General features: G+C 22.1%; 79 protein-coding genes and 1 tRNA gene (2 of these 80 cut by a window edge). 36 read left to right on the forward strand and 44 right to left on the reverse strand.

What is annotated here, in order from left to right; genetic code table 4:
* The 7 genes from AAHM89_RS05605 to AAHM89_RS05635 all read left to right on the forward strand — a co-directional run.
* Positions 1–660, forward strand: the 3' portion of a protein-coding gene (locus AAHM89_RS05605; protein ID WP_342267206.1) for a hypothetical protein. The gene continues 393 nt to the left of window position 1, outside the view; 660 of the gene's 1053 nt are visible here — the last part of the coding sequence; its start codon lies beyond the left edge, outside the window; the stop codon is at positions 658–660.
* 9 nt (positions 661–669) lie between these two features.
* Entirely contained in the window at positions 670–879 is a 210-nt protein-coding gene (locus tag AAHM89_RS05610; protein WP_342267207.1) for a hypothetical protein, read from the forward strand.
* 17 nt (positions 880–896) lie between these two features.
* On the forward strand, positions 897–1532 hold the full coding sequence (locus AAHM89_RS05615) for a zonular occludens toxin domain-containing protein (RefSeq protein ID WP_342267208.1): 636 nt from the start codon (positions 897–899) through the stop codon (positions 1530–1532).
* 39 nt (positions 1533–1571) lie between these two features.
* Entirely contained in the window at positions 1572–1796 is a 225-nt protein-coding gene (locus tag AAHM89_RS05620; protein WP_342267209.1) for a hypothetical protein, read from the forward strand.
* A 170-nt stretch (positions 1797–1966) separates the two neighbouring features.
* On the forward strand, positions 1967–2476 hold the full coding sequence (locus AAHM89_RS05625; RefSeq protein WP_339040026.1) for a ribosome-recycling factor: 510 nt from the start codon (positions 1967–1969) through the stop codon (positions 2474–2476).
* Between the two features lie 34 nt (positions 2477–2510).
* Entirely contained in the window at positions 2511–3524 is a 1014-nt protein-coding gene (locus AAHM89_RS05630; protein ID WP_342267210.1) for a phosphatidate cytidylyltransferase, read from the forward strand.
* A 24-nt stretch (positions 3525–3548) separates the two neighbouring features.
* Entirely contained in the window at positions 3549–4670 is a 1122-nt protein-coding gene (locus tag AAHM89_RS05635) for a site-2 protease family protein (RefSeq protein ID WP_342267211.1), read from the forward strand.
* A gap of 169 nt (positions 4671–4839) precedes the next feature.
* On the opposite strand, the gene AAHM89_RS05640 is transcribed toward AAHM89_RS05635, so the two are convergent.
* The 8 genes from AAHM89_RS05640 to AAHM89_RS05675 form a co-directional block, all read right to left on the reverse strand.
* The gene (locus AAHM89_RS05640; protein ID WP_342267212.1) at positions 4840–5304 is read right to left on the reverse strand and encodes a class II fructose-bisphosphate aldolase; all 465 of its coding nucleotides are present in this window, start codon (positions 5302–5304) and stop codon (positions 4840–4842) included.
* A gap of 48 nt (positions 5305–5352) precedes the next feature.
* Positions 5353–6330: an IS3 family transposase gene (locus tag AAHM89_RS05645; protein WP_342265776.1), complete on the reverse strand. Its 978-nt coding sequence runs from the start codon at positions 6328–6330 to the stop codon at positions 5353–5355.
* 87 nt (positions 6331–6417) lie between these two features.
* Positions 6418–6666: a class II fructose-bisphosphate aldolase gene (locus AAHM89_RS05650; RefSeq protein WP_342267213.1), complete on the reverse strand. Its 249-nt coding sequence runs from the start codon at positions 6664–6666 to the stop codon at positions 6418–6420.
* A gap of 83 nt (positions 6667–6749) precedes the next feature.
* Positions 6750–7565, reverse strand: coding sequence for a Pr6Pr family membrane protein (locus tag AAHM89_RS05655; RefSeq protein ID WP_338980534.1), 816 nt, complete (start codon positions 7563–7565; stop codon positions 6750–6752).
* Between the two features lie 32 nt (positions 7566–7597).
* Positions 7598–11947: a PolC-type DNA polymerase III gene (locus AAHM89_RS05660; protein ID WP_342267214.1), complete on the reverse strand. Its 4350-nt coding sequence runs from the start codon at positions 11945–11947 to the stop codon at positions 7598–7600.
* Positions 11948–12269: 322 nt separating this feature from the next.
* Complete coding sequence (locus AAHM89_RS05665) at positions 12270–12485, reverse strand: hypothetical protein (protein WP_342267215.1); 216 nt, start codon at positions 12483–12485, stop codon at positions 12270–12272.
* A 265-nt stretch (positions 12486–12750) separates the two neighbouring features.
* Positions 12751–13728: an IS3 family transposase gene (locus tag AAHM89_RS05670; RefSeq protein ID WP_342265776.1), complete on the reverse strand. Its 978-nt coding sequence runs from the start codon at positions 13726–13728 to the stop codon at positions 12751–12753.
* Positions 13729–14440: 712 nt separating this feature from the next.
* Complete coding sequence (locus tag AAHM89_RS05675) at positions 14441–14911, reverse strand: hypothetical protein (RefSeq protein WP_342267216.1); 471 nt, start codon at positions 14909–14911, stop codon at positions 14441–14443.
* 282 nt (positions 14912–15193) lie between these two features.
* Here AAHM89_RS05675 and AAHM89_RS05680 point away from each other — a divergent pair.
* From AAHM89_RS05680 to lon, 4 genes are all read left to right on the forward strand, one after another.
* Positions 15194–15269: transfer RNA gene (locus AAHM89_RS05680), tRNA-Arg, on the forward strand.
* 36 nt (positions 15270–15305) lie between these two features.
* Positions 15306–16067, forward strand: a complete 762-nt coding sequence (locus AAHM89_RS05685; RefSeq protein WP_252319707.1) for a DUF3196 family protein — start codon at positions 15306–15308, stop codon at positions 16065–16067.
* A 15-nt stretch (positions 16068–16082) separates the two neighbouring features.
* A complete protein-coding gene (gene tig, locus AAHM89_RS05690) occupies positions 16083–17393 on the forward strand; it encodes a trigger factor (RefSeq protein ID WP_342267217.1) in 1311 nt (436 codons plus the stop codon).
* Positions 17394–17653: 260 nt separating this feature from the next.
* Positions 17654–20038, forward strand: coding sequence for an endopeptidase La (lon, locus tag AAHM89_RS05695; protein ID WP_342267218.1), 2385 nt, complete (start codon positions 17654–17656; stop codon positions 20036–20038).
* A 120-nt stretch (positions 20039–20158) separates the two neighbouring features.
* On the opposite strand, the gene AAHM89_RS05700 is transcribed toward lon, so the two are convergent.
* On the reverse strand, positions 20159–20458 hold the full coding sequence (locus AAHM89_RS05700; RefSeq protein ID WP_342267219.1) for a hypothetical protein: 300 nt from the start codon (positions 20456–20458) through the stop codon (positions 20159–20161).
* Between the two features lie 190 nt (positions 20459–20648).
* The gene (locus AAHM89_RS05705) at positions 20649–21026 is read right to left on the reverse strand and encodes a hypothetical protein (RefSeq protein WP_342267220.1); all 378 of its coding nucleotides are present in this window, start codon (positions 21024–21026) and stop codon (positions 20649–20651) included.
* Positions 21027–21201: 175 nt separating this feature from the next.
* Here AAHM89_RS05705 and AAHM89_RS05710 point away from each other — a divergent pair, with 175 nt between their 5' ends.
* The 4 genes from AAHM89_RS05710 to AAHM89_RS05725 all read left to right on the forward strand — a co-directional run bounded on the left by AAHM89_RS05710 (position 21202) and on the right by AAHM89_RS05725 (position 23765).
* Positions 21202–22008 (forward strand): ABC transporter ATP-binding protein, encoded by an 807-nt coding sequence (locus AAHM89_RS05710; protein WP_342267221.1) that lies wholly within the window; start codon positions 21202–21204, stop codon positions 22006–22008.
* 82 nt (positions 22009–22090) lie between these two features.
* Entirely contained in the window at positions 22091–22735 is a 645-nt protein-coding gene (locus AAHM89_RS05715) for a hypothetical protein (protein ID WP_342267222.1), read from the forward strand.
* Between the two features lie 54 nt (positions 22736–22789).
* Positions 22790–23029 (forward strand): hypothetical protein, encoded by a 240-nt coding sequence (locus AAHM89_RS05720; protein ID WP_338957050.1) that lies wholly within the window; start codon positions 22790–22792, stop codon positions 23027–23029.
* Between the two features lie 181 nt (positions 23030–23210).
* Positions 23211–23765: a hypothetical protein gene (locus AAHM89_RS05725; RefSeq protein WP_342267223.1), complete on the forward strand. Its 555-nt coding sequence runs from the start codon at positions 23211–23213 to the stop codon at positions 23763–23765.
* 173 nt (positions 23766–23938) lie between these two features.
* Here AAHM89_RS05725 and AAHM89_RS05730 read toward each other — a convergent pair whose 3' ends face one another.
* From AAHM89_RS05730 to AAHM89_RS05740, 3 genes are all read right to left on the reverse strand, one after another.
* A complete protein-coding gene (locus tag AAHM89_RS05730) occupies positions 23939–24346 on the reverse strand; it encodes a transposase family protein (RefSeq protein ID WP_339045908.1) in 408 nt (135 codons plus the stop codon).
* Between the two features lie 23 nt (positions 24347–24369).
* Complete coding sequence (locus AAHM89_RS05735; RefSeq protein ID WP_342265998.1) at positions 24370–24792, reverse strand: transposase family protein; 423 nt, start codon at positions 24790–24792, stop codon at positions 24370–24372.
* 284 nt (positions 24793–25076) lie between these two features.
* Complete coding sequence (locus AAHM89_RS05740; protein WP_342267224.1) at positions 25077–26252, reverse strand: Mbov_0401 family ICE element transposase-like protein; 1176 nt, start codon at positions 26250–26252, stop codon at positions 25077–25079.
* A 119-nt stretch (positions 26253–26371) separates the two neighbouring features.
* Between AAHM89_RS05740 and AAHM89_RS05745 the strand changes: the two genes are divergently transcribed.
* From AAHM89_RS05745 to AAHM89_RS05780, 8 genes are all read left to right on the forward strand, one after another.
* Complete coding sequence (locus tag AAHM89_RS05745; protein WP_342267225.1) at positions 26372–26755, forward strand: hypothetical protein; 384 nt, start codon at positions 26372–26374, stop codon at positions 26753–26755.
* A 103-nt stretch (positions 26756–26858) separates the two neighbouring features.
* Positions 26859–27374 (forward strand): hypothetical protein, encoded by a 516-nt coding sequence (locus AAHM89_RS05750; RefSeq protein ID WP_338978619.1) that lies wholly within the window; start codon positions 26859–26861, stop codon positions 27372–27374.
* A 28-nt stretch (positions 27375–27402) separates the two neighbouring features.
* Positions 27403–28737, forward strand: coding sequence for a hypothetical protein (locus AAHM89_RS05755; RefSeq protein WP_342267226.1), 1335 nt, complete (start codon positions 27403–27405; stop codon positions 28735–28737).
* A 2-nt stretch (positions 28738–28739) separates the two neighbouring features.
* A complete protein-coding gene (locus AAHM89_RS05760; RefSeq protein WP_342267227.1) occupies positions 28740–29033 on the forward strand; it encodes a hypothetical protein in 294 nt (97 codons plus the stop codon).
* Entirely contained in the window at positions 28996–29343 is a 348-nt protein-coding gene (locus AAHM89_RS05765; protein WP_342267228.1) for a hypothetical protein, read from the forward strand. The genes AAHM89_RS05760 and AAHM89_RS05765 overlap by 38 nt, the downstream gene beginning before the upstream one ends.
* Before the next feature lie 74 nt (positions 29344–29417).
* Positions 29418–30395 (forward strand): IS3 family transposase, encoded by a 978-nt coding sequence (locus AAHM89_RS05770; RefSeq protein ID WP_342265776.1) that lies wholly within the window; start codon positions 29418–29420, stop codon positions 30393–30395.
* A 173-nt stretch (positions 30396–30568) separates the two neighbouring features.
* Positions 30569–31480 carry a hypothetical protein gene (locus tag AAHM89_RS05775; RefSeq protein ID WP_342267229.1) on the forward strand — a complete coding sequence of 304 codons (912 nt, stop codon included), beginning with the start codon at positions 30569–30571 and terminating at the stop codon, positions 31478–31480.
* A gap of 41 nt (positions 31481–31521) precedes the next feature.
* Positions 31522–31683: a hypothetical protein gene (locus AAHM89_RS05780; RefSeq protein ID WP_342267230.1), complete on the forward strand. Its 162-nt coding sequence runs from the start codon at positions 31522–31524 to the stop codon at positions 31681–31683.
* Between the two features lie 31 nt (positions 31684–31714).
* Here AAHM89_RS05780 and AAHM89_RS05785 read toward each other — a convergent pair whose 3' ends face one another.
* The 16 genes from AAHM89_RS05785 to AAHM89_RS05860 all read right to left on the reverse strand — a co-directional run bounded on the left by AAHM89_RS05785 (position 31715) and on the right by AAHM89_RS05860 (position 39370).
* Complete coding sequence (locus tag AAHM89_RS05785) at positions 31715–32131, reverse strand: hypothetical protein (protein ID WP_342267231.1); 417 nt, start codon at positions 32129–32131, stop codon at positions 31715–31717.
* Entirely contained in the window at positions 32118–32750 is a 633-nt protein-coding gene (locus AAHM89_RS05790; RefSeq protein WP_342267232.1) for a hypothetical protein, read from the reverse strand. The genes AAHM89_RS05785 and AAHM89_RS05790 overlap by 14 nt, the downstream gene beginning before the upstream one ends.
* Positions 32751–32884: 134 nt before the next feature.
* Positions 32885–33025: a hypothetical protein gene (locus tag AAHM89_RS05795; RefSeq protein ID WP_338978652.1), complete on the reverse strand. Its 141-nt coding sequence runs from the start codon at positions 33023–33025 to the stop codon at positions 32885–32887.
* A 5-nt stretch (positions 33026–33030) separates the two neighbouring features.
* Positions 33031–33213, reverse strand: coding sequence for a hypothetical protein (locus AAHM89_RS05800; RefSeq protein ID WP_342267233.1), 183 nt, complete (start codon positions 33211–33213; stop codon positions 33031–33033).
* Positions 33213–33383, reverse strand: coding sequence for a hypothetical protein (locus AAHM89_RS05805; RefSeq protein ID WP_342265961.1), 171 nt, complete (start codon positions 33381–33383; stop codon positions 33213–33215). Before AAHM89_RS05805 ends, AAHM89_RS05800 begins: the two co-directional genes overlap by 1 nt.
* Positions 33383–34006 carry a hypothetical protein gene (locus AAHM89_RS05810; protein WP_342267234.1) on the reverse strand — a complete coding sequence of 208 codons (624 nt, stop codon included), beginning with the start codon at positions 34004–34006 and terminating at the stop codon, positions 33383–33385. Before AAHM89_RS05810 ends, AAHM89_RS05805 begins: the two co-directional genes overlap by 1 nt.
* On the reverse strand, positions 33999–34190 hold the full coding sequence (locus AAHM89_RS05815; protein ID WP_342266798.1) for a hypothetical protein: 192 nt from the start codon (positions 34188–34190) through the stop codon (positions 33999–34001). Before AAHM89_RS05815 ends, AAHM89_RS05810 begins: the two co-directional genes overlap by 8 nt.
* Positions 34183–34338 carry a hypothetical protein gene (locus AAHM89_RS05820; protein ID WP_342266799.1) on the reverse strand — a complete coding sequence of 52 codons (156 nt, stop codon included), beginning with the start codon at positions 34336–34338 and terminating at the stop codon, positions 34183–34185. Before AAHM89_RS05820 ends, AAHM89_RS05815 begins: the two co-directional genes overlap by 8 nt.
* Before the next feature lie 96 nt (positions 34339–34434).
* A complete protein-coding gene (locus tag AAHM89_RS05825) occupies positions 34435–35241 on the reverse strand; it encodes a recombinase RecT (RefSeq protein WP_342267235.1) in 807 nt (268 codons plus the stop codon).
* A gap of 1 nt (position 35242) precedes the next feature.
* Positions 35243–35899, reverse strand: coding sequence for a PD-(D/E)XK nuclease family protein (locus AAHM89_RS05830; RefSeq protein WP_342267236.1), 657 nt, complete (start codon positions 35897–35899; stop codon positions 35243–35245).
* The gene (locus AAHM89_RS05835; protein ID WP_342267237.1) at positions 35874–36047 is read right to left on the reverse strand and encodes a hypothetical protein; all 174 of its coding nucleotides are present in this window, start codon (positions 36045–36047) and stop codon (positions 35874–35876) included. The genes AAHM89_RS05830 and AAHM89_RS05835 overlap by 26 nt, the downstream gene beginning before the upstream one ends.
* A 15-nt stretch (positions 36048–36062) precedes the next feature.
* A complete protein-coding gene (locus AAHM89_RS05840; protein ID WP_174480510.1) occupies positions 36063–36269 on the reverse strand; it encodes a hypothetical protein in 207 nt (68 codons plus the stop codon).
* Positions 36270–36271: 2 nt separating this feature from the next.
* Positions 36272–36457 carry a hypothetical protein gene (locus tag AAHM89_RS05845; RefSeq protein WP_342267112.1) on the reverse strand — a complete coding sequence of 62 codons (186 nt, stop codon included), beginning with the start codon at positions 36455–36457 and terminating at the stop codon, positions 36272–36274.
* Positions 36444–36566, reverse strand: a complete 123-nt coding sequence (locus AAHM89_RS05850) for a hypothetical protein (protein ID WP_342267111.1) — start codon at positions 36564–36566, stop codon at positions 36444–36446. Before AAHM89_RS05850 ends, AAHM89_RS05845 begins: the two co-directional genes overlap by 14 nt.
* A gap of 111 nt (positions 36567–36677) precedes the next feature.
* Positions 36678–37178, reverse strand: a complete 501-nt coding sequence (locus AAHM89_RS05855) for a hypothetical protein (protein ID WP_342267110.1) — start codon at positions 37176–37178, stop codon at positions 36678–36680.
* 1004 nt (positions 37179–38182) lie between these two features.
* On the reverse strand, positions 38183–39370 hold the full coding sequence (locus AAHM89_RS05860; protein ID WP_342266047.1) for an Mbov_0401 family ICE element transposase-like protein: 1188 nt from the start codon (positions 39368–39370) through the stop codon (positions 38183–38185).
* A 98-nt stretch (positions 39371–39468) separates the two neighbouring features.
* On the opposite strand from AAHM89_RS05860, the gene AAHM89_RS05865 reads away from it, so the two are divergent.
* The 13 genes from AAHM89_RS05865 (at position 39469) to AAHM89_RS05925 (ending at position 52650) form a co-directional block, all read left to right on the forward strand.
* The gene (locus AAHM89_RS05865) at positions 39469–39849 is read left to right on the forward strand and encodes a hypothetical protein (RefSeq protein ID WP_342266046.1); all 381 of its coding nucleotides are present in this window, start codon (positions 39469–39471) and stop codon (positions 39847–39849) included.
* 147 nt (positions 39850–39996) lie between these two features.
* The gene (locus tag AAHM89_RS05870) at positions 39997–40530 is read left to right on the forward strand and encodes a hypothetical protein (RefSeq protein WP_342265976.1); all 534 of its coding nucleotides are present in this window, start codon (positions 39997–39999) and stop codon (positions 40528–40530) included.
* A gap of 14 nt (positions 40531–40544) precedes the next feature.
* Positions 40545–41861 (forward strand): hypothetical protein, encoded by a 1317-nt coding sequence (locus tag AAHM89_RS05875; RefSeq protein ID WP_342266045.1) that lies wholly within the window; start codon positions 40545–40547, stop codon positions 41859–41861.
* A gap of 2 nt (positions 41862–41863) precedes the next feature.
* Complete coding sequence (locus tag AAHM89_RS05880) at positions 41864–42157, forward strand: hypothetical protein (RefSeq protein WP_342267238.1); 294 nt, start codon at positions 41864–41866, stop codon at positions 42155–42157.
* A complete protein-coding gene (locus AAHM89_RS05885; protein ID WP_342265972.1) occupies positions 42120–42956 on the forward strand; it encodes a hypothetical protein in 837 nt (278 codons plus the stop codon). Before AAHM89_RS05880 ends, AAHM89_RS05885 begins: the two co-directional genes overlap by 38 nt.
* Positions 42956–43867, forward strand: coding sequence for a hypothetical protein (locus AAHM89_RS05890; RefSeq protein WP_342265971.1), 912 nt, complete (start codon positions 42956–42958; stop codon positions 43865–43867). Before AAHM89_RS05885 ends, AAHM89_RS05890 begins: the two co-directional genes overlap by 1 nt.
* A gap of 8 nt (positions 43868–43875) precedes the next feature.
* Positions 43876–44355: a hypothetical protein gene (locus tag AAHM89_RS05895; protein ID WP_342265970.1), complete on the forward strand. Its 480-nt coding sequence runs from the start codon at positions 43876–43878 to the stop codon at positions 44353–44355.
* Positions 44356–44358: 3 nt separating this feature from the next.
* A complete protein-coding gene (locus tag AAHM89_RS05900; RefSeq protein WP_342265969.1) occupies positions 44359–44709 on the forward strand; it encodes a hypothetical protein in 351 nt (116 codons plus the stop codon).
* 43 nt (positions 44710–44752) lie between these two features.
* Positions 44753–46420 carry a hypothetical protein gene (locus tag AAHM89_RS05905; protein ID WP_342265968.1) on the forward strand — a complete coding sequence of 556 codons (1668 nt, stop codon included), beginning with the start codon at positions 44753–44755 and terminating at the stop codon, positions 46418–46420.
* A 4-nt stretch (positions 46421–46424) separates the two neighbouring features.
* Complete coding sequence (locus AAHM89_RS05910; protein ID WP_342265967.1) at positions 46425–47885, forward strand: phage terminase large subunit; 1461 nt, start codon at positions 46425–46427, stop codon at positions 47883–47885.
* Between the two features lie 11 nt (positions 47886–47896).
* Positions 47897–49258, forward strand: coding sequence for a hypothetical protein (locus AAHM89_RS05915; RefSeq protein WP_342265966.1), 1362 nt, complete (start codon positions 47897–47899; stop codon positions 49256–49258).
* Positions 49188–52154, forward strand: a complete 2967-nt coding sequence (locus AAHM89_RS05920; protein WP_342267239.1) for a hypothetical protein — start codon at positions 49188–49190, stop codon at positions 52152–52154. The genes AAHM89_RS05915 and AAHM89_RS05920 overlap by 71 nt, the downstream gene beginning before the upstream one ends.
* A gap of 46 nt (positions 52155–52200) precedes the next feature.
* Entirely contained in the window at positions 52201–52650 is a 450-nt protein-coding gene (locus tag AAHM89_RS05925; RefSeq protein ID WP_342266042.1) for a hypothetical protein, read from the forward strand.
* Positions 52651–52729: 79 nt separating this feature from the next.
* Here the strand turns inward: AAHM89_RS05925 and AAHM89_RS05930 are convergent, their stop codons facing one another.
* The 15 genes from AAHM89_RS05930 to AAHM89_RS06000 form a co-directional block, all read right to left on the reverse strand.
* Positions 52730–53584, reverse strand: a complete 855-nt coding sequence (locus tag AAHM89_RS05930) for a DUF3800 domain-containing protein (protein WP_342265964.1) — start codon at positions 53582–53584, stop codon at positions 52730–52732.
* Between the two features lie 145 nt (positions 53585–53729).
* Positions 53730–53996: a hypothetical protein gene (locus AAHM89_RS05935; RefSeq protein WP_342265963.1), complete on the reverse strand. Its 267-nt coding sequence runs from the start codon at positions 53994–53996 to the stop codon at positions 53730–53732.
* 3 nt (positions 53997–53999) lie between these two features.
* Positions 54000–54284 carry a hypothetical protein gene (locus tag AAHM89_RS05940; protein WP_342265962.1) on the reverse strand — a complete coding sequence of 95 codons (285 nt, stop codon included), beginning with the start codon at positions 54282–54284 and terminating at the stop codon, positions 54000–54002.
* Positions 54285–54287: 3 nt separating this feature from the next.
* A complete protein-coding gene (locus AAHM89_RS05945; protein ID WP_339047164.1) occupies positions 54288–54470 on the reverse strand; it encodes a hypothetical protein in 183 nt (60 codons plus the stop codon).
* On the reverse strand, positions 54470–54640 hold the full coding sequence (locus AAHM89_RS05950) for a hypothetical protein (RefSeq protein WP_342265961.1): 171 nt from the start codon (positions 54638–54640) through the stop codon (positions 54470–54472). Before AAHM89_RS05950 ends, AAHM89_RS05945 begins: the two co-directional genes overlap by 1 nt.
* Entirely contained in the window at positions 54640–54801 is a 162-nt protein-coding gene (locus tag AAHM89_RS05955; RefSeq protein ID WP_342266041.1) for a hypothetical protein, read from the reverse strand. The genes AAHM89_RS05950 and AAHM89_RS05955 overlap by 1 nt, the downstream gene beginning before the upstream one ends.
* Complete coding sequence (locus AAHM89_RS05960; protein WP_342265960.1) at positions 54801–55403, reverse strand: hypothetical protein; 603 nt, start codon at positions 55401–55403, stop codon at positions 54801–54803. Before AAHM89_RS05960 ends, AAHM89_RS05955 begins: the two co-directional genes overlap by 1 nt.
* 2 nt (positions 55404–55405) lie before the next feature.
* Positions 55406–55684, reverse strand: a complete 279-nt coding sequence (locus AAHM89_RS05965) for a hypothetical protein (protein ID WP_342265959.1) — start codon at positions 55682–55684, stop codon at positions 55406–55408.
* Positions 55677–55844, reverse strand: a complete 168-nt coding sequence (locus tag AAHM89_RS05970; RefSeq protein WP_342265958.1) for a hypothetical protein — start codon at positions 55842–55844, stop codon at positions 55677–55679. Before AAHM89_RS05970 ends, AAHM89_RS05965 begins: the two co-directional genes overlap by 8 nt.
* A gap of 104 nt (positions 55845–55948) precedes the next feature.
* Positions 55949–56719: an ERF family protein gene (locus AAHM89_RS05975; RefSeq protein WP_342265957.1), complete on the reverse strand. Its 771-nt coding sequence runs from the start codon at positions 56717–56719 to the stop codon at positions 55949–55951.
* A complete protein-coding gene (locus AAHM89_RS05980) occupies positions 56719–56898 on the reverse strand; it encodes a hypothetical protein (protein WP_342265956.1) in 180 nt (59 codons plus the stop codon). Before AAHM89_RS05980 ends, AAHM89_RS05975 begins: the two co-directional genes overlap by 1 nt.
* A 15-nt stretch (positions 56899–56913) precedes the next feature.
* Entirely contained in the window at positions 56914–57123 is a 210-nt protein-coding gene (locus AAHM89_RS05985) for a hypothetical protein (protein WP_342265955.1), read from the reverse strand.
* A 2-nt stretch (positions 57124–57125) separates the two neighbouring features.
* Positions 57126–57308, reverse strand: coding sequence for a hypothetical protein (locus AAHM89_RS05990; RefSeq protein WP_342265954.1), 183 nt, complete (start codon positions 57306–57308; stop codon positions 57126–57128).
* Positions 57298–57456: a hypothetical protein gene (locus AAHM89_RS05995; RefSeq protein WP_342265953.1), complete on the reverse strand. Its 159-nt coding sequence runs from the start codon at positions 57454–57456 to the stop codon at positions 57298–57300. The genes AAHM89_RS05990 and AAHM89_RS05995 overlap by 11 nt, the downstream gene beginning before the upstream one ends.
* Positions 57457–57590: 134 nt before the next feature.
* Positions 57591–57671 carry the 3' portion of a hypothetical protein gene (locus AAHM89_RS06000; RefSeq protein WP_342265952.1) on the reverse strand. The gene runs 411 nt beyond the window's last position, so the window shows 81 of its 492 coding nt (coding positions 412–492); the start codon falls outside the window, past its right edge; it ends in the stop codon at positions 57591–57593.

Genomic DNA, 57671 nt, shown 5'->3' on the forward strand with positions numbered 1-57671 from the left:
CATTTGAATTTTGTTAATAACGATAGGAGAGTTATAAATTTTCAAACACAGTTAAATTTTGAAATTGATAAACCTTTGAGTTTTTATATTCAATGATTTATGTTTTATTTTGAATATGAACGTTTTAAAACTTTTACTGCTAATTTTACTTTTAGTTTTTTAGATTATGTTGGTAATACAAAGTATGTTTTTAAAGGTAAAGTGGATAATGATATTTATCAACAAGATTTATATAATTTTGTTACTTTGCCTATTTGTGTACCAAATTTAAAACATTTAACAGTATTTTTTGACGTTCACGGTGATTCATATTCTTATATGTCACCACAGTTAAATCTTGGTCAAGTTAATATTTTTTCAAGTGAAAATATAACGCCAGTGCCACCAAATAGTCCTTTTAATCCCGAATATGAAAGACCAAGTTGATATGATGTCTTTGGACATTTACGTAATGCTTTTAGATGAGTACTTTATGGTGTTGTTGGTAAAGTTTTACCAGTTGAACCATTAAGACAATTTCTTTTTACAACAGATAGTTTATTACGACATATTTTTTCAGATACGATTAGTACTGCTTTAAATGTTGATATTGTTAGTGGAATAGAAAATATTATACCTTTATGATTATTTGTTAGAACAATTAGTTTAATTATAGGTTAGGAGTTTATTATGCCTTGATATGGTTATGTGTTATTAGTTATAGGTTTGATTATAATTGTTTATCCAATTCTTATAACTATTCGTAATGTTAAAATTTTAAAACGAGTTGGTAGTTATATTATTTCAGCACCTCCAAGAACTGGTAAATCTGCCCTTGCTTGTTGTTTAGCACAAACTCATAAGAAACGAGTAGTTAGAGTCCTTTCCCTATTAAATTAAAAAATGGTTATTCTTATTTGGTTAATTATAACGATGTTTTTACTTTTAATCAGTTAGCAAGTAATTATGCTTTTGAGGAACAAGATTTAATAATTTTAGATGAATTAGCATTAAAAATAAATTCTAATGATTTAGGAGTACAGTTTAAAAATCAACAAGAAAGTTTAGGGCAATTTTGTAAGTTAATAGGTCATATGTTTAATGGTACGATGTATTTGATTGAGCAACACCCTAATAGAATACCAGTACAAGCAAGAGAAAAAGTAGAGTATGTTGTGCAAGTTAAACGTATGCGTTTTTTGGGCTTTGTTGTTATATTTAATCTTAATTTATATACTAATATTGAGGATTATAATAAAGTAGTGTTTTCATCTCGTAGAACAAAGAAAATGATTAAAAAAGGTATAATGCCTCCGAGTTATAGCGGTGAAGCAATGGCTATGACTTTATTTTTTCCTAGACATTGGTTGAAAAGGTATAATTCTAGGGCTTTACATTATGTGCATGAACTTAAAAGTGAATTATCACCTAAGAAATACCTTAAAGAAGCAAGTAGTATTGATATGACTTATAGTGATATTAAATCTGCTGGTTTGGATAAATTGGATAATATTTTTAAGAAGAAAGATAAACCTAAAAATAAAGATAAATAAAAATGATTATAGTCCCAGTGAACCTACTGGGACTATAATTTGGGTGAGCCACGTAGTGGCGAGGGACGAAGTCCCTATAACTTGTTATGAACAATACCCAGTTTTATTTTATACAAAAAAGTAAGTAAAGGTGAAGCGACTACTGATCAAAAAATTGCTTTAGCAATATTAGGAATTATCTTTGGTGCTGCATTAGGTATTATTGGTGGTATTTTTATATTAGTTGATTTAAACAATGATGAAAATAAAATCCAAAGATATTAATAAAAAAACATCATTAATTAATGATGTTTTTTATTTTTTTTAAATAGTTTTCCATTGGTTTTAATAAAAATTATTATATAATTTTTATAGTTTGATTTAAAAACAACTTAAAATTATTAACTAGGAGGAAAACAAATATGGAAGTTATTATTTTAGAAGCCACAAATCTGATGAATGAAATAATTTTACGTTATAAAAATGAAATTAACAAAATTCGCACCGGAAGAGCTAATCCTAATATCTTAGAAGGAATTAATGTTAGATGTTATGGTGGTGTTGATAGTTTAAGTAATATTGCCCAAGTTAAAGTAGCAGAAGCACATCAATTATTAATTAAACCATATGATCGTAGTTTAATTAAAGACATTACAGAAGCTGTTACAAAAGCTGATTTGAAATTACAAATTAAAAGCGAAGCAGAGAATATACGTTTAATTTTCCCACAATTAACAGAAGACGTTCGTAAAACTTTAGTTAAAGATTTGAGTAAAAAAACTGAAGAATATAAAGTTAAAATCCGTAATTGTCGACGTGATGCTGTTCAAAATCTGAAAAAAATAAAATTACCAGAAGATCAAGAAAAGCATGCAGAAACTACAATTCAAGATTTAACTGATAGTAAAATTAAAGAACTTGTATTAATAGAAAACAATAAAAAAGCCGATTTAATGAAAATTTAGCAATAAAGCAATAAATAGTTAGGGGTTAAATATTGTGAAAAAAAAGATAATAAATAAAGAAAATATAAAATCTAAAGTTTCTTTTTTTGCAAAACTTAGTAATTTTTTTAGAACCTATCGAAATCGTATTCTTACAAGCTTTATGTTAATTGCTTGTGGTGTATTATGAATGTTTATTGGGGCAGTTTATTTAGAACCAATTTTTGGTAATAAACCACAGTGATCAGCGTATACATTTATGATAATTAATACTTTAATTTTTATTGGTTGTTTATGAGAAATTATTAATTTAAAAAAAGAATCAAATTGATCAATTGTACTTAAAATTTCTATAATTTTAACAGGAGTCATACTTTTATGAGTTCCGCTTGGTAAAGAAACTTTTGGTCCATATATTTATAATCATTATTGATTTGAAACTTGAATGACTTTATTAATTTTATTACTTTTCATTTGTATTTTTATTTTAATTGCTTGACGAAGTAAAAATTTTCAATTAAGTGATGTTATTTTTATTTTTACTTGAATTATTTATTTAGTGTTTGTTGTTAAAGCTGTTAATTTTTTAATGTTATCAGAAATTAAACTTTCAAAACTAGGATGACCAACATTATTGTTTTTATTCATTATTGTTATGTCTAATGATGTTGGTGCTTTTATTGGTGGTATAATTTATGGTAAAACAAAAATGGCACCAAGTGTATCACCAAATAAAACTTGAGAAGGTGCTATTACTGGTTTAATAACAGCAATTATTTTAAGTATGATAACAGTAACTGTTTTTTTAGAAACAAGTAATTATAATCCCTTACCTTTTTTAGAAGTTAATAGTAAAGCACCAATCTATATTGCTTATTTTGCTACTAGTTTTATTCTTTCAATTGCTAGTCAAATGGGTGATTTATTATTTTCTTATTTGAAACGTAATTATCATGTTAAGGATTTTTCAAATATTCTACCTGGACATGGAGGATTATTAGATCGTTTAGATTCATTTTCAACAGTAGTTATTTTTGGTTTTCTAATTACTCTAGCAGCTATTGCTTAATATATAAAATTTAAGGATGAAGTTATGTATATATTTTTAGCCATTTTAATTGGTTTATTTACAATATTATTTTTAATTACCTTGCATGAATTTGCTCATTTTGTAATTGCTAAATTATCAGGAGCATATGTATATGAATTTGCTATTGGTATGGGACCAAAACTTTTGCAGTGAGGTAAAAAAGAAACACGTTATACTTTAAGACTATTACCATTGGGTGGTTATGTTTCTATTGCTTCAGAAATTGCTGATGCTCCTAAAGGGCGAGAAGATGAAGTAATTGATAGTAAACGAATGATGGAAAACTTGCAACGTGGTAAAAAAGCAGCTTTCATTAGTGCAGGTGCACTAATGAATTTATTATTAGCTTTTATTTTATTAATGATTGGATATGGAATTTATCCACATAAATATGATCCTAACTTGCCACCAACCTATGCAACAACAGGACCATTATATAAAGCTGTTCAAAAATATAATAAAGATAATCCAAGTTTACCAATTTTAGATACTGATGCTATTACTAGTATTTATAATACTGGTGATATTGAATCTAAACAATCAATTAAATCATATTATGATTTACAAACATGATTAAGTAAATATAATAAAAAGACTACTAATGGTACAGTTATTGCTGATTATGAAATTACTTTTGATAATAAAGATGATAAAACTGTTACTTTTAAACCTGTAGAACAAAAAGGAGTATTATTCATTGGTGTTAGTCAAGGTAGTTATTATTTAAATGTAGGGCAAGTTATTAGTAATGGTATCATTGATACTTTTAAAGATAGTTACAGTCTTTTACAAGCATTAGGACAATTAGTTACTTTTCATTGACAAAATTTATCAGGACCTGTTGGTATTGTTAAATCAACTAATAGTTTTTTAAATCCTGATTTATCATCAACACAAGCAGCAAGTACATATTTTCGTTGAGCAGCATTATTATCATCTAATTTATTTTTATTAAATATGTTACCAATTCCGCCATTGGATGGTTATAAATTTGTTGAAAATGCAGTTGAAGCGGTAACAAGAAAAAAATTAAATGAAAAATATAAAATTATTGTCAGTATTGCTGGAGCTATATTATTTTTAGTTATCTTTATTGCTATTACTATTAAAGATATATTTTTTTAATCTTTACTTTATAATAAAATCCTATTATAAATAGGATAATAAATTTGAATGAAAAAGTTTTGAGTAATTTTCTTAATTATTTATATTTTAAAAAAATAAAATAGTAACTATTTTAAGTGAACAATATTGTTCACTTTTTATTTTGAAATAAAATCTATAAGTATAAAAACTAAAATTTATATCGATTATTTGCTCCTAAGAGAATTATTTTTTCTTCAACAAATTTCTGAATAGCTATCATTGCATTTTCTATTAAGGTATTAATATTTGATAAATTAGAGTTAGTTTGCAAACTTTTTTTTAGACTTTCAACATAAATCTTTCTTAAATCATTGCTAATATTAACTTTAGTAATACCAGCTTTAATTGCTAGAGTTAATTGTTCATTATTAATAGTAACATTATCATGTAATACTAAAAAAATTTCAGACATTTTAATAGCAATTTCTTTAATTAGAGAAATTTTTAAATCTTGTCTATTATCTTGATGATGACTATTGATAGCAGTAAATACAAGACCATTAATATTAGTTTTATTTCTAAATAATATTGCTTGTTCAATTAAATTAATATCATTAGTAATATCTCCTTTTGTATTATTGTAAAAAATCTCTGATTCAACAACAATACCCAAAGGAGGGTGGTTGGCCCTTAATTACTGGACCATTTTTGATATAAAATTCTAAATTTTAATTTGTAAAATTGGTGGTTTTAGAAATTTAGAATGTATTCTTTCATAATTATAAAACATAACATATTGATTTACATCATTTATAGCTTCATTGATGGATAAATATTGATTTGATCCTTTAGGTAGTCATTCTTGAGATAAATGAGAAAATCAGTTTTCAGATAATACATTACCACCAATATCATAAGGTTGTTTTTTGCTTAAAATTATTTGTTTATCCTCTGCTCATTTTGTGATATCCTGACAATAAAATTCGTTGGCGTTATCTGAATGTAAAATAACATTTTTTACTTGATTTCAAGAAAATTGTTTGTTGATTTTTTCAAGAGCAGGAAGAATTAAATCCTGATATGATTTATTAGGAGCAATATTATAACTAACAACATTATTTGAATAAAAATCAATAATTACAAAAAGATATAATCATCCTTCTTTAGTATTTATTTGTTTAGTGTCCATTGATCAAATTTGATTTGAAGAGGTTGTACTTTTATAATCTTTGTTTACTTTATCCATTGTAGGTATTCACTTATTTGGATTTTTTTTGTTTTTAGGATAGTTATTTTTAGTTTGTTTTAATCCTTGAATATTGTGTTCTTTCATAATTTTTCGCATTTGTTTTATTGATAATTCTATATTTAAAATGATATTTTTTTCTTGTTTTAATCACTCTTTAAAAGCTGAAAAAATTCTTAAATATCCATAAATTCTGCCTTTTCTTGTAGAATGAAATTCGATTAAAAGTTGGCATATTTTTTGATATTTATGATTGCATTTAATAATATGATTTTCTTCTTTTTTAATAGGTTTTTGTTTATTTTTTAAAAAGTAATATGTTGATCTGTTTAATTGAAGATATTGACATAGGTTTCTAATTGAATATTGATTTTTACAATCATCAATAATTTTAATTTTTTCTTTGATATTTAATTTGTTAATTACTAATGCTATTTGTTTAATTTTATCCATTAATAAAAATCCTTTCAGGTTAAAATTAGTGTTAATTATATAACACAATTGTTTTTAGAATACATTCAGGTTTTTTAAATTAATGGTCTAGTAAAAAGGGCTAAGTGGCAAGTGGCCTTTTGCACGATTAATAACATTGTTAGTAATAGCAAGTACATATTTTAAATCAATACAATTAATAGTGTTAGGTGTTATCATTAAACATATTGGTGCTTTTTGTTTTTCGGCTGCATTAGTAATTGCAATTAACATTTCTAAATTATCAAAGTTAAAACTTGGGATTGCGTATTTGTTAATTTGTGCATGTTTTAACATTGTTTTCAAGTTAATTTTCAATTACAATCACCTAACTTTTCTTTTTTATTTAATTATATCAATAATATTTATCATGTAAGGAATATAAGATATGTTTTAAATTTTTACTTTTTTCTTTTCTTTTTAATTTTGCTTTTCTTTTTTTTATTAAGTTGACGTAATATTTTTTGATAAAAATCATATAAACGATGTTCAGAAGTTTGATAACGTTTGAACATTAAGTTATTAATTCAAATATAAAAATATTGTAAACTGAAAACTAAACCAAAAACAAAAACAACGGCACTAGCAGCGATTAATCATCCATATTCACCATTTGAATAATCAAAGAAAAAATATGGATATCATGTATCTCTTGGTGGATGACCAGTTTCTATAAAATCTAAATAACGTAAATGACCTCTAATTAGAATAACAATACAATAAATTGCTGGATAAATAACAATTAATCATAAATATATTTTATGTTGTTGTTTCATATTAATATATTGATGACCTGATGTAACAATAAAGCTAGTAATCATAATTATTGGCATTAATAAGTGTAAAATTAATGTTGCAATCCAATTATAAGCACTGTATTGTTTTGGATCTTGCTCAGCAGTGAAAATACCTATTCAAAATACTAACATCGTAATAGTAATATAAACAGTTACTGCTAATCGAGTTTGAAAACTTGGTTTAGTACCACGAAAATAAGAATCAAATAAATAAACACAAAAATAAATAACAACCATATAATTACTCTCAGTAGTAAAAAAAGCATAGTAGTTACTTACTCGTTCACCATATCCTAAATCTTCAAATTTTTCCATTGGATAATATATTGCACTAATTAAATCAATAATTAAAAATAAAATTATCATTATTAATGCAGATAAACGTATATAAAAGTTGGCTTTGTTACTTAATTTATACATAATAATCCCACATCTTTTCTTTTTTCTTTGTATTATAATTCTAACATTAATTGTGTATTTTCTTCTAAATGTTCTAATACTCCTAACTCATTTAATAGTTGATAATTAGTTTTAGTAATATTAGTTCGTAGTTGTAAATCATTTTTTGAAGTAATTGCTTGTTCACTCCTTGCTTTAACAATTGAATTAGCCACAATTTCACCCAATCCATCTAAAGTAATAAAAGGTGGTAAAATTTGTTTTTCACCATTTATTACTTTAACTTGAAAAAGTTTAGCATCAGAATGTTCTAAACTAATATTGCTAAATTTAATATTTCTAGCATTCATTTCTAATGCTACTTCTAATAATGGGATTAAATCTTTTTCTTTAGTAGTAACTGTATTTTTTTGACCATCATTTTTTCTTAATCTGTTATTAATATCTTTTAATTTATTAGTAATAGCACCAATGCCTTGTAACATAGTTTTAATATCAAAAATTTCACATCTTGTTGTAAAATAAGTAGCATAATATTCATGCGGATAATAAACTTTAAATCAAGCTACTCTTCATGCCATTAATACATAAGCAGTAGCGTGTGCTTTAGGAAACATATATTTAATTTTTTTGCAAGATTTAATGTATCAATTAGGAACTTTCTTTTCTTGCATTAACTTTTCATATTCTTGTTTAATGCCTTTTCCTTTACGGACATCTTCCATAATGTTAAAGGCAATTTTTGCTGGTAAGCCTTGATATACTAAATAAGTCATAATATCATCACGACAACCAATTACATCTTTTAGTTTTAAACCTTGTTGTGAAATTAATTCATCAGCATTATTTAATCAAACATCAGTACCATGTGATAAACCAGATATTTGTACTAATTCAGAAAATGAAGTAGGTAATGTATCACTTAACATTTTACGAACAAAACCAGTACCAAATTCAGGGATACCAATTGCTCCTGTTTTTTCGCCAAGTAAATCATCACTAGTAATATTTAAGGCACTTAAATTAGAAAATAATGATAAAACTTTTTCATCTTGATTAGGAATAGTTTTTGGATCAATACCAGTTAAATTTTCTAACATTTTTAATGCTGTTGGATCAACGTGACCTAGAATATCTAATTTTAATAAATTATCATGAATAGCATTAAAATCAAAGTGGGTAGTTTTTCATGTAGAACTAGTATCATCAGCTGGAAAATTAATTGGTGTAAAATCGTTAATATTATATTCTTTTGGTACAACAATAATACCACCAGGATGTTGACCAGTTGTTCTTTTAATACCAACACATCCTTGACTTAGTAACTCTAGTTTTGCTGCACGCATATCTGATTGACCAATTTTTTCTGCATAAGCTTTAACATAACCATAAGCTGTTTTATTGGCAATTGTTGAAATTGTTCCAGCACGAAAAACATTTTCTTCACCAAACATTTCTTTAGTAAAATCATGAGCTTTATTTTGATATTCACCAGAAAAGTTTAAATCAATATCAGGTGTTTTATCACCATCAAATCCTAAGAATGTTTCAAAAGGAATATCATGACCATCAGTAATTAAATCAATATTGCATTGTGAACATATTTTTTTTGGTAAATCATAACCACACTTATAAGAACCATTACTAATAAATTCACTAGTTTTACATTGTGGACATAAATAGTGTGGTTGTAGTGGGTTAACCTCAGTAATGTTAGCAAAAGTAGCTACTAAAGATGAACCAACTGAGCCACGACTACCAACAAGATAACCATCTTGTAAAGATTTTTCTACTAATTTGTGTGCAATTCAATAAACAACAGCAAAACCATGAGTAATAATTGCATCTAATTCGCGAGTTAAACGTTTTTCTACATATGTTGGTAATGGATTACCGTAACGATTTCATGCTTGTTCATAACAAAGATTACGTAATTTAGTATCAACATTAACAATACTTGGTGTAAATAAGCCAACTTTAATTGGTTTAACCATTTCAAATTGTTTTGCTAATTGCAAAGGATTATTAATAACAATATCATTAATTAAATTAGGGTCATCTAAAAAGTTAAATTCTGTTAACATTTGATTAGTAGTTCTTAAATGTTGATCGGGATATGATGTAACTTTACCTTTACGATCAAATAATGGGTGTAACAAACCGCCAATTGCTTTGCTATTAATAATAACATCACGATACATTTTTTCATGGGGATGTAAATAGTGGGCATCGCTAGTAGCAATTACTAATTTATTTAATTTAAGAGCATTATTAATAATTTTTTTAATAGTATCATGTAATTGTTCTTTACTAATATTTCCTAGCTGTATTAAGTGTTTATAAACAGCAGGTGGTTGGATTTCAATAAAATCAAATCATTTCATTATTTTAATTAGTTCTTCTTCACTTTTATTTAATGCTGTTTCAAAAACAGCACCATTTATACAACTACTACCAATTAATAGTTCTTTTCTATTTTCATTAATTGCTTCTGATATGATTTTTGGTGTTTTATAAAAATACTTTGTATGAGATAGTGAAACTAATTGATATAAATCTTTTAATCCTAATTGATTTTTTGCAAAAATAGTAATATGTTCACCACGAAGTTTAAAATTAATTTGTTCATTAATTAAGTTATTAATTTCTTGTAAATTAATACAATTAAATTCTGTTTTTAATTGTTGTAACATTTTTAAAAATACTTGTGCTAATACATTAGCATCATAATCAGCACGGTGGGCAATTTCATCATCATATTTAATGCCATAAGTACGACAAATAGTACCTAATCGATAATATTTTAGTTGTGGTAGAATTGCTCTAGATAATTGCAAAGTATCAATGACAGGATTATTTAAAGGCATGAAACCCAATTGTTTCATTGCTGCTTGTAAAAAACCAAAGTCAAAGTTGGCATTATGAGCAACTATTGTTTTATTGCCAATTATTTCAATAATTGTTGGCAATATTTGTTGTAATGTTTGTTTATCTTTTAACATAACATTGGTAATACTAGTAAGTTCAGTAATATGTTCAGGTACGGGATTATTTGGTTTAATTAAAATTGTATCTTGTTTTAAAATCATATTGTCTTTAACAATTGTATAACCAAATTCAATAATTTCGTGGTAATTGGTTGATAAACCAGTTGTTTCTAAGTCAAGAACAATGTATTCTAAATCTAATAATGATGTATTAATATTATTTTTAGTAATACTAATATTATTGGGGATTAAATCCATTTCAACACCATACATTACTTTTAAGTTTGGATGTTTTTTAGCGGCATTAGCAATATCTGGGTATGCTTGTACATTTAAGTGATCAGTAAAACCAATTGCTTGGTGTCCTCATTTAACTACTTGATTAATATAATCACTTGCTGAAGTAATACCATCCATAGCACTCATTTTAGTATGAGTATGAAATTCAATTCTTTTAGTTTTAACATCATCATTATTGTTAGTATTTTTATTATTTAAATCAATAATTAAATCATCAATTCATAGTACTTGTTCTTTACTATAATTATCATAACGACTATTAGCATTAATTTTTATTCAATCATCAACTTTAATATTATCAAATTTCTCATCTGGTTGATCGCTATTAATAAATGCTTTGCAAGTAATTGCATCACTATAATCAGTAATTCAAAATGAATAAAATCATTTTTGAGTTTTAGTTAAAAATTTATTAATTTTAAAAACTTTACCACTAATAATAATATTGGGTTCATCGCCAATGATATCTTTAATGCTATGAGTTGGGTCTGTTATTTCTAAATTAACTTTTGCTTTTTTGCGATAAGTAGTTGTATTAAAATTTTTACTTATATTATTATTAGGAATTTTAGTTTTTAAATTGTTAGTAATTTTGCTAATTTCTGCTTTAGATTCATTTTCATAACTAATAAATGGTTGCTCTGCTTTATTTATTTTAGTTTTTAATTGAATTTTTTTAAAACCATATTGTTGAAAGTAGTTAATAAATTGTAAAAATTCATTAGTTATTAATTTTTCTTCAATACTATTATGAATAGTAATGGTAATAATATTATTTTTATAATTAATTGCTGAGTCGGGTAAAGAATAATAAATGCCAGCTAATAGTTGCAATTTATGAGTTTTAATATAATGAAAATATGTTAATACAGTTGATTCATCAGCAGTAAGGGAAACATTAAAATCGACACTAATATTCGAAACAGGTAATTTTTCAAAATGTTGTTCAAAACTTTTTAAAGTAGTAGTTGTTAGAAAATTAGGTAAGTTGATGGTAATTATTACTTGTTGATTATGATGAAAATATTGTACTTTTTTAATAGTAGCATGATTAAATTCATTATTAACATCATTAAAATCCATTTCATGGAAAAGTTTTTTCAAATCTTGGTTCATATATTTTTCCCTCTCTTAATACTAAATAATTAACAATAATAACTATATTTTAATTAAAATATATTAAATCATTATTCTAATGTTTAATCAAATTTCATATTTTAATTATAACTTAATTAAAATTCTTATTCTTATTCTTATATAAAAAAAGTATGAAATTTTAGTTATAAAAAATAAAAACAAAATAATTTAATTGCAATAAAAAGTAATGCCTAATATTTAGGCATTACTTTTTATCATGAAGGTATTATTGAATTATTTGTTTTAGGTAATGATTCGGTTTCAAAAATAGCATTTATATTATTCACATTAAAATTTGAATTTAATTGTTGATTTCTTGTTTGTATAGTTGGTTTATTAAAAGCTTTTTTTGTTCTTTTGTAAAAACTTGTATTTGTTCTTTGGTAAATGCTGCCTTTTGATTAGAAGTAAATCATTCTAATTGTTTTGGAGTTAATGATTCAATTTGAAATTTAAATTCATAAAAATCATATTCTATTGTTAATTGATTATTAATTGTTTTTAATGCTTTTCTCATTCCTTTTTCTAGTAGCGAAAACTTATTATAACTGAAATTTTTTATTTGTTCTGTTGTAAATGATTGTATTTGTTTTTTTTTGTAAGTGCTTTCATTTGTTTTTTTTTAAAAAAGCATAAAGCAGTAAATTATTTTTTGTAAATAAGGGAATTAAGTTGGTGTTAATTGTTGAAACTTGATATGGACTTAATAGTTGCAATAATTGTCTTCAAATTGGTAACCGGTGGTTGGCCCTTAATTACTGGACCATTTTTGATATAAAATTCTAAATTTTAATTTGTAAAATTGGTGGTTTTAGAAATTTAGAATGTATTCTTTCATAATTATAAAACATAACATATTGATTTACATCATTTATAGCTTCATTGATGGATAAATATTGATTTGATCCTTTAGGTAGTCATTCTTGAGATAAATGAGAAAATCAGTTTTCAGATAATACATTACCACCAATATCATAAGGTTGTTTTTTGCTTAAAATTATTTGTTTATCCTCTGCTCATTTTGTGATATCCTGACAATAAAATTCGTTGGCGTTATCTGAATGTAAAATAACATTTTTTACTTGATTTCAAGAAAATTGTTTGTTGATTTTTTCAAGAGCAGGAAGAATTAAATCCTGATATGATTTATTAGGAGCAATATTATAACTAACAACATTATTTGAATAAAAATCAATAATTACAAAAAGATATAATCATCCTTCTTTAGTATTTATTTGTTTAGTGTCCATTGATCAAATTTGATTTGAAGAGGTTGTACTTTTATAATCTTTGTTTACTTTATCCATTGTAGGTATTCACTTATTTGGATTTTTTTTGTTTTTAGGATAGTTATTTTTAGTTTGTTTTAATCCTTGAATATTGTGTTCTTTCATAATTTTTCGCATTTGTTTTATTGATAATTCTATATTTAAAATGATATTTTTTTCTTGTTTTAATCACTCTTTAAAAGCTGAAAAAATTCTTAAATATCCATAAATTCTGCCTTTTCTTGTAGAATGAAATTCGATTAAAAGTTGGCATATTTTTTGATATTTATGATTGCATTTAATAATATGATTTTCTTCTTTTTTAATAGGTTTTTGTTTATTTTTTAAAAAGTAATATGTTGATCTGTTTAATTGAAGATATTGACATAGGTTTCTAATTGAATATTGATTTTTACAATCATCAATAATTTTAATTTTTTCTTTGATATTTAATTTGTTAATTACTAATGCTATTTGTTTAATTTTATCCATTAATAAAAATCCTTTCAGGTTAAAATTAGTGTTAATTATATAACACAATTGTTTTTAGAATACATTCAGGTTTTTTAAATTAATGGTCTAGTAAAAAGGGCTAAGTGGCAAGTGGCTAAGTGGCAAGTGGCACCCATTATTATCATCATTTGCTTTAATGATACTTAAAATAAATTTATCAATTTCTTATTTATTGACAGTGTTTGTAAATGATTGTATTTGTTTTTTTTGTAAGTGCTTTCATTTGTTTTTTTTAAAAAAGCATAAAGCAGTAAATTATTTTTTGTAAATAAGGGAATTAAGTTGGTGTTAATTGTTGAAACTTGATATGGACTTAATAGTTGCAATAATTGTCTTCAAATTGGTAACCCATTATTATCATTTGCTTTAATGATACTTAAAATAAATTTATCAATTTCTTATTTATTGACAGTGTTTGTAAATGATTGTATTTGTGTTTTAGTAAGCCCTTTAAGTTCTGCTTTGCTAAATAATATTTGATTTTTTGTAGGCATATCTTTTAATCTTTGTCCTTTTCATTTAAATTTAATTTAATAAAAATCCTAATATAGAAATTATTTCTATATTAGGTATGAACATTTATTAAATTATAAAATAATTATAATATAAATTAATTATTTTTGTTATATTATGCATTTTATGAATTATAATTTAATGTTTTTTTTAAATGAATATGTAATTTGTTTTCTTTTTAGACAGAAGTTACTGTTAAACTTCTGGTTCTCATAACTGGTTCTTTTGATGAATTTGCTAGTTCATTAGATACTTTAATGTAATCAGGAGTAATATTTGCTTTTGATACTCTTTTTGTAGAAACAAAACCACTTAATCTTAAAAATTCGTTAAATCGTGATTCTTTAATGTCATTAGGATTAACATTTTCTTTTGATACTCTTACTGTGGGGATAGTAGGATTTGTTCTTAAAAATTTATTAATTCTTGATTCTTTTCTTTCAAAATTTGTAGTAGTAGCCATTCCACTAACTATTAAAGTTGTACCAACAGCAATTCCACCAATAGCAGCTGGTAATAATGAAGCACTACCAGTCATAGGTGCTGCAGCAACACAAGCTGCTGTTATTCCTGCGGTTGTTGTTAATGTTCCTGTAGTTATTGTGACACCAGCAATTACTTTTCTTTTTGTACTTATTTCACTAGACATAATATTTTCATTCTTTTTCTTTTTCAATATTTAATTTAATAAAAATCCTAATATAGAAATAATTTCTATATTAGGAATGAACAATTATTAAATTACAAAAATTATTATAATATAAAAAATGAAAATATTTTATTTTTTTTAAAGAAATTATTGTTTAAAAGTACATAATGAAATATCAAAATAATATTAAATATAATAATATTATTTTTTTATTGAAAAGTAACCAATTAATAATTGCATTTTTTAATCAAACAAGTTAAGATTACTTATGGTAAATGTTATGCCCACGTAGCTCAGTGGATAGAGCACCGCCCTTCTAAGGCGGGGGTCAGAAGTTCGAATCTTCTCGTGGGCGCCATTAAATTTTAAAATACTAAGAAGGTTTAACTAAATAATGATAAATCATGACAATTATTATCAAGACATTATTGGTAAAATTAACCACCTCATTAGTGAAAATAAATGAGATCAAGCAATGAAGTTGGTCAAACATGAATTAGAGATGCCTTATATTCCTATTCATCATGAAATTACATTACAAGAGTTACATCATAATATTACTACTCATATTAGATTAAATAGTAAAAATGAAAGTCATGAGTGAAATTTAGAGAGAATAAGTCGTGTATTAATGAATCCATTTGATGAAGATCTTCATCCGGTGGCATTTTATTATTTACAAAGTCATAATGCTAGGTTAATTTTGCCAACAATTAAGATTTATCTTACAAATAAAAATATAAATAATATAAATAAAACACAACTATTATTTATATTAAATAATCAAGGTATTGATGAAGAAATAGAAGTAATAAAAGGTCATGATACATTTAAAATTAATCCAAAAAAAATAACACAATGACAGGAATCACTCGTTTATTTAAAAATTACAAAAATATTTGAAGATGAAGTTCATATTGATAATCCAGGTATTTATGGTATTTGCTTGTTTTTATTGGATAGTTATTTTGAGAATTTGTTTCCAACATTACCTAATAAAAATCAAGCAGCAGCATTAGCAGCTGCTTTGTATATTCGTGCTTGTAGTTTCCAGTTTATTAGTGTAAAATTGGTAGAAAGTGCTAAAAAATTTAAAACTACTACTACTTTAATAAAAAAATACTTAAGTATTATGATTCAACAACAAATTACATAAGGAGAGATTTGAAAAATGACATTAAATATTATAAAAGATGAAAAAAATGGTCTTGGAAAATGACATGTTACCATTGATGCTAAAACTTGAAAAGATCAATTGGCAAAAGCTGAAAATAAATTGATTGCACAAGTAGAAATTCCTGGATTTCGTAAAGGAAAAGTTCCTATTAAAATGGCTAAAAAACATGTAACTGAAGAACAAACTTTACAAACAGCAACTAAAGCAGTTATTACTATTGCTTATGATTTTGCCTTAAAACAAAAACCTAACTTAATGCCTACTAATCAACCCGAAGTTAATGTGGAAAAATCTACTATTAAAGAGTGTGAAATAATGTTTGTATTTGATTTACCAGCAGAAATTACTATTGGTAAATATCGTGGTATTGATATAGTAAAACCTGTAGCAACTGTTAATCAAGAAGAAATTGATACTCAAATTAAACTATTACAAGATCGTTTTGCTATTTTTAATCCAAAAGAAAAAGGAAAATTAGAAAAAGGTGATACTGCAGTTTTTAATTTCACTGGTTTTTTAGAAGGTAAAAAATTCCCTGGCGGTGAAGCTAAAAACATGGAATTAGAAATTGGTTCTGGTAAATTTATTCCTGGTTTTGAAGAAGGAATGATCGGTATGGAACCTAAATCTAAAAAAACTATTGAAGTAACTTTCCCAGAAGATTATCATGTTCCAAATTTAAAAGGTCAATTAGTACAATTTGAAATTGAATTAAACGAAATAAAAACAAAAGTTATTAATGAAGATTTAGAAGAATTAGTAAAAGATGTTAACATTCCAGATGTTACTACTACTGAACAATTATTAGAAAATATTAAAAAACAAATTGAAGTACAAAAAACAATGACAATTAAGGAACAATTTATGGAAGAACTTATTGCTAAAATTGTTAAAGATTCAAAAATAATAATTCCAAGTTTTGCTGTTAAAAATGAAACTGAACGTTTAGAAAATGAATTTAAAAAACAATTAGCTAATCAAAACTTTACAATTGAAAACTATATGGCAGCAACTGGTTTATCTCATGAAGAAATTATTAATGAAATAAAAAAGGATGCAATTATGCAACTTCAGAATTTTTTAGTTATTGAAGAAATTATTAAACAAGAAAAAATAGAAATTACCGAAGAGGAAGTTCAAAAACAATTAACAACATTTGCCGACCAATTTAAAATAAGCATTGAAGAAGTTAAAACAAATATTAAAGATTTAAGTTTAGTTACTACTACCCTAAAACGTAATAAAGCCTTTGATTTATTATGAGAAAGTAACGGTAAAAACCAAAAGCAAACAACAAGTGCTTAATTTAATTTGATAATTATTATATAACCTAATTACCAATTTAATAATTAGGTTATTTTATCGTTTATTTTTTTCAGAAAGTAAAAATTATCAAAAAAAAAATAAATGTAATAAAATATTACTAGTATAAATTAAATATGAATTAATAAGTGCTGCTGTAAAAGTATAGTATAAATCAAAAATTAGATATTTTAGCAATTAAGTATTGCAAGTGCTAATGTTTTATATTATAATCCAGTTAATACATTATTTGAGGTGAGACAATGAAGATAAAAAATATTACTAATATTCCAGTACTAGTAACAAGAGGAAGTTTTGTTTTCCCAACAGTTGAAATAGAACTAGAAGTTGGCAGACATAAATCAGTAGCGGCAATTAATGAATCGGTAGCTAAGTTTAATTCAGAAATTATTTTAGTTTCGCAAAAGGATCCAAAAGTAGATAATCCTCAATTAAGTGAAGTCTACAATCATGGTACTTTGTGTAAAGTACAAATTCAAAAAAGTCATAATGATGGTACACTTACGGTATCTTTTTATGGACAACAAAGAGTTAAAGTTTCTAAGTTTTATGATGATAAATTTTATACAGGAGATGCTGAAACTTTAGTTAGTCCTAATGTTTCAAAATCATTAGAAGAAGAGTTGATCCAAAGAATTGTAAATAATTTACAACAGATTTTAGATGTTCATGGTTCAATTCCACAAGGTGTAATTAGTCAAATCACCGATGGAATGAAAGCTAGTGAAATTATTGATAAAATGGCTCAATTTTTACCATTTTTAACTATCAATAAACGCCAAGAAATTTTACAAGAAATTGATATTAATAAACGTTTAGATTTATTATTGAAAGATGTTGGTGGTCAAAAACAAGTTGGTGCCATTGAAAAGAATTTGACAGCTAAAATTAAAGATCGTATTGATGAACAACAACGTGAATATTATTTACGAGAAAGATTGCGTGCTATTAAAGAAGAATTAGGCGAAATTGATGGTAAGTCTAATGAAATGAAACGTTATTTAGAACGCTTAGAAACAGAAGAGTTTCCTGAAGCAATCAAAACTCGTGTTAAAGAAGAAATTAGTCGTTATGAAGATATGCCACAAGCTTCAAGTGAATCAAATATAATTCGTACATACATTGATTGAATGATGACTTTACCTTGATTTCAAAAAAGTGAAGAAAAATTTGATTTAATTAATGCAAAAAAAATTCTTGATAAATATCACTATGGTTTAGAAAAAGTTAAAGAAAGAATTATTGAATATCTTGCTGTTAAAAAAATGGCTAAGGCAATGCCAGGACAAATTATTTGTTTAGTTGGCCCTCCTGGTGTTGGTAAGACTTCTTTAGCTAAATCAATTGCTGAAGCGATGGGGCGTACTTTCGTTAAAGTTTCACTTGGTGGAGTTAAAGATGAATCTGAAATTCGTGGTCATCGTAAAACTTATATTGGTGCGATGCCAGGAAGAATTATCCAAGGTATGAAACGTGCTAAAGTTATTAATCCATTATTTTTATTAGATGAAATTGATAAAATGTCATCTGATTATCGTGGTGATCCAGCTAGTGCTATGTTAGAAGTATTAGATCCTGAACAAAATGCTAATTTTTCAGATCATTATATTGAAGAAAATTATGATTTATCACAAGTTATGTTTCTAGCAACAGCTAATTATATGGAAGGTATCCCTGAACCATTAAAAGATCGAATGGAAATTATTGAACTTTCTTCATATACAGAATTAGAAAAACTTGAAATTGCAAAAAAATATTTAATTCCTCGTGTTATTGAAATTACTGGTTTAAGTAATAAAATGTTAAAATTTAAACCAAATTCAATAGAAGAAATAATTAAATATTATACAAGAGAATCAGGTGTTCGACAGTTAGAAAGATTATTAAATAAAATTGCTCGTAAATTTATTGTTAAACTTTTAAATAAAAAAATTACTACTGAAGAAATTGTTGCTGATAATGTTAAAGATTATTTAGGAAAACAAATTTTCGATTATACTAAAAAAGAAAATGAATCACAAATTGGAGTGGTAACTGGTCTTGCTTATACTCAATATGGTGGTGATATTTTACCAATTGAAGTAAACTACTTTAAAGGAAAAGGTAATTTAGTATTAACTGGTAAATTAGGTGAAGTTATGAAAGAATCTGCTACTATTGCTTTAGATTATATTAAAGCAAATGCTATTACTTTCAATATTCCTGATACTTTCTTTGCAGAACATGATATTCATATCCATGTTCCTGAAGGAGCAGTGCCAAAGGATGGTCCAAGTGCTGGTATTACTTTAACAACTGCAATTATTTCTGCTCTGACAAGTAGACCTGTATCAAAAGATATTGGTATGACAGGTGAAATTACACTTCGTGGTCATGTATTACCAATTGGTGGATTAAAAGAAAAATCAATTTCTGCTCATCGTAGTGGACTAAAAACAATTTTAATTCCAAAAGCTAATATAAAAGACTTAGAAGATATTCCAGAAGAAGTAAAGAAAAAATTAAATATTGTTTCAGTTGAATTTTATTCTGAAGTATATGATTTTATTTTTAATAAACATAAAGCAAAAATTCACTCACCTATTAATAATATTAAACCAACTTCAAGTATTATTGATGAAGGTTAAAATCTAATTAAATTATTAATAACTATAACTTTAAAAAAAGTAAATACTAAAAACAAGTATTTACTTTTTTTATATAAATTTTTTTTTATATTTGTGATAAATTTGATTTACTTTTATTTGTTACAGAATAGTAAGTACTTTTATTATTTTATTTATTTTTTTATTATTTAATTTTTTTGATAGGTTATTTATTGAATTTATAAAATTATTTTCTAATTTTTTTAAAGATTCTAAAGTTTTTATTTTTTTATTTAAAAATTGATGATGATTTTGAGTATTTTTTTTATTATTTTGTCAAAAGTCAAAAATATCATTGTAATCTTTACTATAAGTTTCAATTGGAAAATGTAAATAAAGATTAATAATATGATAATTATCTGCTATAAAGTTAACTTCTCTTTCTAAATCATTAATATCCATTTTTTAATGTCTCCTCTTTTAAAAAATAAAAAACCCTTTACTTTTAAAATAAAGTAATGGGTTAAAACTTTGATCAAGTTTGTTTTTATATTATATATTATTTTAATTTTATAATTCAAAAATTAAATTATAAATAATAAAAGTGTTGTTATTAATAATTATTTAAATTTTTATATAAAAATATTTAAAATTAGAAAATTGTGCATGGTGGACAACATTTTTTACCATATTGCATATTAATTAATTCTTCTGAATTTATACTATTTATATCATCATTAGTTATTAGAAAAGTACTATCTTTTAAATATTGATCTTCATTATTTAACTGTTGGATGTTAAAATTAAATTCTAGATTTCCATTTTCAATTTCATCTAAATGTTCTTCATAATCTACTAATAATTTTTGTTTTAAGTTAATAATTTTTTCATTGATTAAATCAATTTCTTTTAATACCTTTTCTTTATTATTAAGACTAAAATTTTTGTTAAATGGATTCAAACTTTTTTCTAATTCTTTTTTCTCTTTTTTTAATTTTTTTATTTCTTTTTTTTGTACATTTTTTTTCATAATTTTCTCCTTTTTTAAAAATAAAAACTCATTTACTTTTTATGAAAATAATGAGTAAAAACCTAATGAAGTTTACATTATATTATATAATATTTTAATTTTTATATCTTAAAAAACAAGTAATATTTATGTAGTAATTATGATAAAATTATAAAGTTATAGGAAGGAAGTAATTATGATTAAAGATAAAAAAAATAATGTTGAAATCATTAATGTCAGTAAAAACTATGATAGTAATGAAGTCATTAAAAATGTTAGTCTGAATATTGCTATTGGTGCCAAAATTGGTATTGTTGGCCCCAATGGTACTGGAAAAACAACATTATGTGAAATGATTTCCCAACTTCGTAAACCAACAACAGGTACTATTAATATTAAATCTGATTTAAAAATAGGCATGCAATTACAAGAAACTAAATTTCCTCGTGGTTTAACTGGTTGAGATATGGCCCAATATTATATGAGAGCTTATCGTTTAAATAAGTCTGTTGAAGACATTCAAAAGTTATTGTACTATTTGGACGCCGAAGCATTTATTAATAAACCTATTATTACTTTATCGGGTGGTCAACAACAAAAAATAAATATTTTATTAGCATTAATTGTTGAACCAGATTTATTAATTTTAGATGAATTAGCTACGGGATTAGATTTAGAGGTACGTGAGCGAATTTATGAATTACTAGAAAAAGAAGTTTTTATTAAACCTAATCTTTCAGTATTAATTGTTTCACATAATATGCAAGAAATTGAACGTTTTTGTCAACAAATTATCTTCATGTTTGAAGGTTCAATTATTAGTATAAATGTTGTTAAAACTGTTGTTAAAGAATATGGAAGTATTGAAGAATATGTTAAAACTAAATTTAAAGAATATAAAATAGGTATGTATGATAGCGAAGCGTTATTAAAAAGATTAGGAGGGGAAAATAATGAAAAATGAGCTAAGTCTTGAAAAAAACACCTTAAAAAACAAAAATAACGATTGATCTCTTCTTAATTTATTTTGAAGTTATTTAAAACGTAATCGTTCAATTATTATTTTTTCAGTTTTCGTTTCACCATTGATTTTTATTGGTGCATCAATTGGTGGAAATAATGAAATATTATCATCACCTGCTGGTAAAAACATTGGACGATTTATTTTGATGATTATTTGATTGACACAAACTGCTTCCTTTTCAATTCAAACTTTTTTAGCTATTTTATTAGATTTAAAACAAAGCGTAGTTTATCGACGCATTGGTTTAACAAGAATTAGCAAAACCAAGTTTATTATTATAACATCAATATTTAATTTAGCTTTAGTTTTAATTTCTGATATTATTATTTTTATTGGTGTTATGATTATTGGTTATGTTGTTCCTTTATCTGGAATGATTAGTTCCATTTTTAATTGACAATTATTAATTATTATTTTATTTACATTATTTTTTTCTATTACTATTACTAGTATTGCTTTGCTAATGTCAGTTATTATTAAAAGTCGTACTGGACAAGCAATTGTTAGTTTATTTACTAGTTTATTAATTGTTGCACCATTAATTATTTTAACTTACTTTTTAGCTAGTCTTATTGGTGAAGGATTAGTTTCAAGTATTGGTGTTGGTGCTGTTGTTGGTATTTTAGTAGGTATATTTATTGCTTTAAATCTTATTAGTTGTGGTATTTATTATTTAACTTGAAAACTATTTAAATGATTTGATTAATTTTTATAAAAGTATGTAATGAATTATAAAATAACAAAGGAGTGAAAATATACAATGCCTAAAAATATAAGAAATTATGTTATTGATGAACAACCAATTAATTATTTTGATAAAGTTAAAGCATGATTAGATAATCAAAATAAATTTGAAAATTTAGAACTATTGTCAGAAGTTGCATCTCAACAAAACTATTTAAAACAAAGTGATAAGTTAAATACTAAAGTAATAAATCAATTAGAAAATAAATATTTGGCAAATGTTTCAAATTTAAATCAAAAATTGAAAATGTTTTAATATAATAACTTACTTATTTTTATTAATTTATAATCTAATTATTTTTTATAAATAATTAGATTTTTTATATATGCCACTTAGCCCTTTTTACTAGACCATTAATTTAAAAAACCTGAATGTATTCTAAAAACAATTGTGTTATATAATTAACACTAATTTTAACCTGAAAGGATTTTTATTAATGGATAAAATTAAACAAATAGCATTAGTAATTAACAAATTAAATATCAAAGAAAAAATTAAAATTATTGATGATTGTAAAAATCAATATTCAATTAGAAACCTATGTCAATATCTTCAATTAAACAGATCAACATATTACTTTTTAAAAAATAAACAAAAACCTATTAAAAAAGAAGAAAATCATATTATTAAATGCAATCATAAATATCAAAAAATATGCCAACTTTTAATCGAATTTCATTCTACAAGAAAAGGCAGAATTTATGGATATTTAAGAATTTTTTCAGCTTTTAAAGAGTGATTAAAACAAGAAAAAAATATCATTTTAAATATAGAATTATCAATAAAACAAATGCGAAAAATTATGAAAGAACACAATATTCAAGGATTAAAACAAACTAAAAATAACTATCCTAAAAACAAAAAAAATCCAAATAAGTGAATACCTACAATGGATAAAGTAAACAAAGATTATAAAAGTACAACCTCTTCAAATCAAATTTGATCAATGGACACTAAACAAAAGACATATTCCGTAATTAAATTTAATTAATTGTCAATAAAATTGTTTTAAAACTATTTAGTGTTATTGAATATAGAAATAAATATTTTTTGAAAAAATAGTTTAAAAAATGAGTTTACATTTTAAACAAAAAATTGTTAATAATATTTTTATATTAACTCGATAAAAATTTAAATTTTAAAAAAATATTTTTAATATTTTTTTTATTTTAATGGTTTTATTTTATTAAAAATTTCACAAAGTAAGTTAAATCTTAAGTACATAAGTCTAAATTTAGATTTTCTACATTTATTTACTAAAATTTTGAATCTTTTCAATCAAGCAAAGACATGTTCAACTTTAATTCTAATTTTAGATACAATCTTATTGTATTTTCTTTCTTGTTTAGTTAATTTTTTATTTTTAGTTCTTTTAATTGGTATTATTGTATTTTTATAAATATTTTGTATACCTTGATATCCTAAATCACCAATAATTATTGTTTTTTCTGAAAATTCAAGATTTGAATTTTTTAATATTTGAAAATCATGCACTTTACCATTATCAGCAAAAATATCAACAATTTTTTTATTAAAAAAATCATATACAATTTGAAATTTTATAGAATACATTCAACTTTTACCAGAAAAATATTCTAACTGTAGTTTTTTTTAGTTGGTCTTTCAATTTCAATCTCAGTTGAATCAATTAAATAAAATTGAAATTCATTTGAATTTTCTTGTTTTTTATCAATTTTTAATTTATATCTTTCTTTTAAAAATTGGTAATCTTTGTGGTTACTAAGTTTATTTTCTACTCAAGTAATATTTCGAAAATAACTTGATGGGCTCATTTTAGATTTAATACTCATTTGAAAAAAAGTATAATATTCTTTTCAGTATAATAAAGTCATCATTAATCTTTCTTCTACTGAAAGTTTATTTTTTCGACCTTTATTTTTTTCTAATTTTTCTATTTCAATTAATTTTTCTAACATTTCATTAAAATGAAAACGTTTTATACCAAAATATCTGTAAAATTCTTCATTTTTTAATTTTTTTAAATTTTCAAAAATCATTTTTATCAACACTTTTCTAAATTTATTGTTAATAACAAAATTATAAAATAAATTTTAAAATTATTAATTGACTTTTAAAAAATTTAATTACGGAATATGTCTAAATAAATGGCCGTTTAAAAAATGCGTATAAAGTATATTTTTTTGAGAGAAAAATATCTTTAATTGTTATCACAATTATAGCATATTAATTAAAAAAAATAAAGCATTTTGTGATACTTTTTTCTTAATAAAAACTAAAAATTCCTAATTATTTAGGTTTAGATTTATTTAATTTTATAATATTAACAAATAATAATATTTTGATTATTTATATGAGCAATTCTTGTATTTAACATATTTACAAATGTTTTATAATTATATGATTTTGCACCATAACCTTTTAATGATTTAACTAAATGTGAAACAGTACTTTCAGCATGACAACCAATATTTCAATCTTTACCTTGATTAATAATTCCTTGTTCATTATTATAAAAATAATTAAATGTTTGTTTATTAACATTAGGTTTTAAAATATTAATTAATTCATTATAATTACCACTTTTAAAATTAAATGATGTATCAAAATAATTAGGTCAATTTGTATCTGCTTTTTTCTTTCCTTTTACATTAATAAATGCTTTTCATAAATAACTAATACCATGAAAACAATCTAATATATATTTTCCACCAAATCATTTTGCCATTGCTCTAATTCATAATGCACCATCTCCACCAATAATTAAATTATTATTTTCTCAAAATATATCAGTAAAATGATTAATTTTAATATTATAATGATTAATAGTAGTTGTATATATAAAATCATATACTTTATCTTGAGTTATATTATCACTTGGTTTAAAAATCATATATGCTCATGTTTTATTTTGTAATTGATTTCTATTTTTATAAATATTAATTTTATGAGTATAAAGACTGAAAATTCTAATACAATATTTTTCTATTATTCCTTGTTCATTTGCTAAATATTCAAAACAATCATCCATATCTATATGTAAATAATCTTTAACTTCATATTTTTTAATTGGTAATTGAATTTCTATTTTTGTATTTTTTATTATATTACTATAAGTTTGTTTAGAAATATTACAATATGGTAACATATCTATAATATCACATTGTCTTTTACCTTTATGTATTTGTTTAATTATAAATAATGTTAAATTATTAGTACAATTTTTATATTTTTTAATTCCTATTGCTTGTTTAACTGGACATATATTTTCATTAGTTTCTAAATTTTTATATATTCTTAATGGAAGATAAGATTTTCCAAAAGGATTAATTAATAATTTCATTCTTCTTTGTATTAATTTAAATTTAGTTTTATCATATTTATTTTTATATCAATAATAATCATAATCTAATAAATCTTTATTATAATCTTCTAATTTTTTATTTGCATGTTGAATATCAAAAGTATCATAATCATATTTATTATTAATTCAAGGCATAATATTATTCCTTTCTTAATCATAATTTCTATTATAGTAATAATTAATATAGAAATGTTGTAATTTACTTTTTATGAAAATGTTATAATTAATATATATTTTAAAATAAGGTGATAAATATGCCAAAACAAAGAAAAGAATTAGGTAATTATAAAGAAAAGATACAAGAATATTTAAGAGAAAATAAAGATAATTTAAAAAAATGTACTAAACAAGAATTAAATTATATTTTAAATGTGGATAATAAATATATATTTGATTGCCGAAGAAGGTCGACAAAATGACAAAAAGATTTTATTAAAGAATATGATAAAGCATGTCTTAAAATTGGAATTGCAAGATTAAAAAATGTTACACAAGTACCTCAATATGATTGAGCTTATTTAAGAACAAATCATAGAGATATGTTTGATGATTTAATAGAAAATCAAGATGTAGAAACAAATAATAGTAATATAATTATTAATATTTGTGAACCTAGAAAAATAGAAAATAATGATTAAAAACCTATAATAAATATAGGTTTTTTTCTTTATTTTAAAGGATAAAAATGATATAATTAATATTAAGGAAACAGTAGCCATTCTGTGAGTTTAGGAGTTAAATATGGAAAACTTTAACTGAGATAAAAGTAAAAATTATACTAATGAAGAATTAGAAAATTTATTAGAACAACACCGAAATTTTGTTTATAAAAATACTAAAACTGAATTAGAACCAAAAATAAATGAATATGAAACAAAATTAAAAGAATATGAAAATAAAGTTAATGAATATCAAGAAAAAGAATTATTTAATGGTTTTAATGATAAACAATTAAAAATAGTTAAATCATTAATTAATACTGAATATAAAGAACTTGATAAACATTCTGCTTTAAATAAAATAAAAGAAGATTATGCAGAAATATTTAATAATAATTTACATAATAAAGAAATTAAAAAACAAGAAATTATTAAAAATGAAGAATCTAAACAAGAGTTTTTTAATCCAAAAACACTTTTTGAATTAGATAATAATATTACATCTAAAAATGAAGAATTATTAAAAAATACAGAAGTTGTTGGTGCAAAAACTAAACAAGAAATGATTAAATTTTTAGAATTTTTATTTAGTAAATAATTAAATATTTCTCAAAAGGAGAGATATTATGGCTATTCCACAAGTTCCAACTGGTTTAATTACTGGTGGTAATAATGGAAATAAAGCAATGTTAACTGCTATGGAAGCACAAGTAAAAGGTATACTTTATAATGATGAAAGTATGATGTTTTTAAAAGCAAGTGCAGTTGCAGAACAAATAATTGAATTACCATTTACAGCAGAAGCATATTATCGTATTGGTGAACGTTTACGTTGAGGTTCAAAATATGATGTTATGACTGGTACAGAGAAACAATGAACAACATTAAGAACAACTAGTGTTATTTTAGACCAAATATTAGTTATTGATTGAAGAACTGAAGATTTTGATATGAATAGATTTATGTCAAGTCCAATATCATTAAAAGCAAATATGTTATCAATATGAGCAGAAAGTGCATTAAGAAATTATTTATTTATACAAGAATGTATTTTTTTACAAGGTATTAAAGATTATTGTATTGCTAAATCACAAGTAATTCCTATTAATATGTTAGAAATGACAGAAGATACAGCAAAATCAGCATTTTATCAAATTGGTGATAAAATGAATGAATTATTAGGAAATATAACTGAAACTGAAATTGGTACAAATGTAAGTGATTTTATTGGTGCATTAGGATTTACTCCAATGTTACAATTAACAAAAGCATATTTAAGATTAAATTATGGTCAAATTGCTGCTGATACTGTAGCAAGTGGTCAATTATATAAACAATCAGTATTTGGTATGTATTTATATAAACATATGTTTTTAAATAAAGATATGGTTAAAGATACTAAAACTGGTTTACATTTAGAAAAAACATTTGATTTAAAAAAAGTATTAGGAGTTTTTGTACATAAAAATGCATTTGCACAACCTAATAGTTTTCAAAAAATAGTAAATTTAATTGATAATAATACATTAAATCAAAAAACATTAGGTAAAGCACTTTATGGTATAACAACAGCAATTCGTGGTTGATTATCATTTATTATTATGGAAAAAATGCCAACTGTTGATGAAATTAAAGAAGCACAAAAACGTTGTTGAACTAATTGAATTAAATTAACTCCAGAAGAAAGAGAAAAAGCACCAGTAACATTTAAAATTGCTGATTTTGATGATTTTAGAATTAGTTTAAATGATTTAATTTATTTTAAAAATTTAGGAAAAATTAAAATTGCTGGTGATACACCAACTAATGATGAATTAGAAAATGCAATAATAAATGCTGGTAATAATGGTTATGAAAAAGGTAAAGCAAAATTTAGTAATATTACATCAATAAGTGCTACTATGACTGGTAATGATAAAGATTATATTGAAGAAATAGAATTAAAATTTTCTAAAAAATAATTATGGAATATATTTATAAATATTTTGATGAAAAAGCACATATTACTATTTATTCACCAAAACCAGAAGATTTAACTACTAGTAATGATATTAGAGCAATTTTATTAGATGAATATCCTAAATTAAGAAATGATTATTTTATAGTAAGTGATGTACATGATAATTTTGCAATATGTGTTGGTAATAATATAAATTGTCAAGGAACAGTTAGAATTCAAATTAAAAAAACTAATCAATTATCAAAAGGAGAAAATAAATATGCCACAACAACATTCTGAGACTACACAATTGAGTAACTATACTTTAACTAAATTAATTAGAACTGGTATAAGTCCTATTTGTGCAATGATTGGTACAAGTGCTTATTATGGTCAAGTAATTGCAAATCCATTATTAGGTTCAATTAATAGTTTATTATTTGGTAAAAAATTAGGTTTAGATATTTGAAATTTAAATCAAAGACCAAATACTAAAACTAAATTAATTAATAGTTCTAAAAAAATTATTTTAGGTTTAGGAACAATTGGATTAGCAAATTATAGTAAGTTTACTAATTCGCCACTTGCCACTTGCCACTTAGCCCTTTTTACTAGACCATTAATTTAAAAAACCTGAATGTATTCTAAAAACAATTGTGTTATATAATTAACACTAATTTTAACCTGAAAGGATTTTTATTAATGGATAAAATTAAACAAATAGCATTAGTAATTAACAAATTAAATATCAAAGAAAAAATTAAAATTATTGATGATTGTAAAAATCAATATTCAATTAGAAACCTATGTCAATATCTTCAATTAAACAGATCAACATATTACTTTTTAAAAAATAAACAAAAACCTATTAAAAAAGAAGAAAATCATATTATTAAATGCAATCATAAATATCAAAAAATATGCCAACTTTTAATCGAATTTCATTCTACAAGAAAAGGCAGAATTTATGGATATTTAAGAATTTTTTCAGCTTTTAAAGAGTGATTAAAACAAGAAAAAAATATCATTTTAAATATAGAATTATCAATAAAACAAATGCGAAAAATTATGAAAGAACACAATATTCAAGGATTAAAACAAACTAAAAATAACTATCCTAAAAACAAAAAAAATCCAAATAAGTGAATACCTACAATGGATAAAGTAAACAAAGATTATAAAAGTACAACCTCTTCAAATCAAATTTGATCAATGGACACTAAACAAATAAATACTAAAGAAGGATGATTATATCTTTTTGTAATTATTGATTTTTATTCAAATAATGTTGTTAGTTATAATATTGCTCCTAATAAATCATATCAGGATTTAATTCTTCCTGCTCTTGAAAAAATCAACAAACAATTTTCTTGAAATCAAGTAAAAAATGTTATTTTACATTCAGATAACGCCAACGAATTTTATTGTCAGGATATCACAAAATGAGCAGAGGATAAACAAATAATTTTAAGCAAAAAACAACCTTATGATATTGGTGGTAATGTATTATCTGAAAACTGATTTTCTCATTTATCTCAAGAATGACTACCTAAAGGATCAAATCAATATTTATCCATCAATGAAGCTATAAATGATGTAAATCAATATGTTATGTTTTATAATTATGAAAGAATACATTCTAAATTTCTAAAACCACCAATTTTACAAATTAAAATTTAGAATTTTATATCAAAAATGGTCCAGTAATTAAGGGCCAACCACCTATTATTGATACAATTGTAACTCAATCATTACATCAAGGTGAAGAAAGACATACATTTTATAGTGATAATCCTTTTACTTATCAAGGTGATTATAATGAAATATCAGTTGCTCAGTTTAGATATAATAATATGGGTTATTTAACTGGTAATGCTTTTAATTGAACAACTTTATATAAATTAAATCATGATGAATATGAAGAAAGTGAAGAACCTACATTTAGTTATCCTGCAAAAATATTACCACCAAGTCCACAAAATATAGCAAAATCAATAATTATTATTCCAGATTTGAAAATAGAAATGATAGCAAATAATTTACCTTTAACAGATACAAGTTCAATTCCAGTAAAAGATAATACTGAAAATTGATGACTTGCTAATAAAAGTAAAGAAGTTAATTATGAAATTGATTTAAAATCTTTATTAGACCCTACATTATTAATTAATACTTTTAATGACTTAAAAAGATATTATAAATCAATAACTATTTATTATGATTATGATATTGAAACAAAAAAAGAAATTCATAATAATTCAATTCCTACTATAACATCAACTTTATATACTGATTTTTCCATAGAAGAAAATTTTTTAAATCCAAAGAAACATAATGGATTTCAAGAGATTATGCTTAAAGATTTAATTTTCAGAGATACACAACCACGTAATGGAAATCATATTTATCATTGAAATCACAATAAACAAGGTACTACAATACAACTTGAAAAAGAAAGTGGAATAGCATATATGTATGGAAGAACTGATACTGATTATCAGTTAAATAGTTATAATTTTACTATAAATGATAATGGTAATATTGGTGGTTGAAATATAAAATATGAAAATAATAAATTTCTAGGTTTTTGTATAATTGATAATAAAAATTTTAGATGAAATTTTTATTTACAATCAACATTAGGTAAAATTGAAGATATGTGATATATTACAGGAAAAATTGGCGAAGATGATAAAGCATATTCTAGAATATATATTAATAGTATTAAAGCAAATATATATAAAATAATACTAAATTCAAGATAATTATGATAATATAATATTATTAAATAATCAAGGAGTAAATTATGGATACAAAAAAAAATGTTATAACTCATGAAATAGAAAAGGAAAAATTTGTTGATAAAATCTATAATAATAAGTTTTTTTTAATAACTATTATGATGACAGCAACAATAATTTTGATGATAATAGTTACTTCTCTATTTTTTGCTTTCTTTTGAAAATAATATTACCCCACAATCTAATTAAAAAGTTACCTTAATTGGTAACTTTTTTTAATTCTTCATTTATTATTTTTAAATAAAATGGAGAAATATATTTACATTTCAAAGCATTTGTTAATATTAATGGTATGTATTTAATTTCAAATATTTTATTATAAACAACTCCATAATAATCTTTTTTTATATCTGCAATATTAACAATATGTATATCACTACGCTTTTTATCAAATCTTGTGTATGAAATTCTATCTAATTCATTTATTTCCAATTCTTTTGTATCAATTACTACATAATTCTTTTCATATTTTTCTGGTATTTTAGTAGTTAGTCTAATAAAAATAATATTATTTTCATCAATTTTAATTAATGGACATAAAAAAGAAATTTTAGATTTTAATATTTTTTTATTATCATGAAAAAGAGAATAATTTACATTATTAATATTTATCATTTTTATAACAACTTTCTTTATAAAAATTAATTATTTCTGTTTTTTCTTCTTCATTTTCATTATCAAAATTTATATCTAAAGAAAAATTCATTTTATTTTGTTTTTTATTTTTTCTTTTATCTCAAAAAAATTGTCAAGACCTACTTTTTTCATGAAGAATATCGCTAAGTTCTCTAACAGTTTTATTTTCTTCTAAAATAAAATTTGTGATTTCAATTAATATTTTTTTATCAATTTCTGAAAAATAATCTCAATTAAAATATTTTTTATAATCATTATTATTTTTTAAAGAAAATATAATTTTATTATCATTTGTTTTTTTATAATCAAAATATGAAAAATTATTATTATATTCATCAACATATTTCATAAAACTATATGGAACTGAGCCTCATTCTCAAGCAACAAAATCCATCATAAAAAAATGATTAGTATATTTTTGAGTTGCTCTTAATTCTAAAAAAGAAATAAATTTATAAATCATTGTTTTATAAATTCTTTTATTTATTGAGTTTGCTTTTCCTAATAAATATAGTATTGACATTTCTATTTTAGTAGCTTCAATTAATGGAATATTTAAAAATTCTGCTAAGTTTTTTTTATTTATTTTATTTTCCATTTTTATCACCTACTTTATGTTTTTTTTACATGAATTTCATATTAACATAATTACTTTATTATTTATACTATAATTATAAACTAAATAAAAAAAGATAAGTAGAATTGATTAATACTTATCTTTTTAGTCATTATTTACTCCTTATTTAATTCTTTTTTTATTTTTAATCTTCATCTTCTACGATTTTCTTTATTAACACCTGCTCTTTTTGGATTACCATCTTCATTTTTACAACATCAATTTTTTGGCTTAAAAAACTTATGATTTTCTATCATACTTTTTACTCCTTATTTTTAATTTCTTTTATTTTATTTTTAAATTGTTTTTTATGAAAATAACACATATTAAAAAATTGAACAGAACTATCTTCAATATTTCCAATTTTTAAAGTAACTAATACTTTACTATTACAATCTTTAACAATACATTTTAATAATACTTTTTCTTCTTTTTGTTTTTGCATTATTTTACTTCCTTATTTAATTTATTTAAATAATTATTTAAATAAATAATAGTTACATCTTTTTTTATTTGTTCATTACTATAAAGTAAATACATATGTAAAAAAGAAGCTCTTTCATCTAATAATTTATTAATTTTTGTTATTTTTTTTAATTTAAAATTCATAAACATTATTTATTCTCCTTATTTAAATAATATCAACCAATTAATAAACTATCTGCTTCATCATGATTTGATATAGTTATATTTCAATTTTGTTGTCTAATTAAACCTCTAACTATATATAATGATTTTTCTTTATTTCATTTTTTATCTTTAAATAAATCATCTTCTTCATATCTTAATTCTTTTAAATATCAATTTTGTCATTGTTTAGGCAATATTCCATGTTTTTCTGGAATATAATATTGATATAATAAACTAAATATATGACCTCTTAATGCTTGCATTTTTTCTGAACTACGAGCATTTAATTTATTATTAAATCCACGTTCTATAACTACATTAAAGTCTTCGACTCAATATCTATATTTAGACCATTTATAATGAGCATCTTCTTCACTTGCTTTTAGAGATAATTGTTCAATAATTTTTTCTATAAAATCATAATGTTGATATTTATTAAAATCATAATTTAAAATTAAAACAGGAATAGCAGAAGTTATTTCACATTCTTTATCAATTAAAACATTACATTCTTCATTTCAAGATTTATTATGTTTACAACAAGGTTTTCATAATGTAAATCCAGTATTTTTTATACTTGGGTCAATTGAAAGTAAATAATTATTCATAATTTAATCTACCACAACTTTCACATTTTATTTCTTCTCTTCATGGACTTGCATTACCTTCATTTTCTAAATCTAAATCACTTGCATATATACTACATATTGCTTTACATTTTAAACATTCAAAATATAATATTTCATCAATTACATCTTCTAATTTAAATTCTTCATGTTTACAATTATTCATTATCAAATTCTCCGTTTTTAATTCTTTTAATTAATTCATCAATACCTTTTATATTTGGGTCTCTATTTGAAGATAATAAAAATTGTTTTCCATTATAAGCATTTGCTCTATTATTAATTAAATATTTAATTAATTTTTCTTTATTCATTATTTATTCTCCTTAATTAGTTCATCAACTATTTTTTCTAAACATTTAAGACATCAATTTTTACTTAAAAATATTCTTTTATTACATGTTCTACATTTATTCATTTTTAAATACCAAATTATCTAATTTATTAATATTTTCTTCTAACTGTTGAAAATTTGTATTATTTTCAATTACATTATTAGTATTTGGATTATCAATATATATTTTTTCATTTTCAGTAATAATTGCTTGGTCACTTTCATATGCAATTTGCATTTCACTACTCATAATTCCCCATTTTCTTAATAATTGAGTTAATACAGTTTTTAATGCCATACTATCAAAATCACTAACAACAAATTCTTTATTTTTGGCATAAGTTTTTGAATATTTTAAAAAATGTTTTTCTATTTGTTCTTTTGACATATATAAAGTTTTTTCAAAACCATTTACTAATTGAAAATATGCTACATAACCAATAATAGGTTGTTTCAATCTTTCTAAATCATCTTGTATTCAATTAAATTCAATTCCCTTAAGTCTATCTACTTTTTTAATTTCTGTTAATCTAACATCACTTACATTAATTTCTTTATATTGTTGACTACGTAATGCTAATTGAATATAACCTTTATATCCCATTTGAAATTGAGCATTATTTACTTTAGTATTACTATCTCAATAAGGTACAATATAACAATAACCAAAATTCTTTTCTAATGGTAAATTCAATAATACTGCTTGATAACAACTATTAATAATAGTATCTGGATATGCTTTATCTAAACCATATTGATTTGAAATTGCTAATACATTACTTTTAAATTTTTGTATTTCTAAATTATTAATAATACCTTTTTGTCTAATAAATTTTTCTACATTACCATTATTAATATTTTTAACTAATAATTCATTTGCCATTTTATTTTAATTCCTTTCATGTTCAAATTGCTTTTTCTCATTCAATTAATAATTCATTTGTTATTTCAACTTTTATTAATTCAATTTCATTTTCTTTAACTCAACATATAAAATGAGTATTTGATAATTCATAATTATTATTTTTTAATAATCAATAATATGCTATTATTTGTAATTTTGATTTTTCTAATAATTCTTTAGTAAAAACTTTATAAGTTTTAAAATCTATTATTATATTTAAATTATTTTCTTTATAAATTAAATCTGGTGTTCCAGCAACAATATCATAATTAAATATTTTTTCACTAATATATTCATTAGTATTAATAAATTTAATTGGTAAATAATCTAATAATGTATAACAATAATTTAAATAATTTTGTGAAAATAAATCTTTAATATAATTTTTAATTTGATTACTTATATTTTTAATATTTATATTTTTAAAATATAATTCTGCTACTTTATGAACACAATTACCACGAATTCTTGCATTATAAATATTAAAACAATATTTACAATTATTACATTTACAATATGAATTACCTAAATAATAATCAAGTATTTTACTTACTGAGATTAATTCTTTTTTATTTAAAAAATATTGATGTGTTTCTTTTTTAAAAATTAAATTATTTTTTTGATTGTTTAATTGCATTTTTAATTAAATTTCTTATAAATTTTGTAATTGTAATATTTTTACTTTTACAAAAATCTTTAATTTCTTGTTTTTCATTTTCAGAAACACGTATTCTAATTCAATTACTTAATAATTTATCTTTTGGAATTTTATTTCTAGGTGCCATATTTATTTATCTCCTTTAACCTTTAAAAATTCTTTTATAATCAATAATTGCTTGTTCTAATTTATTTACATCTTCATATGTAAAATAATCATTATAAGTTTTTAAATCACCATCATCATCAATTGTAATTTCTCAATTTTCATATTTACTATTAAATTCTTCTTGTAATTCTTCAAATTTTTCTATTAATTTTCTTGCATTTTGTAATTCTAATCTATTCATATTTACACTCCTTTAAAATTTTCTAATTGTAATTCATTAATATAATGGTTATATAACCTATCATAGTTATCACTTGTTAAATACATATCTTCTTCAATCATGTCATCAATACATTTATTACAATAATATGTATTTTCTAATTCAGAAAATCATATATATTTTTCATTATGTATATTACATTTCATCATTATCACTCATTAATTTATAAAAACATTTATTACAAGTTCTATTTGCAAATGATGAATTTTTATTACATATATCACATGAACCTTTAATTCTATATTCTCTACATTCCATATTTATTAATCCCTTTCTATAATTTTTAATATTTCTTGTATTTCAATATATTTTTTATTTTTAAGTAATTTTTCATTACATAAATTTTTAATTAATTCTATTTTTTCAACATTAAGTAACATAATTAATGCCTTTCTTAATAAAATTATTTTTTTCTTGTAATTTTTCTCAAAAATTATTTTCAATTGGTAAACTTGCTTTTAATTGTTTTAACTTTAAAAGTAATTTATAACCTTTAATACTTTCTAACTTTTTATTAGTTTTATTTTTTAAATCATATTCATAAATAGTAAAATCAAAACTTCTTTTAATACTTATTCTAATTTCATTTTTTTCTTTACTTCTATGAATAAATCTTTTATCAATTCATACACCAATAACATTAGAATTATTTTCATTTAATAATTTAATAAAACTTGCTTTACTAGTTTCATTAATAATTGCTATTTTTGGCAAGAAAATAGAAGTAAAATTAATTTTTGTTTTTTCTAATAATTCTTGTATTTCTTTTTCTTCTAAATTTTGTTGAAAAATATTATCTTTATCAAAATCTAAAAGTAAATTAGTAATTTCTTCTTTTGATAAATCTTTTTTAATATTTTCTTTAAACATAAAATATAATCCTTTCTTTAATTTAAGTCTTATTTAAAAGAAGTCTTAAAAAGAGAAAAATTCTTTTCTCTTTCTTTTTGAAAAAGAGGGGGTGTGGGGGAGAAAAAACTTTTTCTTTCTCTTTTCTTTAAAAGAACACACTAAAAATTACTATTGGAATATTCCAGCACAATAGCCTAAATAATTTTTTATTTAGTTATGTAATAATTAATTACTTTAATAAAGTGCTGGTTTAATAAAATAATTAATTATAATTGTTGAACAATTAAAAATGAGAGAATTATCTCTCATGTCATTTTTATAAAATATACCAATTTTTTATTCGGCCAAATAAATACTAAAGAAGGATGATTATATCTTTTTGTAATTATTGATTTTTATTCAAATAATGTTGTTAGTTATAATATTGCTCCTAATAAATCATATCAGGATTTAATTCTTCCTGCTCTTGAAAAAATCAACAAACAATTTTCTTGAAATCAAGTAAAAAATGTTATTTTACATTCAGATAACGCCAACGAATTTTATTGTCAGGATATCACAAAATGAGCAGAGGATAAACAAATAATTTTAAGCAAAAAACAACCTTATGATATTGGTGGTAATGTATTATCTGAAAACTGATTTTCTCATTTATCTCAAGAATGACTACCTAAAGGATCAAATCAATATTTATCCATCAATGAAGCTATAAATGATGTAAATCAATATGTTATGTTTTATAATTATGAAAGAATACATTCTAAATTTCTAAAACCACCAATTTTACAAATTAAAATTTAGAATTTTATATCAAAAATGGTCCAGTAATTAAGGGCCAGGGCGTATTTCAAGTCTAGTTATAATTTAATTTTCTTTAAATAAAAGATAAAATAAATTATTAATTGTTATAAATATTATAACCCTAAATAGGGTAAATGTCAAGTCTTATTATAGATTTTATTAACTTTTATAAAATAAAAATTCCTAACTATTTAGGTTTAGATTTATTAAATTTTATAAATTTAAACAAATACTTTTAATTTATTAATTCTTGCTTGTTTTAATTTTAATAAATTAAAAAATGCTTCTTTTGAATAAATTTTTGCATTATTATTAGATATAGATTTTATTAAATGATAAACATCACTTTCAGCACTACAACCAATATTTCAAATAGCATTTTGATTTTCAATACCTTTTTTATTATTTTTAAAATATTCATATATTTTTTCATCAGCATTATTTTCTTTTAAATAATCTAATAATTTATAATAACAACCATTTAAAAATAATTTATAATATGCATAATTTAATTTTTTATTATTTTCTTTTGTTCTTTTACCTTTTCCTACAATAAATACTTGTTTTAATTTTTGTAATGGATGTCATTTATCTACAGCATAATCAATTTTTAAATAATTAGCAGTAGATTTAAGATAAGTAGCACCATCACCAGTTAATTTTAAATTTTCATTAGTATAACCAATAAAAATATTATCTAAATTAGTTATTATAGATTTACCAAATTCTTTTTTAGTAATTCTTTGACCTTTTCTAGTTGACAAAACAAAAATATATTTATTTTCTAAAACATGTCTATTATCAGTAGATTTATTTAAATCAAAACCTGTACTTATACTTACTGTTCTATGTCTAAATTTTCTTTTTTTATTATTATCAATTAAATTATTATATGATTCATCTGATTGAATATAAATATAATCAGTTGGTAATATTTTTATTTTTTCTTGTGGTAATTCTTGAACAAATATATTAGTTTTTTTTACTCTTCTACAAATAGTTGATAATGATATACTTATTTTTAAATTATGTTTAATTATAGGATATGTAATATTATTTAAATCTGCTTCATAAATTATTGATTTTGTTACTTGATTAGTAAATTTTTTATTTTTATCAATATTAATATATGTATCTAATGGATATAAATATTCACCAGTAATTTTATGTTGATATACTTTTCTATAAAAATCTTTTACTATTCCATACATTGATGTAAAAGTTCTTTTAGCAGTTTTAACATATTTATATTTATTTTTATCATATTCATTTTTATGTCAATATTTATCATAATTAATTAAATTATTTTTATAATCTAATAACATTTGTTTTTCATGATTAATTTTAAACTGATTATGAGGAAATTGTTCAGGAAGTAAAATCATAATATTATTCCTTTCTAAATACATAATTTTCAGTATAACAATTATTAATTGTTCAGTGTTGTAATATACTTTGCTTAAAATGTTATAATTAGTATATAAATATTGAATATAGGTGATATAATATGCCAGAAAAAGAAAAAAAATATGGTGAAAAATTAAGTGTTAATTATAAAACTCAAATTGATAATTATTTAAGAACTAAAAAGGTTATATTAACTCCACAAGGATTAAATAATGCACTTGGAATTGATAGAAAATTTGTTTATGATTGCCGACGTAGAAGCAATCCATGACGTAAAAAATTTATTAAAGATTATGATAATGCAAGAGCGATAATTTCAACTCATATGTTAGAAAAATCATTAGTAAAACCAGAAATAATTTATAAACATTGACAAGTTAGTTATCCGAATGAATATGATATTAATGAAGAAGATAATAACTCAAAAAGTAATATAATTATTAATATTTGTGAACCTAGAAAAATAGAAAATAATGATTAAAAACCTATAATAAATATAGGTTTTTTTCTTTATTTTAAAGGATAAAAATGATATAATTTAATAAAGTGAATATGTTAAATTAACATATATAAAAGTGACCTATTAACCAAGTGAATTATTAAAAATTAATAAAGGGAGATTAAAAGTATGAGTGATTTTACTTTTGATGAAAAAGAGAATTATAGTTTAGATGATGTTAAAAATTTACTAAAACAACATAGAAATGTAGTATATGCTGAAAGTAAAAAAGATATTGAACCTAAATTAAGTGAATATGAAACTAAAATAAAAGAATATGAAAATAAAATTAATAGTTTTGAAGAGCAACAATTATTTTCAAATATTAAAGATACTAAAAAAGTAAATTTAATTAAAAATTTAATGAATACTGATAATTATAAATCTTTATCTAAACAAGAAGCATTTAATAAAATAAATGAAGATTATAAAGATTTTTTAATTGATAAATCAGAACCTATTAAACAAGAAAATAAACAACAAGATAATTCAATTAATCCTACTGATTTAATTTTAAAATTACATAATAATTCATTAGACCATTTTAAAATTGCTCAAGATTTAAAAAATAAAGCAACAACACAAGGAATGACTAATCAAAAAGAATTAGAAGATTTAGTTGAAATTACTAGAAATGAAGTTTTTCAATCTATTAGTAAATAGAAAGAAGTTTTATTATGGGAGCTATAAAAATACCTGAAGCATTTTTTATTAAAGGTAATAATCCTACTGAAAATGCTATTTTAAGTGTACTTGAAGCACAAGTACGTGGTGAATTAACAAGTGAAAAATCAACAATGTTTATGCGTGGAACTTGTAGTGCTACTCAAATTGGTGAAATGGCTGGAGTTGCTATAGCAATTTATAGAGCTACAGTTCGTGTATTATGAGGATCAACATGAGATTGAAAAAATGGTACTAAAAGACAAAAAGGTGATGTTTATACAACTAAATTAGAAATTAATAAATATTTAACAATTGATTTTGAAATTCCAGAATTTGATATTGAAAGATTTATGAAATCACCAAAAGATATTGCAGTACAAATTGTTTCAAATTGAACAGCTTCATTTATGAGAAATTTAGGTGAAAATTTAGAATTAATATTTTTAAATGGTATTCAAGATTATGCTATTGCTAAATCATTAGTCTTACCTTTAGATTTAATTAATATGAATGCAGAACAAGCAAAAGAAGCTTATTATAAAATTTGAGCAAGAAATAATAAATTAATTAAATTAGTTAATTATATTACTGTAGGAACTAATAGAGAAGATTTAATGGGAGCAACTGGAATTGATAGTAATTTAGGTTTATCAAAAGCATTTACTGTTTTAAATTATAGTCAAATTTCAGCAGATACATTAGCATATGGTAGAAGATATACAAGTTTAATTGCTGGTATGGAATTTTGAGAAAGTTTTTATTTAGAACAAGAATTTATTCATGATACTGAAAAAGCAATGCATTTAGAAAAAGATTATAGTTTAAAAAATACACATGGTTTTGTAGTTAATAGATATATGTGAGGTATGCCAATTTCATTTACTAAAATAAGACAAAAATTAGATAATGATACAGATAATATTAAAATTATTGGTAAATGTTTATTTGCATTACCTAGTGCTATTAGACCAAATTTAATGTATTTAATTAGACCAACTATGCCTACAATTGAAGAAATAAAAGAAGCAAGAGCAAAAGATTTTTTAACTAATCCTAAAAATGAAAATGCAACTTATCAATCAACTTTATATGATGATATTAATAAATTAAATTTAGAAGATGTTATTTATTATAGAAATTTAGGAAAAATTACTATGGCTGGTGATAAACCTACTAATGATGAATTAGAAAATGCAATAATAAATGCTGGTAATAATGGTTATGAAAAAGGTAAAGCAAAATTTGATATTAAATCAACAAGTGCAACTATGACTGGTAATAATAGTGATTATTATGGAGTAGTAAATTTAGAATTTACTAAAAAATAATTATGGAATATATTTATAAATATTTTAATGAAAAAGCACATATTATTATTTATTCACCAAAACCAGAAGATTTAACTACTAGTAATGATATTAGAGCAATTTTATTAGATGAATATCCTAAATTAAGAAATGATTATTTTATAGTAAGTGATGTACATAATAATTTTGCAATATGTGTTGGTAATAATATAAATTGTCAAGGAACAGTTAGAATTCAAATTAAAAAAACTAATCAATTATCAAAAGGAGAAAATAAATATGCCACAACAACATTCTGAGACTACACAATTGAGTAACTATACTTTAACTAAATTAATAAGAACTGGTATAAGTCCAATTTGTGCAATGATAGGTACAAGTGCTTATTATGGTCAAGTAATAGATAGTCCATTATTAGGTTCAATTAATAGTTTATTATTTGGTAAAAAATTAGGTTTAGATATTTGAAATTTAAATCAAAGACCAAATACTAAAACTAAATTAATTAATAGTTCTAAAAAAATCTTATTAGGATTAGGAACAATTGGATTAGCAAATTATAGTAAGTTTACTAATTCTTCCATTAATCCTAATCCAACTGAAAGTCCAATAACAACTACTACTATTGACCCATTTCCACCAGATTTATTATTTAGTAATCCAAATACTACTGATAATCATTTAATGGATTGAGATACATATATTAGTTTAAATGCTTATGGTATATCAAATCTTATTAATGGAATTCTAGAATTAATACCTAATAAATTTGAAACAATAAGAAAGATTTGTAATATGGCTACTGGTGGATGTTTAATTTCAAGTGGTGTTGCAATGGGTATTAATAATGATTTTAATAATGCTTATGCAGTACCTACTATTATTGCTGGTGCAAGTGAAATAATCCATAATTTACTACCTATGGAAACTACAAATCATATTCAAGAAATGCAAGAAACATCATTTAATGATGAAACTGCAAGATTAATAAATGATAATAGATTTACTATTAATAGTGAAACAACTAGTCAATATGGTAGTGATAATATGAGTGAAGTACCATTAAATCATGATAATGTTTCATTAAATTGAGATTATAATCACATGAGTTTATAATGTTACCTTTAATTATTGAATGAATATATTATGCATTAGCAAGTAATGATATTAAATTAGCATTAATAAATGCTTTAAAAACTTATTATAAAAATCAATCATTAAAAGCAGTATTTGATAGTGAAAATATTAGTGAAAAAGAAATACATCAACCATATAGTGTTTTTAATCCAAATATACTTAAAAAATTAACAAGTATATTAAAACCAAGTGAATTATCTATATTACAAAATGAAATTAATAAATTTAAAAATCCAATAAATAGTTTTAAAAATTATATTATGCCAACAGAAATTAGAACAGTTAAAAATTATGTTAATAAATTTAATAATTTATTTAAAGAAAATGAAGAAGAAATACCAAATAATGCATGAGAAGTATTATCAAGTTCATGATTTAAAAAAGGAAGATTTATTGTTGATAATAAAAATTTAAAAATTGGAACTTTAACAACATTATTTCAAAGTGATAATGATAAAAGACAAATATGATATGGTCCATATACTTATCCAACATTTCCACAAGAAATATGAATATTAATGACACAAGCAAAAGGTAAAAATGGTTCTGGTGCTGGAACAATATTTTGAAAATTTTGAAATAGAAAATGATTACCAAGTCAATTAAGAAAATATGTTAAAAGTGAATTATCAAAAAAAGGTAAATATTATGGTTCACAAGATACTAGTGTAATTTATCCAAATAATATTAATGTTCAAAAAACTATGCATTTTATTAATAGATTAGAAAAAGGTTTTTTTAAATTAAAAGAATATAAAAATTTATCTAAAAATGAAATTGGAAGTACACAATGAAGATATGAAAGAAAACAATTATTAAAAAATTCTTTACATACAAGAAAATATATAAAAATTAAAAGAAATTCTAATTTTTATAAAACATGAAAGTAGGTGGTTAAATGGAAATTCAAAAACCAGAGTGAAAAACAAGTTATTTAATTCCTTTTACTCGTGGTAGAAGAGATTATATTAAAGATAGAAAAATATATGATTTTAGTTTATTAAATGATATTCAAAAATTAAGAAAAAAACAATTAGATTCAATTAATTTATTATCATTTATATTAATATCTTTAATTATTACTTTATGAAGTACATTACCACAAATAATAATATTACCTAAATGATTATCATTTACAAAATTAGGTATGGAACATGTAGATTGAAAACATAATTGAGGTAATGCAATATGATTAACAATTGTACCTAGTATTGGTGGATTTGGTTTACATCATTTACCAAATAAAGCACCATCAAGAATTAAATTTATATTAAATTTAATAATTAAAATAATACCAATTTTAATATTAATTATTATTTGATATTTACCAAAAATAGAAAAAGAAATAAGAAAAATAAAAAAAGAAAAGGTGGAATAAAAAATGAATTTATCTACAACAGTAATATCAGCAGTATTAAGTGGAGCAGTTGCTAGTGGAGTAATTGTAACTATTGTTTTATTATTTTTATCAAAATTTATTAAAAAATCAAAACAATCAAATTTAGCAAAAGAATTAAAAAATAATAAAGAATTAGAATTTATTAAAGCAAATATTAAACAAATAAATTCTCAATTACAATTAGAAACTACATCAATTGCTAAATCTTTAGATAGTTTTAATAATGATGAAGAAAAGCAAGAAGTATTTAAAAATACTATTATTAGTCAAAGAGCTTCTAAAAAAGAATTATCAGAAAAAGATAAGAAAAAAGTAACTAAATTTAAAATTTAAAGGGTTTAAATACCCTTTATTTTACATTAAGGAGTAAATTATTATGGCTATTAAAGAACCATTAATGTTTATAACAATTGAAGAATTTAAAAATTGAAAAGGTTTTAATAAATTAGAATTTGATGATACTACAACACCAGATAATGAAATTTGATTTGCTATTTCAGTTGCAAGTAATAATATTGATTATTTAAGTGGACATTCTATTTCAAAAAAATGACCAGAAACTACATTAACAGAATTTACTGATGAAATACAAACTGCAACTGCATATTATGTTAGATTTTTATTAACAAAAGATAGTAATTATATTCGTGGTCAATCAAGTATTAGTCAAGGTGGTATGACTTATAGTGAAACTAATCCTACTGACCCTTATTTTATTGTTCCAGAAGTATTTAATTGTTTAAGAAAAATTAAAGAATATCCAAATATTACTGGTTTTAATTTAGATGTTTTACCTAAAAGAAATGATTTTTTTAGTAATTTTTATAGTAATTATGGTGAAGATAGTCCTTTTACAAGATATTTAGAATTAATAAATTTAAAAACAAATGATACAAGAGTAAAAATATATCCTAAAAATCCTAAATATTTAATTGGAACTCAATTATGAATTGATACTACTGGTATTAAATCATTTGATAATTTAACAACAATTGAATTATTTACTAAATATTTTAGTAATGATACTATGAAATTAGTTGATGGTAAAGAAGGTCAAGAAAAGAAAGTTATTAGTGCTACTGGTGGTAAAATAGATTTATCTGATTATTATAAAAAATCTGTTTTTATGAAAGGATATTTTACATATAAAGATGATAGAGACCAATTATGAATAAATGATGTTTCAAATAGTTCTCTTGCTATTTCATTATTACTTAATAATAGATATGATAGATTAGAAACTACTAATAAAACTATTGTTGGTGCTATTAATGAAATAAATAAAAAACAAGTTAAAGAAAATTGAAAAGTAATAGGTAAAAGTATAAATAATCGTAAATATGGTGATTTTAATCTTGCTTTTAATACTCTTTATAGAGTAATTATTACATGGGAATCTCCACCATTTCATCAAGTAAATACAAGAATAACAGTAGAATTTAAAACAGGTAATTATTTAGGTGGAATACATGGAAGTAAAATATTTCTTACAAAAGGTTTAATTAATAATGAAAAAGGTATTTTATATTTACAATTATTAGATATTAATAAATGACAATTAATTTTAGAAGGTGGAAATGAAAAATATGCAAATATTTTTTCATTAGAAGAATTACAAAATACAGTTAAAGTAGATATTATTCAACCTATAAAAATTACAAGTCATACTTTAAAAATAAATGAATTAAAAAATAATGAGATTAATATTGAATTACCAAATACTCCAACACCAACTCCAAATATTCCACAATGAAAAGAAGTAGGAACAAAAGTTAATATAAATCATATTAAATATACTTTTAAATCAAATACTAAATATAAAATTTATTATAATTTTGAAAGTCAATCAAGTAATAAGAAATTTGCTTTTATGTCTAAAGAATTTTTATACGGTGAATTGAATACTGATGTTCAAACATTATATTGAGATAAAGTTAATGATAGAATAATAATTTCTTTACAAATGCAAAATGATACCATTGCTATTGTTAGTGACCCTACAAGATATGGTCAACTTTTAAAATTAGAAGAATTACAGGAATAATATTATGAATAAAGAATTTACTTATTTACATGAAATTAGTTATTGATTATTAAATAAAAGTGATTTTACTCATAGTGAATATAATTTAAGTGGAAGTCGTTATTCAAGTAAAACATATAGTATTGCAGAAGAATTAGCAATATTAATTGCTATTTCAATTAAAGTTAATAAATCAATTGCTATATATTGTTTTAGAAAATTAAATAAAGATATTAATGAATTAACAAAAGAAATTGATGAAGCATTAATTAATATTGGTTTTGATTATAAAGATTTTACTTTAAAATATCCAAATAAACAAGCAGATTTTCGTTTTAAAGGTAGTAAATCATTTATTAGAGTTATGGGTGTATATAGTAATAGTAATGATAGAATACCACTTAAAGGGCTTTCTAGAAGTGAAATAAAAGGTTTTGATTTAGCAATTGAATGATGTGAAGAAGCAAATGAATTTAGTCAAGCAGAATTTCAAGCAATTACTTTTGCATTAGGTAATGCTAAAAAAACTATTAAAATAAGAAGTTGTAATCCAGATAATATTTATCAATATTTTATTGAATATATGAATAAACGTGTACCTTTTAATTTAGATTTAATGAAAGAAAATAATGAACAAATTAAATCAATAGAAGAAAATCAAATGTTTAAATTATTTCATTATTCAAATTGAAAATTAAATGAACATAATTTAAAACAAGATAAAATTAATGATTTAGAAGAATTAAAAGAATTAGACCCTATTAAAGCACAAAGTTGATATTATGGTGTACCTAGTGTTTTAACTGGTTCTATATTTGCAAGATATTTAGATAAACTTAAAACTGAATTAGATTTTAATGTTAATGAAATAGTTGGTGGTTTAGATTTAGGTTTTGCTACAAGTTCACAAGCACATCCTACTGTTGCTGTTTTATGTTTTATTGGTGAAAATGAAAAAACTAGAAGAATACATCAAGAAAGTGAATTTTATCATAGTAATGCAATAATGCAATTTAAAAATACATATGAATTAGCAAATAATATTATTGATTATTATTTAGATGAAAGTATTAAATTTCAAGCAATGAAATTTGGTTTTACTTGTTATGTTGATTATGGTAGTGGTGGATTAGCAGTTATTGATATTTTAAAAAAAGAAGTAGAAAAAAGACGAATTAATTGATTACATTTTACTCCAGTAGATAAAACTACAATGTATTTAAGAGATAGAATTGATTGAGATACTATTTGTATGATTAAAGGTATATTAAGTATTAATTGAAAAAGATGTCCTAATACACATGAAGAATTATCAAAAATGCAATGATTAGCAAAATCTAAATTAGAAAATTCAAATAATGAACCACAAATGCTTGATTTATATGATAATTGTTGAGACGCAAGAATGTATGCTTCAATGCATAAAATGAAATGATTAATTAATAATATTAATAATGAATTATTAATTAATAAAAATAAATTTTAGGAGTGATAAAAATGAATAATCCATTAGAATATCTTTCTTGTAATAGAAGAGAATGATATAGTGATATTCCTATGAGAATTGCTCAAAAATCAACTAAATTATGATTAGGTAAAGGTTTATTATTTGATAGTGAAAAAGATGAAATTTTAAAATATTTTACTAATAAAATTATTAGTGATAAATGATTTGAAAAATTATATAAATTTGGAATTCAAGAAAGTTTACTTGGAAAAGTATATATAATGCCTATTATTTATAAAGATAATAGTACAAGTTTAAAAGTATTACCTAATTCATTTGCTGGTAGAGTTGCTAAATATAATGAAGAAGAACAATGTGCAGAATTCTTTTTTATAAATGAACAAGCAGATAGTGCAACATTAACTTGAGTAATTGCTGAAAATGGAAAAATAAGATTTGAAACTTATAAAAATGATAATAAAAATGAAAAAGAAATTATTTTAGGAACAGCACATACAAAATTAAAACCAGAATTAACACCAAAATATAGTTATGAAATTAAAAATCCTTGAAATTATTTACCAATATTAGAAATAACAAATTTACCAATGGTTAATTTTTATGGTAATTCAACAACTTTAAATGCATATCCAGATACTTATCCAGTTTGAAATTTAATTGAATATTATCATAAATCTTATACTCAAAGAAATGTTGATAGAGATTTAAATGTTACAACTTTATTTGGTGCATTTGATAATGAAACTGTTAAAAATATGATTGAACATGGAAAAATTATTGATAATCCTAAAAAAAATATTGTAGTTAATGTTGGTACTGCTGGCTATAATAAATCTGGTGCTGGTGGTATGGAAGTTATACAAGGTAATTTTAAAGCAAGTAATTATATTTTAGATAAAGATGATTTAGGTAAAGATATATGAAATGGTGCAGGTTATGATTATAATGAATTTTCTGGTGTAAATTATGAAAATAAAACTAAATCATTATTTAATAATAAAAATGATATGGAAACTACAGAAACTAAAATAAGTCATTATTCATATTATTTTTATAGATTTTTTGATATGTTATTAATTCATGAAAAATTATGAGATGGTATTGGAGATAGACCTTATTCATTTAAATTTTTACCTATTGCTATGACTGACCAATTATTAAAACAAGAAATGATTAGTCAAAGATTAGCAGATAGAACAATGTCATATACACAAGCTATTGCTGAATTAGATGAAGTAACAAAACAACAAGCAAAAAAACATTATAAAGAAATAATAGAAGAAGATAAAGAAGAAATAAAATTATTAGGAGATAATCAAAATGATACATCAACAAATTCAATTAATGAAACATCTACATCTTCAATTAAAAAGACAACAATTGCTAATTAAAAGATGTAGTTTTTGAAAAATATTTCCATTTGTTATTAATAATGGAGCAATTCCTTTAACTGAAACTGGTTATAAACCAATTAATAGTAAAATTAGTGATTTTGGTCAATATGAATTAATATTAACTGGTACTACTCCAGTTGTATGTATTTGAAAAAATAGTACAAAAATATATCAAAAAAATAAAGGTAAAATTAATGAAGAAATACATAAAGTTAATGGTCAAGATGAATTTTATACAAAACAATATAAAATTGGAGATTATTGAAATGCTTATTTAATTGATGATACAAGTGGTGTTGATTTTAGTAATTTACCAAATAATCAAATATTTAAAACAGTACAAACAAAAAGACAATATACTTTAGTAATGTTTGAAGAACATATTACAATTGATGATTATTTACAATTTTTTGTAGTATTTAATGATGAAAATGAAAATATTGGTGGTAATAGTGGTAAAAATCAAGATAGACAATTATTATATATTTCAAATGTAACAAATTATTATAGTCCTTATAATGGTGCATTTAGTATGCAAGTATTAACTTTTAGTAGTTTAAATGATAGAGTAGTAAGTACTGGTCAAAATACACTTGATTTTGTACAATATGCAAGCCCGGGTAGTGGTTATGCTTTCCCTACTATTCAACAAGGAAAAGTAACTTTAAATCGTACTTTAATGCGTGATATAGGAGTAAGATATAGTCATAGACAATCATATGGATTAGAATTACTTTCTAGTTGTTATTATTATGGAAGACCAATAATTCAAGGTCAAGAACCAATACAACAAAATAATGAAGAAATATTTGAAAGTAAAGTATTTGCTTCAAGAAGATTATTTATTGCTGGTAATAATGAAAAATCTACAACTAATATTAAAAATAATGGTGGTTTAATTGCTGGAATAAATGATAAAATAACTACAAGTAGTCATCCAGAAACAACATTTTATAATATAATGGACGCAAAACCAACTGGATTTACTAATTTTAAAAATTTTACAGAATGATTAAAAACTTCATTAAATTTTCAAGATAATTTATTTGTAACAAAAGATTTTAAAGGTATGTTATCATTTGATAAAGATAAAGCAAGATTAAGTAATGGTACATCAGTAGGAGAAGCAAAATTCTTTTGAGATAGTGAATGAAATATAAATAATTTAACTGGTAATTATAATGTAGATATGAGTAGTAATTTTAAATATAAAGACCCAGATACACATTTAATTATAGGAAGTCCAACTGTAGATTATTCAAAAATAAGTCAAAAATATATGTCTGCAATATTAAATTTTAATAGTGTAGTATTTAGTTCATTAATACAAATGCCTTATGATAGTCAACAATGATTACCTTTTGCTTTAAGTGATATTCCTTTAATTGGTAAATTATTAAATGCTTTAACATTAGGTATATGAAGTAGTTGAGTTATTACTCAAAATGCTCAACAATATAAAAAAATGTTATATTTTAATGGTTTTATGAGTGCATTTTTTACAAGTAATTTAGAAAGTATTATTGGTAATGGTGGTTTAATTCCATTAAATGCATTTACAAATGATAATGATTTTACTATTGGTAAATTATTAGGTGCAAATGTTTCAACAACTGCTATGACAATGAAATTAAGTGATAGAGTAAGTGTTTATCCATGAGACCCTACTACTGGTCAGAAATTAACTACAAAAGAACAAATAAGTACAGTTGATTTATCACAAAAGAAAAATAATAAAGTTTATATTTTAGCAGAAGATACAGAGTTTTTAGATATTGCTTCACCATTTACAAATGAAGATACTAATTGTCAATGAAATCCAACATCAAATGGAGTTATTGATGGTTCAAATTATGCTTATATTATTGATACAATTGTAACTCAATCATTACATCAAGGTGAAGAAAGACATACATTTTATAGTGATAATCCTTTTACTTATCAAGGTGATTATAATGAAATATCAGTTGCTCAGTTTAGATATAATAATATGGGTTATTTAACTGGTAATGCTTTTAATTGAACAACTTTATATAAATTAAATCATGATGAATATGAAGAAAGTGAAGAAACTACATTTTCATATCCAGCAAAAATATTACCACCAAGTCCACAAAATATAGCAAAACAAATTGTAATAATTCCAAAAAATCCAAGTATAGAAGTTAATATACCCCAAACACATATATTTAATCATACAAAAGATAAATTAATATGAGATTATAATAAATGAGTAGAAAATGTAGTATCTAAAATTAAACCATTAGAAGTAAATATTAATTTTAAAGATTATTTAGACCCTACATTATTAATTAAAACTTTTAATGATTTAAAAAGATATTATAAAAGTGTAGATGTATATTTAAGTTATGAATATGAAACAGAAGAATGATTTAATCTTGAATTAAGTAGTTGTTCTACAACAGAAAACTTTAATCCATCTAAATCTCAAACTTTTGTTTTTTCAAGAGAATTAAAAGAATTATCAATATACAATAAACCATTAAAGTTAAAATATTATGAAGATAATAAAATAACATATCAAGGATATCATCAAGGATTATATGCTGGATACTGAGGTAATGGTAAGATAGGATTAGAAATTGATAGAAACGAATATAATTTATATAGTATTGAAAATACTTATATGCAATCTAAAATTGATGACTATATTGTTGCACAAAGTATGGAAAATAAAAAAGATACAATGTTAGGATTTTGTGATTTTTATGATAAAGAATTTAATTTAATTGTTCAATTATTTCCAAATATCATGCAATTAGAACTTGCACTTTTTAGTGAAAAAGATATTGTAAGACCAATAACACAATATATAAGATATTATAAATACTATAAATTAACTATTTCAAAAATAGTATTTAATCCTAGATAATATGCTATAATAAAACCATTAATAAGATAAGTAGGTGAGTAATTTCATGAAAAAATGAATTAGAATTTTAACAGCAATAATTTTATCAAGTACATCTGGTGCTAGTATAATCGCTTGTAATAATAATCCAGATGTTTTACCACAAAAATATGATATATCTTTTAGTGAAATTAAAGGAATTAATATTGAAACATTTGATAAAAAATCACCTTTTATTTTCTTTAAAATTGACAAAAAAAATATTATTGGAAAAACATCTATACCGGATGATATAAATTCTCTTTATGAAAAAGCAAAATATGTTTATTTTGTTATAAACAATAATAATAATTTAAAACAAATTTTAGATGTATATAAACTTAATGAAAATTCTACAGAAAAAGAAATAAAAGATAAATTATCTAATACTGTTATTAAAAACGCTAATATTAATGTTTCTAAAAATGGTTCTCCTTACTTTAATATTATTGTAAATTCTTTTTCGGGAAAAACATAAAATAATATTACCCCATAATCTAATTAAAAAGTTACCATTTAGGTAACTTTTTTTATATAAAAAGAAAAAGGAATAAAAATTATTCCTTATCTTGTTGGGCAGCTTGCCTGCTCTCTAAGAACACACCAGCAACTTTATTTCCAGTAGTATTTACCTGACTAGACTCTGACCAACAGCATTTTATATCTAATATACTATTATTATATATAATTACCGGAAACTTACAAGCAATTATATTAAATTCAAAATTTTCAAATATATTTAATAATTGTTTTGCGTCTTTATGTTTATTTAAATATTTATTACAAAAATTTGCAATAATATCACATGCCTGTATACAATTATATATTTTAGAATCTAAGTATTTTACTTTATTAATGATTATATTTTTTGTTCTTAAAAATCTAATTATTCCATTTTTTGAATAATTTTTATTTAGATATGATTTTAAATTAATTGCATCTATTTCTTGAATAGGTTGTGTATAAATATCATCAATATATAAATTTATATTTGAATTAGGTAATATAGTTTTATTTTCAATTAATTTTTTTATTAATAAAGCAATTAATTCATTATTTTTTAATTTTGCATGTTCTTCATCTGAAGTTGGTAAAATTAAATCTTTTTTGCATGTTCAAACGCAAAATAAATTATCTATTATTTTGTATTTACTAATTAAATTTTCTATATCTGCTTTTTTATAAGGACTTTTTTTAAATTTAATATATTTTTTAGCAATATCATCTCCTTTTATTTCAGATTTTTTTGTTACTTTCTTTTTTGCTTCAATAAAACTTTTAATAAAATTATTTCTTTTATTTTTATTATTAAAAATAATACCACCATAAATTACATGTTTATCGCTTTTATTAAGAAATTTACCACTATCATCTAAATATAATCAATATTCATTTATATTATTATTACTCATAAATAAAAACTCATTCCCATTTTTTTATTTGTTAATAATATTATAAATCAAAAAAAATAAAAAAGAGAAATTATTTAGGAATGAGTAATTTCTCTTTATTAATTATATCATATTTTCTATATTAAATATAGATTATTTAATTATTTTATTCATCATCATCATTAATTTCTATTTGAGAATTATGATGATGACATTGTTTACATTTTTCTATTTTTTCTCAAATTTTTCTATTAATATTATAATCATTTAATAATTCTTCAAATTCTTCAATATTATTTTTGTCAATATGCAAATCTTTAAAATTTAAAGTAAAATCTCCTTCACCTGAAAAATGACCAACACTTACATCATAATGTTTTTCTTTTTTTCATTTATTTAAAAATTCATCTATTGTACAATTTATCATTATCATTATTTACTCCTTATTATAATTTAATCTTTCTTCTTTTGTTTTTGGAAAATGATTATAATTTTGCATTAATTGATTATCTGGTGCAACAAATACTTCAATTTCTAAACTATCTGGGTCTAACTTATATGATAATACTTTTCAGTCTGCTAATTCATAACCTAATAAAGTACGGTCATCATCTAATTCACTATTTCCACCATTTCATGAAAAATATATTTCTTTATCTTCAGTAAATATTTTAAAAACATTATATTTATCACTATATTTTAAAAAGTCTCATAAATTCATTATTTACTCCTTATTTTTAATTTCTTTTATTTTATTTTTAAATTGTTTTTTATGAAAATAACACATATTAAAAAATTGAACAGCACTATCTTCTATATTTCCAATTTTTAAAGTAACTAATACTTTACTATTACAATCTTTAACAATACATTTAAGTAATACTTTTTCTTGTTTTTGTTTTTGCATTATTTTACTTCCTTATTTAATTTATTTAAATAATTATTTAAATAAATAATAGTTACATCTTTTTTTATTTGTTCATTACTATAAAGTAAATACATATGTAAAAAAGAAGCTCTTTCATCTAATAATTTATTAATTTTTGTTATTTTTTTTAATTTAAAATTCATAAACATTATTTATTCTCCTTAATTTTTATACCATTCATATTTAATTCTTTTTCTAAATGTTTTTTACAAAAATATAAGTTAAATGAAAAATTATCGTTACTATATGCTTCTAATTTCATAATTTTTCGACTTCCTACTGCTCTTTTTTCACACAGTAAACATTTCATTATTTATTCTCCTTATTTAAATAATATCAACCAATTAATAAACTATCTGCTTCATCATGATTTGATATTGTTATATTTCAATTATTAAAAGTAATTAAATCTTTAACTAATATTAAAGAATATTCTTTTTTTCAATTATTATAATTTATTTCTATATTTTTATAATTTTCTTTATATCATTTCTTTCATTCACTTGGACTTATTAACATATCTTTTGTTATTAATTTATTAAATTGACCAGCAATAAAACCTCTTAAATGTTCTTGTGTTTCATAACCAATACCATTTTTACTATGAAAAGTACCACGTTCTATAATTAGATTAAAGTTGGATTTTGAATTTTTACTTCCTAATTGAAAATCTAATTCTTTTTCTATTTGATTAAGTATTAAATAATTAAAGTTATTATTATAAATATAATCTGATTTACTAATTTCAACTCCAGTACTATATTTTTTAAAACTATAACTTTTAATTAATATTGGTTTTCATCTAAAATAAGTAGGATAAGATTTAATATCATTTTGATATCATTGTTTTTCTCATAATGTAAATCCAGTATTTTTAATACTTGGGTCAATTGAAAGTAAATAATTATTCATTATTATTGTCCCTCTCTACAAACAAAATAAGATTTTGCTTTTTCTAATCCTAAATAATAACCTTTTAACATTTTTTTATTTTTATATTTTTTTAATAAATTTTCAACTTTTGCCATTTCTTCATTAATTCAATCTAATACATCATTATCAGTAATACTTTTACACTCATCACATTCACTTCTTAATTTATTACCAACATAATAAGGAAAATCTAATTTATATTTCTCTTCTAATAATTGACATTCTTTATATGTAAATATATAGTAATTTTCTTTATTCATTATCAAACTCTCCACATTTTATTTTATTAATTAAAATTTTAATAAAATCAATTGAACCTCTTAATTTATTTAAATAATATATGTCTTTTTCTTTATTATATTGTTCTATATCACTATCTAAAATTATATTTAGTCAACTAATTAATTTTTCTTTATTCATATTATTTTTTCTCCTTTTTTTTATTTAAATTTATAACTAATATTTTTAAACAATTCATACATCAATAATTAGTTAATCAAATTCTTTTATTACAATATTTACATTTATTCATAATTTCTATATTCACTTTTATTATTATTTTTTAAATTTTTAAATCTTTCACGAATTTCTTTAAATTTATCAAATAAAGTTTTTAAATAATTTTCACCCATTAATATTAAAAAATCTTTATTATTATTTGGATTTAATCTTTCCATATCTTCTCTTATACATTCATCAAATAAAACTGTATTTGTAATCATATATTTTTCAAAATAATCTAATTGTTTTTCACTTGGTTCTCATTTTTCATTTTGTATTTTTACATTATTATTAATATAATTATTTTGTTGTTTATTATTTTGAATTAAATTAACATTATCATTATCTGGGTCAAGTTCATCTTCACTTAATAAAAGTAAATTCATTAAAAAATATCTATAAGCATAAGTTTCTGCACTACCTTTTGCTTTTGCTATATCTGTATTTTTAGCACAAGCAAAAATATTAAAATCTTCTCTAAATTCTATATTATCTAAATCAATAATTGAATATTTTTTTTGATATGAAACTTCTATTTCTTTTGTTACATTTTGTATTTTATTATTATTTTTATCCATAAATTCTTTAATATTTTCTATTTTATTTATATTCATATTTTCTGAATTATCTGAATGTAAAATAAGTATATTTAGTTCTCTACATAGTCCTTTTAATTTATTAAAAATATCACTTAATAATCAATATTTATAATTACCATGAGTATTAAAACCATTTTTAGGTGTACTACCAATTTCTAATTGTAATTTAAGTATTTTTTTATATAAATTATTCATTATTTATCACTCTTTCTATTTATTGCATTTTTTATTAAATCCCTTACAAAATCATTCATAGTTATATTTCTTTCATAACAATATGTTTTTAATTCATAATGATCATTTTTAGTAAGACGAATTTTTAAATTTTTAATTAATAATTTATCTTCATGTTTTTTAAGTGCTGCTGCTACCATATTTATTTATCTCCTTTAACCTTTAAAAATTCTTTTATAATCAATAATTGCTTGTTCTAATTTATTTACATCTTCATATGTAAAATAATCATTACTAATGTTTAATTCATAATCATCATCAATTCTAACATCTAAACTATTTTCATATTTACTATTAAATTCTTCTTGTAATTCTTCAAATTTTTCTATTAATTTTCTTGCATTTTGTAATTCTAATCTATTCATATTTACACTCCTTTAAAATTTTCTAATTGTAATTCATTAATATAATATTCATATAAGTAATCTCAATTATTTGATGTTAAATACATATCTTCTTCAATCATTTCATCAATACATTTATTACAATAATATGTTTTTTCTAATTCAGAAAATCATATATATTTTTCATTATGTATATTACATTTCATTTTTTTCACCTATTAATTTATAAAAACATTTATTACAAGTTCTATTTGCAAATGATGAATTTTTATTACATATATCACATGAACCAAATATTTTTTCAATTTCTTCATATTTTAAATATATTCTTTTATCTTCTTTTAAATTCAACATAATTAATTACTCTCTTTCTATAATTTTTAATATTTCTTGTATTTCAATATATTTTTTATTTTTAAGTAATTTTTCATTACATAATTTTTTTATTAATTCTATTTTTTCAACATTTAATAACATATTAATTTCCTTTAATACTTTAAATAAAATATTTTTTCATTATGAGTATTTATATCTTTCATTGGTGTAACAATATAATTTATTGCTAAATC

This window comes from Spiroplasma endosymbiont of Villa modesta (genome assembly GCF_964030925.1).
Taxonomy (GTDB): domain Bacteria; phylum Bacillota_I; class Bacilli_A; order Mycoplasmatales; family VBWQ01; genus Spiroplasma_E.